We start from the raw sequence: 45400 nt of genomic DNA on the forward strand, positions 1-45400 counted from the left end.
ATGCTACGTTCTCTGTTATCGCGAGCCCAGTGGTTGACACTTAAGCGGCGAAGGTGATGCTTGGCCATAAAGCTCACACCATTTTCGAACATCGTTGCTTTTGTCGGAGTGTCGGCCGGATCTGGCAGGCGACCTTGCTCGACCATGCCTTTCATCGGAGTTCCACCCATTTCGATCAGCTGATACAGATCAACGCCATGGGCACCGCTATCTAAAAAGTCATTCAGATCTTGCTGCCAGATAGCGATATCCTGGAAAGGCAGGCCATACAGAAGATCAATCACAATAGGTGCCGCATTGGTCGCGCTTAATTCCTGTATACGCTTGAGGACAACATCGCGGTCATCAAGTCGCTTTGCCTTTCTCCGTACTTGCGTATCAAAGCTCTGTACCCCGAAGGAAAAGCGATTAAATCCCCCGTCTAGCGCCGCATCGAACATACTGTCATCAAAGCGATTAATACGACCTTCAAGCGTGAGTTCACAATCTGTAGTAAGCGGAAAATGTTGGCGTATCATTTTGCCAAGGCGGTTAACCTGGGCGGGCGTCAGATCCGTTGGGGTTCCGCCACCAATATAGACCGCATGAAACGGTGCTGACTGCGTCCATGGCATCTTTGCCTTGAACGTCAGTTCAGCCATTAAGGCTTCAAAATACTCGTCAATTAGAGACTGGCTCGATGCATACTGGAAAAAATTGCAATAGGTGCACCGGACTCTACAAAACGGAATGTGAACATATAGGCATCGCTTTCCATTTTGATTTGCCGCCATTTCACTATTCAGGGCGGTTAGAATCATCGGTTGCCGTTCCTCTTCAGCAACCATGGCACTCATTCCCCCTGCATGCGCCGAACGTTTACTTGAAAAAGCAAACCGCAGAGGGTCAGGCGTGTTTTTACCCGTTATTTCAATGGTTAGATTTTCAGGGTTTATCTGTTGTTCTACATTCATAGGTAATACGAGCAAACGATGGTCTGCTCCTCCTCACCAAATCTCTTTATCAGCTATCAAGACAGTCATCATAAGACTGATTCATGATGATTATTCGTTGAGCAGCTTGCTGATTACTTTCATTATTTTTTGTACCACTCAGAGGCATTAAAAGCCCTATACCTGAAAGCGCTTTTCTGCGCCCAAATGATAAACAATCTTATTTGCAAGCATCATAATTTCGCGCAAATGAGATTGCAAATGATAATTGATATTATTTAATCTTTATGGATAATGAAGAACATTCTCACCCCAAAACTGACTTTTGATAGTTCTGTTATTAGCTTTTTATATTTAAATCAGAAATTTATTCACGAAAAGTATTGAAGTGATTATAAAACTAACTAACAGGCGATTGACCTTGTGAGATGGAGAAAAATCAGTGAACACAAAACGATATGTAATTGCCGGCGCTACATCGATAATTATCCACAGCGTCCTTCTGTCAGCAGTCCCCAACAAGATTGTCATGGCTATGCCCGTCGGTACTGAGTCGACTCGAGTATCACTGAACCTTGTATCCGCTCCCAAACCCGCACCTCAGCCAACAGTAGTAAAGGAAGTGGCTCAAGAAGCCGTTCAAAAAACGACACCGGTTTCCGAACCCATGCCGGTAGTAAAAGAAACGAAAGTCAAAAAGCTGGTCAAAAAGAAAGAGCCTGAGGCCGTGAAAAAAGCACTGGCACCTAAACCTAAACCTAAACCTAAACCTGAACCTGAACCTGAACCTGAACCTAAGATAACCAAGCCGGAGCCAAAAAAAGTATCAGAAAACCCGGTCAAAGAGGTTACCAAAAAGATTGATAAGCCAGAGCCACCAAAGAAAGTGGACGAGGCCAAGCCAGCAACGCCAAAATCGGTCGCTAAACCCAAAGCAGAGATGAAATCTGAACAAGCCGCTGGAGTGAATAGTTCTCCCAGGCTGGTTACCCGTCCGACATTTGCAACCCGCCCGAGCCCGGTCAAATACCCCAAAATCGCAAAGCGTCGAGGTATAGAAGGACAAGTAATGATTGAGGTATGGATCGACAAAAATGGCAAACAGATCAAACAGACACTCGTACAATCTTCTGGTGCCCAAGTGCTTGATAAAGCAGCTATTGAAGCCATAAAACGCTGGCAATTCTCTTCTCATACCGTAGACGGACAAGCAATTGCACACCGTGTACAAATTCCTGTTCGTTTTAAGTTGGATTAAACAATGGACAACATCTATCAGCTACAAAACCAATTTGGCCTAATGACCTGGCCACTTCTTATTTGTTCGGCACTTACCGTGATGATCCTATTAGAGAGGTGTATTCAGGTCTTGTTGTGTACAGGAGTCGGAAGAAACAAAATTACGGCCTTGCTTGCCAGGCAAGACCGTAACGATGATTCGTCACTCAACCAATTTGCTGAAAACCTGAATAGTCAGCGTCCATTACTCTATAAGGGCGTAGCAATGCTTATCTCTCACCGGCACTTCAACAAACCGCTACGTGAAGATGCGGCAGGGATCTGGCTGCAGCAAAAACGTACCCAGCTTCGTTCTGGCTTGCGACTACTGACCTTAATTGGCGTCATTAGTCCCCTGCTCGGCCTACTGGGAACAGTGCTCGGTCTGATAGAAATGTTCAAAGGCATCGCGGTTTCAACCGGCTCTGTAACCCCTAACGATCTGGCCGATGGCCTGGGACTGGCGATGCGTACCACTGCGGCAGGACTGATCATTGCCTTGCCGGCAATTACCGGTGCCCAGCTACTCGGGCTTTGGGCAGACAAGGTGACGGCTAAGCTGGAACATACCCTCAATTATTGCAACCTATGGCTCGAAGGGCTGAATCTGGTTCCGAACGGCCAGCCTGACTCTCTCATGCAACATAATCAGGCCGGGGTTCAGCAATGATCCGCACCAACAATACCGGCCAGTTCGAAAATGAGCTCACCCCTGATCTGACGCCACTGCTGGACATCATTTTTATCGTCATGGTTTTTCTGCTCCTCACTGCCAGTGTCAAGCTGGAGTCACTTGAGGTCGAGCTGCCTCAGACAGAAACAAAAGTGCTGCAAACCACCGACTCCGATCCTGTCACGATCAACCTGACAGCACAGCCACCTTACTGGGCCTTGCAAGGCAAAGCGGTAGAAGGGTGGGAAGCGTTTCAGCAGGCAGTGCTCAAAGAAATCAAAACCAACCCGGAGAAGCCAGTGGTTATCGGCGCCGATAAGGCTGGCTCAGTGGAGAACATGCTTAAGTTACTCGCCTTTCTTCAACAACATGACATAAAAGCCACCCAACTATTAATGGAAGAGGACAACTCATGAAGCGTATCGCTCTGGCTACTACATTACTATTTGCTGCCTGTTCCGTCTGGGCCAATGAACGCATCATCAGTGCCGGTGCCGCCATTACAGAACTCATCTATGCGCTTGAGGCTCAAGAGCAGCTTGTTGCTGTCGACATTACCAGCAAATCGATGGTCGACAGCTCAGTTCCGACTCTGGGATATCACCGCCAGCTATCTGCTGAGAGTTTAATTGCGTTCAACCCGACCCGGTTATTAGGTTCGAACGAAATGGGTCCCAAAACGACCTTGGAACTGATCCAGCAAGCCGGTATTGAGGTCGATATTGTTAATTCTGGTGAAACTGTCGATGATTTACTGGCTCGGATTGATGAAATCGCCCTGTTAACGAATAAAAAAACGGAAGCCAACCAACTGCACGCTGTCGTAAAACAGCAGGTTACGGCGATCAATGCTACCCTTGCCGCTCATAAAGAGCGCAAGAAAGTCCTCTTCCTGATGATTCATGATGGCCGTCCCGCTAACGTTGCCGGGCGTAACACTACGGCTGATACCGTCATCCGACTTGCTGGTGCAATCAATCCTGCCGCCAGTGCAGTGGAATCATATAAACCGATATCGACCGAAGCCATGGTTCAAATGCAGCCAGACATTATTTTGATCAGCTCCCGTACACTGCACAATATCGGCAGCATCGAGGATCTGCTTAAAAAGATGCCGCTACTGGCAGCAACACCAGCCGGACAAAATAAAGCACTTGCCACCATTGACGGTACCGCACTTATTGGCGGCCTTGGCCTAAAAAGCCTGAGCGAAGCCGAGCGCCTAAATAGCGTTTTCTACAACCACTGATCCTGAAGCTTTCTACGGTTACTTATGCACTCAAGAACACTACAGCCCCAGCGAATGCCTGTCGGCATTATCTTTCCATTGAGCTTTTTGCTACTCACAATTGCCGTCATCACGTCGGTAGCTGTCGGACCTATGGCGATCAGCTTTTCTGACAGCCTTAAGGCACTGTTACCATGGCAAACCGATCTACCGACCCATATCGAGATTGTGATCCATAAGATTCGTCTTCCACGTACCCTGCTCTGTATCGCGGTCGGCAGCATACTGGCACTCTGTGGTGCTGTCATGCAGGGACTTTTTCGCAATCCTCTGGCTGACCCCGGTATTATTGGCGTTTCAGGGGGTGCAAGCCTTGGCGCAGCGCTTGCCATTGTTATCTTTGCCCCTCTGGCAGCATCATTTCCGCTTCTACTTACCATGGGAACCGTACCGGTGTTCGCCTTTATTGGCGGCGCAGCCAGTACCTATCTGGTTTATCGGCTTGGTACCGATAAGAACGGTACCTCTGTGACTATTATGCTGTTGGCAGGTGTCGCTATTGGCGCATTATCCGGAGCCGGGCTTGGATTAATGAATTACTTTGCCGACGATCAGGCGCTGCGCGACTTGTCGCTTTGGTCTATGGGCTCCCTGGCTGGGGCTACCTGGCCGGGTATCACCCTTGCCTTTGTCACACTTGGCGTATTGCTACTGGCTTTCGACCGCTATGCCAATGCACTTAACGCCTTCCTGCTGGGAGAAGGTGAAGCCAAGCACATGGGCGTAAATGTACAAAAACTCAAGCGGCTGCTCATTTTGCTCTGTGCCGCCGGTGTCGGGGTTACCGTTTCTCTCACTGGTGTTATCGGATTTATCGGCCTCATTATTCCGCACCTTTGCAGAATGCTTACCGGGCCAAACCACAAGACACTGCTACCGCTATCTGCACTACTCGGAGCCCTGATCCTGCTGATCGCCGACATGCTGGCCCGGGTGGTTGCCGCCCCGGCAGAATTACCCGTTGGGATCATCACCGCAATCCTCGGTGCACCTTTCTTTATCCTCCTCCTTACCAGACAAAAGGGGAAAATGTCATGATTTCATCAGATACAGTGCAGAAAGCTGCCATCAACGCCAAGGGCTTGCACTTGAGCCTAGGCGGAAAAACATTACTCAGTGACTTCGACATTTCAATTGCCAGTGGTGAGCTGACTGCACTACTGGGCCCTAATGGCGCGGGAAAGAGCACGCTGCTCAAAGTACTGTGCGGCGAAGTTGATGCAGGGGGAGACATCGAATTCTTTGGCAAACCGCGGGCTGAATTTAAACCAGAACATCTTGCCAAGCACCTAGGAGTCCTGCCACAGCACAGTAATTTAACTTTCGCCTTTACTGCACAGGAAGTGGTAGAGCTTGGCAGCATCCCCCTTCAGATTCCTAATGCTGTAACCCAGCAGATTGCTAAGGAAAAAATGCAGATTGTCGATGTGCTCTCATTAAGAGAGCGCCTCTACCCCACCCTTTCCGGTGGTGAAAAGCAACGAGTACATTTTGCCAGAGTGCTTACTCAGCTCAGTCATGCAGGTGAACAATGTGTCCTAATGCTCGATGAACCAACCTCCGCACTTGATCTCGCCCACCAGCACCGTACTCTTGAGGTTGCCCGCGAACTTGCCCGTTTAGGGGCCGCGGTTATCGTTGTGATCCATGATCTCAATTTGGCTGCACAGTATGCCGATCGCCTGGTCATAATCAACGAAGGAAAAATCCAGGCAGATGGCTCCCCGTGGCAGGCTCTGACCAGTGAAACGATCAACAGAGTTTACGGCTGGCCTGTGCACATCACAGCACATCCGACAGATGATTATCCGGTAGTCATATCTTCTGGTATACCAACGGTCTACTCGGAAGCCACCTAAATAGGATATGCATCTAGTTTGTGTAAAATCGCATTGAGTTTGTTGATATCTATCAAGAATTTCAAGGTTGGGATACAGAAACGTTGCACTGTGCGCTACACTCAGTAGAATGTGAACGCAAGCGATTACACAATGAAACGCCCCGTAAGGCAAGAGAACAAAGCCGCTCGTGAATGAAGCGGCTTTTTGGCGTTTTAGACGCTGTACCAAACAGACTAATTATCTAATGCAGTCAGATAATTACTCTGTTTGGTACTATTGATTACAAGTGATTATGAAATGGTCGGTTCTGACCTCTGATCTTAAATTATTAGAAGAATAAATATGGCAACGATTAAAGATGTTGCACGTATGGCTGGTGTATCAACGACAACAGTATCTCACGTGATCAACAAAACACGCTTTGTTGCAGAAGCAACACAGAAAAAAGTATTAGCGGCTGTAGATGAATTAAATTACGCACCAAGTGCTGTTGCACGAAGCCTCAAGTGCAATACAACCCGTACTATCGGTATGCTAGTTACCAAATCGACTAACCCTTTCTTTGCCGAGGTTGTACATGGTGTGGAAGAGTATTGCTATGGTGAAGGCTATACGCTGATCTTGTGTAATACCGAAGGCAACCTTGAAAAACAACGCGATTACCTGCGCATGCTGGCAGAAAAGCGTGTTGATGGTCTGTTGGTCATGTGCTCTGATCTTGACGAAAAGCTTCTCGAGCTACTTGAGCGTAAGAAAGATCTGCCGATGGTGATCATGGATTGGGGGCCGGAAAGCCCGCACACTGACAAAATCCAGGACAACGCTGAACTCGGTGGCTATGTTGCGACCAAATACTTCATTGAACACGGTCATACCAACATTGGCTGCTTGTCTGGCCACCCAGATAAATCAACCTGTCGTGAGCGTCTGAAGGGCTTCTATAAAGCGATGGACGAAGCAAAGCTTGATGTCAATGAAAGCTGGCTGCTTGAAGGTGACTTCGAGTGTGAGTCTGCTGTTATTGCCGCCAACAAGTTCATTGCCATGAAAGATCGTCCAACCGCAATCTTCTGCTTCAATGACATTATGGCAATGGCGCTTATCAGTACCTTTGAACAGGCTGGTTTACGGGTTCCTGATGATATCTCTATCATCGGTTACGACAACATCGATCTGGCTCCCTATTTCTCGCCACCTCTTACTACAATCCACCAGCCTAAGCGTCGATTGGGTAAAACAGCGATTGAAATCCTGATGGAGCGTGTCAAAGATAAAGAGCACGAACGACGTATCTTTGAGATGGCCCCGGAGCTCGTTGTACGTAAATCAGTAAAAGACCTGAACGCATAAATGACCTAGCACGCCCCCATCAAAAAAGCCGATATCTGATATCGGTTTTTTTTGTCTTTAACTCTTTTTTTACTGTAAATATTTTAAGGCATTTATGCTGCTCTCATCCCATAACTGGGATCTATTACTTGAAGCAAGATCACAGTTTTCAAAGTGGGAGCAAGTTCAAAAATATTATCTGAGATATTCTTAAATAGTCACGAACAAGGCAAACCATCCGAAAGGATGGGACGCAAAGCTTCCGGCCTAAAAGTGGTTAGTTTATCAATAACTAAGTTGCTTATGGTAGCGGGGTTGCCGATGGATCTAGCAATAAGTGATGTCATGAATCCTGACATATTTCTGACATAACTTTTTTGTGAAATTTGCTAATCTGAAATCCTCGCTCTGTTGTTAGGTGACTCAAGATATTTTTCACCGAGAAGAAGCATGGACAAACCAGTACTTAAAGAATCACTACGATTATTCAATTGTTTCGAGAATGTAAAATCTCGCTCGATGTTTGGCGGTTTTGGTATATTCGCGGGTGAAACCATGTTTGCACTTGTGGTAAACGATAAGTTGCATCTCCGAGCTAATGCCGACAATGAAGAAGAATTTAAGCAGGCAGGTTTAACTCCTTACGTTTATAAAAAGCGCGGGTTTCCTGTTGTGACTAAGCATTACGCTATTCCGCAGGAATGGTGGGATGAACCTGGAAAAATTCTTTGCCAAGCGAAGCGTTCTTTTACTGCCGCTAAACAAGATAAAGAAACCAAAAGCAAATCAGGTCCTAGTCGTATAAAAGATTTACCGAACCTACGTTTAGCTAACGAACGTATGCTGAAAAAGGCCGGTATTACGACCGTTGAAGAGCTCTTTGAAGCCGGTGCACTCAATGCCTATAAAGCATTGCAGCAAACCCATCAAGAGTCGGTAAATATCGAGTTGCTATGGGCCCTTGAGGGTGCAGTTAGCGGCCAGCATTGGTCGGTAATTACTAAGCAGCGTCGTTCGGAACTTCTTTCTGAATTACCGTGAACAACCCTATAGATATTTATAAAAAGAGGTGCTAAGCACCTCTTTTTTTATTACCTATTTTCAGCATACCCAACTAATGGAAATAAAAATATACGCATAGCCACTTATGCATAATTATTTTATTACCACTTTTTTGCTCCCCCCAATGACAATTTTTTGTCATATAACGTCAAATATTGATACCTCTCACAAAGCTGTTCATAAAAGCATCAATATCCTTTTCATCAATATTGTCATTAGTAGAATTGGGCTGTCATTCTAGCAGGAGGTTGTCATGCACTGTTCCAAGCCTTTTCCTGGACAAGCAGACCAGATGTTCAAAGACAAGTTTTGCAAGTGGCCCAAGCTTATGCGTGCCTTGGTGATCATTAGCTTATTTCCACCCGCTGCTGCCTTGTTTATGGTTACCCGACAACTGGCACCAATAGACGCACTTGATGACACCCTGTCGCTAACGATTGGCTTTAATGTCATATTGCTGCTTTGGGGCATATTGCTGAAAATACGCTCCAGAAAATACTGGTACCGCAACTACCATATAGGTAAAACGATGGCCTTGGCTGTCATGCCGCTTATCGCATCCGGCTATATATTGTTACAACAGCCTGAAGTGCCGAGTATGGCAAAACAGCAAAAGAGCCAAACTGTTTACATTTCACTCAACTAGTCGAAATTAAAGATTTTTCCCTAGTTTTTTGAAATTAATTTGCCCTTTATTCGGTCTCTGTCTCATACCAATCTCGTATTTTGTTTGATCATTGCATCTACCAGATTGATATACTCGTTGTAGCATAAAGTTATAACCAGACAGGCATTATTAAGGGGCTCATGTGCGTATTCCAGCCAAACAACACTATTCTTTACTTATCAAGCCATTGCTTTGGCTACAGAAACGCCACTACGGTAATGTACTAAACCCCGCTCTGCTTTGGGGACGCCGCCCTACTCTATTCTGGCTTGTGGCTGGCTTTTTTGGCTACCTGGACCGAAAATCATCACCTGTGACCCCAGTTACGCGTTCTTTGGTCTGCGTGCGGGTGTCGCAACTCAATAACTGCGAATTTTGCGTCGATGCCAATGGCATGAAGTTAGCCGAACGTTGCGACTCTGTCGAAAAAATCAAATCACTCGCCAACTGGCAAGCCAGTGATCTTTTCGAACAGCAGGAACGTGCCGTGCTCGCCTATGTGGAAGCCATTACCATCACAGGCCAACGTGTTGATGAAGAAATGATCGCACAGCTGAAACAATGGTATGACGATGATGCCATTGTCGAACTCACCGCCTTGATTTCATTCCAGAACCTGTCTGCAAAATTTAACACAGCCCTTGATGTACCGAAGCAGGATTTTTGCCATCTTCCTATTCAGCCAGACGATATTCAGCTGCCAACAGAAGAGCCTATAGCCTCTCCTTCGGACGACGATAAAAGGTAAAGTCATGGATAGAAAAAAACTCCTGTTACTTGCTGCAATAGGCAGCCTTGTTGGCCTATGGTTTGTTCTCGATCTGGGACAGTACTTCACGCTTGAACAGGCTAAGGCTCAGCAAGTTGCACTGCAAGACACCATAGCCCAGCAGCCGCTTTTATCAAGCTCTGTCTATTTTGTCCTGTACGTGATTGTTACAGCCCTCTCGCTGCCGGGAGCAGCTATTATGACGCTGCTAGGGGCGGCCTTATTTGGGTTCTGGTGGAGCCTGCTGCTGGTTTCCTTTGCCAGTACGATTGGTGCAACCCTGGCTTTCCTGTTCAGCCGCTTTATTTTACGCGACTGGGTCCAGAGTAAGTTTGGCCACCGTCTGGCACCGATTAACGCAGGGATTGCCAAAGACGGCCCTATTTACCTATTTACCTTACGCCTGATCCCGGTATTTCCTTTTTTCGTGGTCAACCTGCTCATGGGTTTAACCCCAATCAGTACCCGCATGTTCTACCTCGTCAGTCAGGTCGGGATGCTGGCAGGAACCATGGTATATATCAATGCAGGTACCCAACTTGGTGAAATTGAATCGCTCAGCGGCATCATTTCGGCACCGGTACTGATTTCACTGGCATTGCTTGGGCTCTTCCCGTTAGTGGCCAAATTCGTTATCAACCAGATCAACCAACGCCGTGTCTATGCCAACTGGCAGCGTCCTTCGCAATTCGATCAAAATATGGTCGTGATCGGTGCAGGTGCAGGCGGATTGGTCAGCTCCTATATCGCAGCTGCGGTAAAAGCCAGAGTAACACTGATCGAACGGCATAAGATGGGAGGTGACTGCCTCAACACGGGTTGTGTTCCTTCTAAGGCGATCATTCGTGCCGCCCATACTATGGCCGAAATATCCCGTGCCAACGAGTTTGGTATTTCAACAGGAAAGCCTGACGTTAATTTCGAAAAGGTAATGGCACGGGTACACAAGGTGATTGCCAAGATCGAACCCCATGATTCGATAGAGCGCTACTCCAAACTCGGTGTCAACTGCATTGAAGGCGATGCCAAAATCCTCTCGCCTTGGGAAGTAGAAGTAAACGGGAAACGTATTACGACAAGAAATATCGTTATCGCTACTGGCGCACGTCCGCTGGTACCGAATATTCCGGGAATTGATACGGTCAACTATCTGACCTCTGACTCCATCTGGTCGCTTAAAGCGCAACCGAAGCGCCTGCTGGTACTCGGAGGCGGCCCTATAGGCTGTGAACTGGCACAAAGTTTCAGCCGCCTGGGCAGCGAGGTCACCTTGGTAGAAATGGCTGATCAGCTCTTGATCCGTGAAGATAACGACGCAGCGGAGCTGGTTAAGCAAAGCCTGCACAATGACGGCGTTGATATCAAACTTGGCCACCGTGCAATGCGCTTTGAATCTGTCACCGAGCAAGACGGGAACATGGTTCAGCGAGCGTACCTTGATTTCAACGATGAAAAGCAACAAGTTGTTGTCGAGTTCGATACCGTCATGCTGGCACTCGGCCGTATCGCCAATGTACAAGGGTTTGGTCTTGAAGAACTCGGCATAACCACAACTGATCGTGGTACTGTGCAGGTGAATGAGTACTTACAAACCGAATACCCAAACATCTATGCTGTCGGTGATGTTGCCGGTCCGTTCCAGCTCACCCATGCTGCAGCGCACCAGGCATGGTATGCCGCTGTCAACGGGCTGTTCGGCCAGTTCAAAAAATTCAAGGCGGACTACTCTGTCCTACCGGCGGCGACCTACACCTCACCGGAAGTTGCCCGAGTAGGAATAAACGAAAAAGAAGCCGAAGCACAAGGTATTGATTATGAAGTCGTTACTTATGGAATTGATGATCTTGACCGCGCCATCACAGATGGAGAAGATCATGGCTTTATTAAAGTGATTACGCCGAAAGGAAAGGATAAAATCCTTGGCGCAACCGTTGTTGGAAACAATGCTGGTGAGCTACTTGCCGAGTTTACCCTTGCTATGCGTCACGGACTAGGACTGAACAAAATACTGGGAACAGTTCACCCCTACCCGACCATGAGCGAAGCGGCCAAATATACTGCAGGCGTCTGGAAACAAGCCAATGCACCAAAAGGTCTGCTTGCCTGGGTTGAGAAATACCACGGCTGGATGCGCAAGGAGAATAGCGAAAAGCAGCCAGATTCCGAGACAGCCAATTCCGTATTAAAAGAAGAAAGGGATAGTTAATCATATGAAGAAATTACTGTTGGGTGCAGCCATTTCGCTTGCTACCAGCTTGATACCGGCCCAAGCCTCTACCGAGGCTGCCAGCGACACGTGGCAGCAAACCGTCGCTAAAGCCCAGGGACAAACAGTTTATTTTAATGCCTGGGGAGGCAGCCAGGAAATCAACGACTATCTGCGCTGGGCCGGGCGTCAGCTCCAGACCCAATACGGTGTGACGCTAAAGCATGTCAAAGTGGCCGACATCGCCGAGACAACCCAGCGGCTGTTGGCAGAAAAAACAGCCGGCAAAAACGGCGGCGGCAGTGTCGATATGGTTTGGATCAATGGTGAGAACTTCCGCTCAATGAAGCAAAGTGGCCTTCTGTACGGTCCGTTTACCAAGCAGTTGCCTAATTGGGAATACGTCGATAAGTCTCTGCCGATAGACGAAGATTTCACCGAACCAACCGACGGTCTCGAAGCGCCTTGGGGGGTAGGTCAGCTTGTCTTCATTCATGACAAGCAAACACTGAATAATCCCCCGCAAAACTTCAGCGAGTTGCTAAGTTTGGCAAAAGCGTTCCCGGGCAAGGTCAGTTACCCGCAGCCGCCGGAGTTTCACGGTAGTAGCTTCCTCAAAGCGGCCCTGATTGAACTGACTGACAACAAAGAAGCCTTATACCAGCCGCTTGACAGCGAGAAGGACAAAGCCAAGTTTGACCAGGTTACGGCTCCGCTGTGGCAATATCTGGATCAGCTTCACCCGGTATCCTGGCAGCAAGGAAAACGCTTCCCGTCCGGTACCAGCGAAACCATCCAGTTACTGGATGACAAGCAGCTGTTACTGGCAATTACCTTTAACCCCAATGCTGCGCGGGCTGCCATTGAGCACGGTAATCTGGTCGAAACCGCTCAAACCTATGCCTTCAACCAAGGTGCATTGTCAAATATTCACTTTTTGGCCGTTCCCTGGAATGCCTCGGCTAAAGAAGGGGCTCTGGTTGCGATTAACTTCCTGATGAGTCCGGAAGCGCAAGCTCGCAAGGCTGACTCCTCAATTTGGGGCGATCCGTCTGTTCTGAAGCACAGTGCGCTAGCCGAAGGGGGCGCTCAGGGTTTCTCGCTGTTTAAATCTATACCGGAGCCTCACCCAAGCTGGCTGACTGCGCTGGAACTCGAGTGGCAAAAACGCTACGGTAGCTAAAACTGTATGGGTATTGGCCTTAAACAACGGAGCCAATACCCATTCATTAGGTTGTTTATGATTCGTTTGCTATACCTTTTCACCCTTGCTCTCTGCGCGCTGCCATTCGTACCCGGGGTACTAGGTATTTTAATTCCCGCCTTTTCCTGGCTTCCGCCTTTAGGACTAACCACCCCTAATCTGTCTGCTTTTGATGCAGTTATCCAATGGCCGGCTCTAACACAGTCCCTTTGGCTAACACTGTTTACGGGCCTTGGCAGTACCGGACTGGCGGTTCTGTTTTGCTTTCTGATCCTTCGCCAATACTGGAATAGCCCTCACTGGCAACGGGTGGAACATTCTCTATCTCCCATGCTGGCGATGCCTCATGTCGCCTTTGCCATCGGTTTTGCATTTACTTTTGCCCCTGCAGGCTGGTTCTTCCGATTGCTTGAGGCCATGGGCCTTGATACCAATGGCTGGTTTAGCTTAATCAAAGACGAGTATGGCATTGGCCTCCTGCTGGCCCTTGCCATCAAGGAAACCCCGTTCCTTTTGTTGATGAGCATTTCTGTCCTTCAGCAAATTAAGGTCAACCGCCTGACCGCTGTTGCGTCCGGATTGGGATATAGCCATAAGGAAAGCTGGCTAAAGGTTATTTTGCCCCAGTGGCTGCCGGGCATGCGACTGCCGATTTTTGCCGTCGCGGCGTACGGTATTTCGGTTGTCGATGTGGCACTTATTTTAGGGCCGGCCAGACCGCCTACCTTCTCGGTACTGGTGTGGCAGTGGTTCAATGAACCTGAACTGACATTGCTTCCGCGAGCCGCAGTCGGCGCTATCGTTTTATTGGGCCTTGCCCTGCTGACACTCGGGTTCATCCGTTTGGCAGAGTGGCTCCTGCTACAACGATGCCGCCAATGGCAAATCGACCGTCCACGCCAATCAAAAGAGATTCGCCGCAATTTGCACCTGCCCCATCCTAAGCTGCGCTTTCCAAGCTATGCGCCGTTTGTTCTGATCCCTGTTCTGGTGATTCCGGTATTAGTACTCTGGTCTTTTGCCCATCGCTGGCGGTTTCCTGACTTATTGCCGAGCCGGTATAGTCTTCGCTTCTGGCAGCAGGAGTCTCTGTCACTAGTCGAGCTTGCTGCCAACAGTCTCAGTCTGGCGTTGGTGAGTAGTCTTTGTGCCCTGGTTTTGGCTATTGCCTGCCTTGAGTACCGCCAACAATACCAGCGGGCAATACCGAGCTGGCTTATTGCGCTTCCTATGGTACTTCCTCAGTTATCGCTGCTATTTGGTATTCAAATAACAACCTATTTAATTCCCGGCCAGTGGTATTGGCTCTGGGTCGCATGGAGTCATCTGTTTTTCGTTTTCCCATACCTGTATCTGGCATTGGATGGTCCATGGCGAAATTACGATATTCGCCTAGATCAATCCGCCCGAAGCCTGGGCCTTAATGGCTGGCAAACCTGGTGGCGTGTCAAGCGCCCGCTGTTACTGCCGGCGATTTGGCTAGGCCTGGCTGTCGGGGTAAGTGTCAGTCTTGCCCAATACCTGCCGACCCAAATGCTCGGTGCCGGCCGTATTTCTACCCTCACAACAGAGGCGGTAGCACTTGCCAGCGGACAGGATCGCCGTGTCAGTGCGATCTATGGCCTACTGCAGGGAGTATTACCTTTCCTATTCTTTACCTTGGCTATCGCGGCAAGTCGCTACTCTGCCCGCTTTACCCGACGAACTCAGCAACAACGGAGAGAACGCCCGGATGATATTATCTGTGGAAAACCTCACTATAAGTAATGATGAGCAACACTTGTTTCAGCCAATAAACTTTTCTGTTGAACCGGGCAGTATTCTCACTTTGATGGGCCCCAGCGGCTGTGGTAAGTCAACTTTACTCAGCGCCATTGCCGGCCACCTGAGCCCGGAATTCGTCCTCAAGGGAACGGTTACTCTAGACGGGCAGAGTATGATAGACATGGCGCCCGATCAGCGCCGTATTGGCATTTTGTTCCAGGATGATCTCTTGTTTCCGCATCTCAATATCTGGGAAAACCTGGCTTTCGGCTTACCCAAAACAATCCGGGGAAATGAGCGCAAGAAAAAAGCACTAGAAACGCTACAACAAATTGGCCTGCCGGAACTGGCCAATAAGATGCCGACGGAGATATCAGGCGGACAACGGGCCCGTGTTAGCTTAATGCGTATGTTATTATCCAAACCACATGCAGTGTTGCTTGATGAGCCGTTTAGCAAGCTCGACAAAGCCCTACGCTGCGAGTTCAGAAGTTTTGTCTTCAACCAGATAAGACAACAACAAATCCCCGCGTTGATGGTCACCCATGACGATGATGATATACCCGAAGATGGCAGCGTACTTCGCTGGCCATGGACCGACACACCTCAGGACTGAAGAGAAACACTATGTTAGACCGCTATGCCATCAAGGTCATTCGATGGCCACTACAAACCTTTTCTGCCCTACCGGACAAACTGGGGATCACGGCCAACCAAATCACCATTGCAGGATTTATTCTCGGCTTGATGGCGCTGCCTGCTTTAATGATGCAAGAATACTATTGGGCGCTGGCATTTATCCTGCTCAACCGGATCTTTGACGGGCTCGACGGGGCGGTGGCCCGGAGGCAGGGGATCTCCGATTGCGGCGGTTTTTTAGATATCACCTTTGACTTCCTGTTTTATTCGATGGTGCCGTTCGGATTCGTTCTTGCTAATCCTGAAGCCAATGCCGTTGCCGGGGCTTTTTTGATCTTTTCGTTCATCGGAACAGGTTCAAGCTTTCTCGCCTTTGCCATTATGGCTAGCAAACGTAATATCGAAAGCCCTGTTTATAAACAGAAATCCCTTTACTATATCGGCGGACTGACAGAAGGCACCGAAACCATTGGTTGTTTCGTGCTGTTCTGCCTCCTCCCCCAGCACTTTGCTGTTATTGCCTGGATATTCGGCACGCTCTGCTGGATCACAACAGCCACTCGAATTTGGGCAGGTTACCAAACACTTAAAGATACACTTCCCAAAGCGTAGCCCTCGCTCGGCTCAGGTACTCATCCAGCCCCGTTTCACCGGGGCTGATTGGATCCTGCTTAGCGATTGATATTATCGTTCCATGCCACAATAACATATGCCTACTGGACAAACTCACCCTATCTGTCACTGATAAAAGCTAAGATTGTACTTGTCTTCGATCTGGATACCGCTACAATCACCGCCTTACTTTGACAAGCAGGCACCGATACGATGAACCGCAAGAAAAAAATCAACGAAGTACTGAAAAAGAAGCTAAAGAAAAAAAATGCCAAGCTTCATCGCAGCAACAAGCCTCGCTATATCTCTAAGGCAGAACGCGCAAAGATGGAAGCGGAAGCTGCCCAGCAGCAAGAAGCGATGCCCGAGACACCAGAAGCCCAGCCTCAGTCAACTGACAGTGAGCAGGCTGAACCTGCAGATAAATAAGGTTCGATTGAAGCTCGCCATCTCGGCAAACTATTTGCAGCGAGCTATTTCCCGTGTTTATCTCATCCATTCACGGTGAAGCTGCTCGCTATCCCCTAAATATTCCAACAGCCAGTCAATCGCCGGATTCCGGCTTTCCTTATTCCAGGCCAAACAACACGGGCTGGCAGCAAGTTTGGTTGCCAACTGTTTTTCCACCAGCTCTCCAGCAACAATCCGCGGCAGCGCCATATGCTCAGGTACAACACCAATCCCCAATCCGGCTTTCAAGCACTGAATAGCACTGTACCAGTTAGGCACCATCAGGCGACGTTGGTTGTCCATCACCCAGGTGATACGTTTAGGCAGCACCCTTGACGTGTCCTCGATACAGATACCCGGATATTTCACCAGCTCCTCAGGCTCGATATCATATTCTGCCACCGCCAGAGGGTGATCGGGCGCTACCACAAATTTCCAATTCAGGCTTCCCATATCCCTGTAATCAAACGAACCACTGACAGGAACTGCTGCGGTTGCACCGATTACCACATCCGCCCTACCGCCAGCCAGTGCATCCCATACACCGTTATATACTTCCATCGACAAATGCAGCTCGACGTCAGGAAACTCCCGGTAGAAATCTCGCACCAGGGTATTCACCCGGCTTTCCCTCACCACGGTATCGAGGGCAACCGACACACTCTGGGACCAGCCATTGGCAACACGCTGGGTTTGAGATTTTATCTGTTCCATCCGTTTTATTAGATCGCGCGCCTCTTCAACAAAGTACTCACCGGCAGGTGTTAGCTGTACCTGTCGGTGTAACCTAACAAATAAATCAACAGCAAGACGCTCTTCTATTAGCCTTACCGTGTAACTGATTGCGCTTGGAACCTTATGCAACTCTTCCGCAGCAGCAGAAAAACTGCCTCTTCTGGCCACAACATCAATAACTTGCAAATCATTGTATGAAAACATAACGAATCAAATTTTTTGAAAGCAATGTTTAAATATTACCGTTTCACAGTGAAACAAAGCAAGATTAAACTGGCCGCAAATGTAATACAGATAAAGTCTTCTTTTATGAACAAACAACCTTCAAAAATCACCATATTTTGGTTTGCATGTCTAAGTATGCTGGGTTTCCTTGCAACTGACATGTACCTGCCTGCTTTTGAAACAATGCGGTCAGATTTCAATACATCACAATCACTTATAGGTTTGTCATTAAGTATTTTCTTGCTTGGTATGGCCTTAGGACAACTTATCTACGGACCACTCTCCGATCGTGTCGGCCGCATTAAAGTTCTGATGGGAGGGATGATTTTATTCAGCCTTGCATCTGTACTTTGTGCTTTCGCCCCGAACGTCGAGTTCTTGCTGGTTGCTCGATTTGCTCAAGCGCTAGGCGCTTGTAGTGCAACGGTTATCTGGCAGGCTGTAGTAGTGGATCGCTACGAAGGAAAAGTGTCGGAGCGTGTCTTTGCCACTATAATGCCTCTTGTGGCATTATCTCCTGCGCTTGCTCCGCTTGCTGGTGCATTACTTGAACACCAGTTTGGTTGGCGCAGTATCTTTATTGCACTTGTTGGTTTTGGGGCAGTTTTGTCCGTTATGACACTAAAAGAGCCTGAAAGCGCAAATTTAGAAAAGAAGCAGGAAAAGATCAGCGTTCAGCTACGTCGCGATTACCAGCAAATCCTTAGCTCAAAAAAATTCATTGGTAACATGATGATTTTTGCAGCCTGTTCTGCGGCTTTCTTTGCCTACCTGACAGGCTCACCTTTTGTCATGTCAGAGATGGGCTACTCAGGTTCAGACATCGGCTTAAGTTATGCACCTCAGACTGTTGCCTTTATTATCGGCGGTTATGGCTGCCGAACATTGCTGAACAAGTTCGACAGTCAGCAGCTTCTTCCTTGGATCCTGAAGCTGTTCATTACCAGCGTTACCGTTATGTTCCTGATTTCGGTCAACACTGAACCAACAACTATCTGGCCAATCTTAGTGCCATTCTGTCTGCTGGCAGTAGCTAATGGTGCTATCTACCCAATCATTATCAGCAAAGCACTGGAAGACTTTAAAAACTGCAGTGCAACGGCTGCAGGTCTGCTGAACTTCCTGCAAACCATGGTGTGTTTCGCAGCCAGTGGTATCGTATCGGCACTCTCCGTATACGGATTGATCACTGTCACCTCGACAATGTTTGCGACCGCCTTTGTCGCGCTGATGGGCTATGCGTTGGTTGTCCAAGCCCGCAGACAGTCGCTTCAAAACGCGCAGACTGCATAAAATTCCATTTTTAATCTAATCCCCCTCTCTTGGCCACCTCCGGGTGGCCTTGTTATATCTAGTGCCCCTCTCCTTCCCAACCAAGAAAAAGATGACTAAAATCTCACCCCCCACTTAGCCTTTCCTTTTCCCTCACACCATTATTTAACAAACCAGCTCTAACAGACTGGTTAAACCAGCAATAAACACCAACAATCAAACAATTAATAAACAATCATATAACACAAGAGATTATTTATACATTTTTCTTGCATAAGATCCCACTTTAGGTAATATAAAAAACTAATGACGATTAATGCAGTATGTCAGCATGAGTATTCAAGTAACCAATATCAATAAATTCTACGGACCCACGCAGGTTCTTCATGATGTGAACTTCAGTTGTGACAAGGGCGATACCCTAGTATTGCTCGGTCCTAGTGGTGCCGGTAAAAGCTCATTGCTACGCATCCTGAATCTCCTTGAAACAGCCAGCAGCGGTGAATTACATATTGCCAGCGAGCAATTCAATTTCGGTGCGTCTGTCGCAGAGAAGGAAGGACTGAAACTGCGCCGTAAGGTTGGCATGGTTTTTCAACAATACAATCTGTGGCCTCACCTGACGGTATTGGAAAACTTAATAGAAGCCCCAATCAAAGTAGCAGGGATTAACAAAGAAGCAGCAGTTACGGATGCACTCGCAATCCTTTCGACTCTTCAGCTTGAAGACAAGGCTGATGCCTGGCCGTTACAGCTATCAGGTGGTCAGCAGCAACGTGTTGCGATCGCCCGTGCTCTGATGATGAAGCCGGATGTTTTATTGTTCGATGAACCAACAGCTGCACTGGATCCGGAAATCACCAACCAGGTCGTCAAGATCATTAATCAATTAAGTGAAACCGGTATTACTCAGGTTGTGGTAACACATGAAGTCGATTTTGCCCGAAAAATAGCCAGCCATGTTTTGTACCTTGAACAAGGTCGAATTGTCGAACACGGCAGCAAAGAGGCATTCATCAATCCGACCACGCCGGAATTTGCCGAGTACCTGACACACTGATTTATCCCTTTATTTTTATTACCTAATTTCCTGCATCATTCTTGCCAACGATGCAGAGCACAGTTATGCACGGAGTATCGCGATGAAAAAAGTTCTACTAGCTTCCCTAATCGGCCTGGTTTCATTTCAGTCAGCAGCTCAGGAAGAAATCAAGTTTGCCATGGAAGCCACTTACGCCCCTTTCGAGTATGTTGATGAAAACAACCAGATTCAGGGCTTCGATGTCGATCTGGCCAATGCGCTATGTGAAGAGCTCAAGGCAACGTGTTCTTTCCATAACCAGCCGTTTGACAGCCTGATCCCGGCGCTGAAATTCCGTCGTTATGATGCAGCCATTTCCGGTATTGATATCACCGAGCAGCGCTTGCAGCAGGTCAACTTTACTAACGCCTACTACGAGAACTCAGCGGCTTTCGTTGCTATTGAAGGCAAGGTTAACAGCCAGAAAGCTCTGGTTGGTAAACGTGTTGGTGTCCAGAACGGCTCAACCCACCAGAGCTACCTGATGGAACAAATGGACGGTGTGACTGCAGTCCCTTATGCAAGCTATCAAGATGCATTCATCGATATGCAAAACGGCCGTATTGATTCTGTATTTGGTGACACCGCTGTCGTTGCTGAGTGGTTTGAAAAGAACAATAAGCTTGCCTACGTAGGAGAGCAGGTCACCAATGCACAGTATTTCGGTAACGGTTTCGGTATCGCCGTAAACAAGAACAACCAAGAGCTGGTAGATAAACTAAACACCGCGTTGAAAACAGTGAAAGCGAACGGTAAATACCAGGTGATCTTCGACAAGTATTTCGGTAAGTAATATGGCGTTATCAGGTTATGCGCTTACCCTGGCAGAAGCTGGCTGGCTGACATTGCAGCTGGCTTTTGCCAGCTTGTTGGTAGGACTTGTATTAGCGGTACTTTTTGCCGGGGGCGAAATGTCCCGTTACCGCTTTATCTCATGGCCGACAACCGCACTGGTTACTATTCTGCGTGGTCTGCCCGAATTACTGGTTGTGCTATTCATTTTCTTTGGCTCGACGCAGGTATTGTTCATTGTGACGGGTGATTATGTCGAAGTCAGTCCGTTTCTGTCCGGCGTTATTGCCCTGTCGCTGATATTTGCCGCCTATGCCGCCCAAACATTGCGTGGTGCATTAAAAGCAGTTCCTAATGGACAACGTGAAGCCGCCAGTGCCCTTGGGATCAGCAAGTTTCAGGCATTTATCCGGATAGTGCTTCCTCAGGCTGTCCGCCACGCGCTGCCGGGGCTCACTAACCAATGGCTGGTTCTCCTCAAAGATACTGCGCTGGTTTCACTCATTGGTGTGACTGATCTCTTGAAACAGGCTCAGCTAACTGCCGCCGCCACCCACGAGAGTTTTACCTGGTATGCCTGTGCAGCGGCCATTTATCTGGTGATCACCCTGATCACTCAAAAAGCAGTAAAGGTAATGGACAAAAAGTTTAGCGCACAAGGGCTGAGCAGTGCACAAGGAGCATCAGCATGAACCAACAGCATCTCTGGCAACTTCTCGAAGGCCTCATAACCAGTATTGAACTCACCGCCGTTTCTCTATTTGTCGGCTGTCTGCTGGCGCTGTTAATGACATTGACGCTGATCCTACGTACACCTGTTGTTCACTGGCTAAGTCGCGGTGTGATCACCCTTTTCACCGGCACACCGCTGCTTGTACAGATCTTCCTCATCTACTATGGGCCGGGACAGTTTGATGCAGTTCGTGAAAGTATCTTCTGGGATTGGCTCAGCCAGCCCTGGTTTTGTGCAATGCTTGCGCTGGCCTTGAACACGGCAGCATACAGTACTCAGTTATTTAAGGGCGCTTTCAATGCCATTCCTCCCGGCCAGTGGCATGCCTGTCAGGCATTGGGCATGGGGAAAAAGGCAACCCTAGGTGTGCTCTTGCCTTACGCAATACGGCGCGCTATTCCAGCCTATTCCAACGAAGTGATCCTACTATTTAAGGGTACGTCGCTCGCAAGCACAATTACCATTATGGACATCATGGGGTATGCCCAGCGTATTAATGCCCAAACCTATGACACGCTGGTTGTATTTAGCGTTGCCGGTTTATTCTATCTCACTGTAAACGGTATGCTTACCATCGCTTTTCGCCAAGTTGAAAAGAAAGCACTGGCATTTGAAACTGCACGTTAATATACCTACCTATAGAAATTCATAAAAAAAACCAGTTGCTAACGCAGCTGGTTTTATTTTTATATGAAGACCGAACCATTAAGAAATCAACCTTCCAAATGATATTTGTTATTATTTAGCCTCACGACTACCCCCACAATAATATTCATATGCACATTTACACTTATTCATAGTTGATTCACATCTCTTACTTCTTTATGGTAATTGGAAATAACCCGTAAGTTGCTAATATCGTTAACGCATAATCATAACCTGACAGACCCCGTTTATAATCAGTAAGAATTAACACCTGAGCAACACAACCCACACCTCGACAACAATTAATAAACATATACCAAGCCGATTATATTTTATTTATCCATTAACATTTATTAACAAGTAAATATAAAGAATCACAACCATTTTATTCTTATTCATGTTTCCGTTGAGGATCAAAAAACATAACAATTAAATATATTAATACCGCCAACCTAATTGAATTGCTGTAAATATATATTTTATGATCTTGCTAAAAATAGAATTGTAAAATTCATTCTTTGTTTTTTGTTAAACAAATAATATACAGGTAGCTCTATGAACAATGGCATAAGCACAGCAAGCCAAGACAAGCGAAAGCTTGAATGGCGCACTTTCTTTTTAATCACAGTCGTTCTCTTCCCTATTCTCAGCGTTATGACAGTAGGTGGATATGGCTTCTTTGTGTGGATGATGCAGGTGTTTTTCCTGGGTCCTCCTGGTCACGGCGGCTAACTCCTTCACGATACTAACCAGAATCAACAATAAGAGAACCCGATATGAAATCATTATTAACCAAAACTTGGCAGACGTTGTCTCGTCCAAGTATCCATATCAGTCTTGGTGTACTAACACTAGGCGGCTTTCTAGCCGGTATCATTTTTTGGGGTGGATTTAATACTGCACTGGAAGCAACCAATACCGAAGAATTCTGTATTGGCTGCCACACAATGGAAAACAATGTTTACCAGGAGTTGCAGGAAACTGTTCACTGGAAAAATACCTCTGGTGTACGTGCAACCTGCCCTGACTGTCACGTTCCTCATGACTGGACAGCAAAAATCGCCCGTAAAATGCAGGCAAGTAAAGAAGTGTTCGCCCAACTTTTTGGTGATCTAGACACCCGTGAAAAATTCGAAGAACGCCGAATTACCCTAGCCCAGCACGAATGGGATCGTTTCTCTGCCAACAAATCTCTTGAATGTAAAAACTGCCACAACTACGAGAGCATGGATTTCGATAACATGCGCCCAACCGCTCGCATTCAGATGAAGCAGGCTGCAGAGCGCGACCAGAGCTGTATTGACTGTCACAAAGGTATCGCGCACAACCTGCCGAAAAATATGGACAGCACCGGCGGAATGATTTCTCAGCTTGAACAACTTGCATCTAACACCAAGTTCACGACCGGCCAAGAGTACATCAGTGTTCGTCATCTGCCGCTTTATGAAGAGAAAAGCCTGGCAACAGAAGCCGGTCTGCTAAACCCGGCGTCTTCGGTGAAAATTATCGACCAGTCTAATGATGCAATCCAGGTTGAAGTATCTGGCTGGCGTAAAGATAAAGGCTTCGGCCGTGTTATCCAGGAAGACTTCGGTATGAACATCGCCGTTGCCTCGCTGCTTAAAGAATCTGCCACCAACGATCAGATCGTCGAGAAGTTCGAGCGTAAAGAAGACGACCTGACCGGTCTGCCATGGCAGCGTGTTACCGCCAAGCTGTGGATGAAGAAAGAAGCATTACTTGATGATGTACAACCAATCTGGGATCAGGCGAAACAGTCATACCAAACGAACTGTTCTGTATGTCATACCCAACCTGATGAGGCACACTTTGATGCCAACACCTGGCCTGGCATGTTTAACGGCATGATGGCATTCGTTAACTTCGATACCGATAGCAAAGCGCTGGTACTGAAGTATCTACAAAAACATTCATCAGATTTTTCTGACGGCCACCACTAAGAGATTGATGGAGTATTTTAAGTATGTCTGTTAGCAGAAGAAGTTTTCTTAAAGGTCTGGCAACCACAAGTGCCGTCTCCGTCATTGGCCCTAGCCTACTGGCTTCAGCCAAGGCAACTGCCGCGGAAACCACCGGAACATGGAAAATGTCGGGCTCACACTGGGGGGCTTTCCGTGCCCACATCTATGCGGGCAAGGTTCAGGAAATCAAACCATTAGAGCTTGATAAGCACCCAACCGATATGATGAACGGCATTAAGGGCATTATCTATAGCCCCTCACGTGTCCGTTACCCAATGGTGCGCTTGGACTGGCTGAAAAAGCACAAATACAGTGGCGAAACCCGTGGTAACAACCGCTTCATCCGTGTCACCTGGGATGAGGCTCTGGATCTTTTCTACCGCGAGCTAGAGCGAGTTCAGAAAGATTACGGTCCTTGGGCACTTCACGCCGGTCAAACCGGCTGGCGCCAGACGGGCCAGTTCCACAGCTGTACCAGCCACATGCAACGTGCCGTTGGTATGCACGGTAACTTCATTACCAAAGTGGGTGACTACTCTACAGGTGCCGGTCAGACGATCCTGCCTTATATACTCGGTTCAACCGAAGTCTATGCACAAGGTACGTCTTGGTCGGAGATCCTTGACCACAGTAAGAACATCGTACTTTGGGCAACTGACCCGGTTAAAAACCTGCAGGTTGGCTGGAACTGTGAAACTCACGAGTCATATGCTTACCTGGAGAAATTGAAAGAGAAAGTAGCCAACGGCGAGATCAACGTCCTTTCAGTTGACCCGGTTAAGAACAAAACTCAGCGTTACCTTGGTAACGACCACATGTACATTAACCCGCAGACTGACGTTGCATTCATGCTTGCAGTGGCGCACACCCTGTACACCGAAGAGCTATACGACAAAAAGTTCATCAAAACATACTGCCTGGGCTTTGATGACTTTGTGCCTTACTTCATGGGTACGAGCAAAGACAAGATCGAGAAGACACCTGAATGGGCGGCTGAGATCTGTGGTGTCGATGCCGACAAGATCCGTGAATTTGCCCGTATGCTGGTTAATGGCCGTACCCAAATCCTGTTTGGCTGGTGTATCCAACGTCAGGAGCATGGTGAGCAACCATATTGGATGGGTGCTGTTATTGCTGCAATGGTGGGCCAGATTGGTCTGCCTGGCGGTGGCGTCTCCTACGGCCACCACTACAGCTCTATCGGTGTTCCTTCAACAGGCTTCGCTGCACCCGGTGGTTTCCCGCGTAACGTTGACCAAGGCCAAAAGCCTAAATGGGACAACAATGATTTCAATGGCTACAGCCGTACTATCCCGGTTGCCCGTTGGGTTGACTGCCTGCTAGAGCCTGGTAAAGAAATCAAATACAACGGCTCTAAGGTGATTCTGCCGGACTATAAGATGATGGTGATCAGCGGCAACAACCCTTGGCACCATCATCAGGATCGCAACCGCATGAAGCAAGCGTTCCAGAAGCTGCAGACAGTTGTCACCGTAGACTTCGCCTGGACGGCTACCTGCCGCTTCTCAGATATCGTACTGCCGGCCTGTACGCAGTTCGAACGTAACGATATCGATGTCTACGGCTCATACAGTGGTCGCGGTCTGATTGCCATGCACAAACTGGTTGATCCACTGTATCAGTCTAAGACTGATTTCGAGATTTTCACTGAGCTCTCTCGCCGTTTCGGTCGCCATAAGGAATACACCCGTGGTATGGACGAGATGGAATGGGTACGCAAGCTATACGCTGATTGTCGCGAGGCAAACAAAGCGTCATTCGATATGCCTGAATTTGATGAGTTCTGGGAAAAAGGCGTTCTAGATTTTGGTGAGGGTAAACCATGGGTTCGTCATGCCGACTTCCGTGAAGACCCAGAGATCAATGCACTAGGTACACCATCAGGCTTCATCGAGATCTCCAGCCGTAAAATCGACCGTTTCGGTTACGAGCACTGTCAGGGCCACCCAATGTGGTTTGAGAAAAGTGAGCGCTCCCACGGTGGTCCGGGCTCTGAAAAACACCCGTTCTGGATGCAATCTTGTCACCCTGACAAACGTCTGCACTCCCAGATGTGTGAATCGGAAGAGTACCGCGCAACTTATGCAGTAAAAGGTCGTGAACCGGTTTACATCAACCCGAAAGATGCAGCGGAAAAAGGCATTAAAGATGGCGATATCGTTCGTGTATTTAATGACCGTGGCCAGCTTCTTGCCGGTGCGGTACTCACCGATAGCTATGCTCGCGGCGTGATCCGTATTGAAGAAGGTGCCTGGTATGGTCCGCTTAACGAGAAAGTCGGTGCGGTTTGTACCTATGGCGATCCGAACACCTTGACTCAGGATATCCCGTCATCCGAGCTTGCTCAGGCAACCAGTGCCAATACTTGTCTGGTTGATTTCGAGAAATTCACCGGTGAGGTACCGCCAGTGACGTCATTCGGCGGACCAATCGAAATACACTAAGCCTCTGCTCTTAGCTGGTAAGTAACATAAAGCCCCGACCCACATATTAAACCGTGGCCCGGGGCTTTTTACCTTTGAAAGCTACAACTTCGCTGCAAGAGCGGAAACTTGCTTACTCCATTTTTCTCGTTGCTGTTCAGATGAGCTAATAACCGGACCGATATAGGTTGGCGATCCGACTTTGATGCCACAGAACTCCAACACTGTTCTCTTAAGTTGTTTGTAGACCGGATTACCCTGAATCCAACGATAATAAAGAGGCGGTGTATCCATAGTAAGAATAATATCGGCACTTCGCCCGCTAAGAAGCTTGTCTGGAGTCATCTTGCCTTCTTGATAGTTAAAGGCAAAACCAGATAAAAAAGTCCGGTCTATCAGCCCCTTTAACTTGGCTGGCATTCCCCCCCACCACACCGGAAAAATAAAGACCACATGCTCGGCCCATTTCAGCAGCGATTGAAATTCGCTCAGATCAGCTTCAAGGGGCTGATTTTCATCATAGCCATGGTGCAAATCAGGCTCGAACGTCAACTCACTGAGAGCAAGCACCTTTACTTGATGCTTATTCCGGCTTGATAAAACGTATTGCTCAGTTAACTCATGACAAAAACTGTTTGCCTTCGGGTTTCCATTGATTACCAGTATTTTTCGGCTCATAACGCTCTTCCTCTATAACTGAGGGCAGCATAAACCTTGCCCCTAGGGAAAGAGTCAATAAGCTTTTTTCGTTTGATATATAAGTGATTTAAAGCTCTGAAGGCAATATTCAGTTTCTGTACGATACAAAGATATCTGTTCACTCAACGCCTTCAGAGCCTCGGTTTCGATCGTTAAGATTCAGTGACTCCCTCAGTATATCCGCAACTCAATACCTGCAGGTGCTATCATCTCCGGGCCTTGTCTCAGATGCTGGTCAAAGAATTGAACCAGCATAGCATTGCTGGCGTTATGCATTACCTCTGAGTCGATACTGCCAAGGATACCTGCATATTTTAGATACGGGAGGTGATTCAGAATGCTGAAATTCATGTGCGCTGCCCCCGTAAATACGGCCTCACAACCACCGCCTGAATTCGCCTTTGCTACTTGCTGATCCATCCATGAATAATCATGAGTCACACCTTCTAACTGGGTGTCAGTCGTATAGGCAAAACAAACCGGCGCATTATTATCCGGTTTTAGCGAGAATGAGAAATGCTGACCGTCTAAATTAAATCCAGCTTTCACCCGCTCATCGTTCATCGCCAAATGTGATGCCATGGAACCACCGAAAGAGTGACCAAAAGCAGCAAGTTTGTTGAGGTCCAGATGTCCAGTTAACCGCGTTTGTCGTATACCACTGGCAATATCCGGCAGTGCATCCAATAATAGCTGATTGTTCTTCAACCACGGTTGAAAATTACTTACCGCTTTTCTCATGAGGTCTTGCTCATACTGTTGCGATTTCTGCTGCCATTCAACCAATGATTGGCTCTGACGTATACGCTCAATAGATATCGAAATTCTGTTTGCAATGTCGGCATCAAAATCATCGGCACTGATAGCAACGCTCTGCTGCTGAGGCACAAGATCACCATTTACGCGCTTCACAATCAGACTATGACCAGGATGGCCTAGTGCCAGAACCACAAAGCCATGACTGGCCAGCTGCTCCATATTGGTTAAGTTTTGTTGCGCAAAAGAGCCGTAGCCGTGATTAAAGAGAAGAACAGGATGTTGTCCGGCCAACACCTCTACATCAATAATCGACTTTGTAAGGCGTTCATCCGTCATCAGTTCTCCGGGAAAGCCCTGTTGCTTACCTAATGCTTCGGCTAAATAGGCTGGCATATAGGGTAACCGTTCACCCTCTGCATTATTTACTGCAGGATACCAGGCAGTCACATGAACAAAGCTATCCCCATCTTGCACTTCAAACTCAGTCACTCCAACTTTATGCTCACCATCGGGCTCTGGTATCTCCGGAGCTGGTAACAACATAACAACTCCCACCAGCAAGACAAAAATGCAAACCAAACCCGCGCTAAACCGAACAAACCACTTCATTTCGCCTCCTTACACATCAACTTGTAAGGAATTTGACAGCAGTTCCCGCAGGCAGCAAGCGTATTTACGCTTCCACTTTCTGTCTTATCATTTGCATGGTAAGTCTTCGGGGCATTTCACAAAACTATGGCCACATGTACAAAATTGCTCATCAACGTCTGAACACAAATGTGCTTTTTTGCCCCAAAAATTTGCAGTTATCCCTTCTCTGTCAGTTTAGGGTCATCGCGAACCGACTAAAGGTTCTTTAGACACTCCTCAATTTCAGTCCGATACATGGATATCTGTTTGTTCATCTCCTTCAGCGCCTCGATTTCGGCATTAACCTTACGCTGCTTATGGTCCAGTAGTTCTATCACCGCGTACCAGTCAAGTGTGTTACGGCTCACCACCAGCTTCTTTAGCTCAGTTAAGCTAATACCTAGCTGTTGGGCCTGCTTGATGAGTTTGACGAACTCAACATCCTCGGTGTTGTAAACCCGATAGCTACCTTCTCGCAGGACATGAGTGAGCAACCCCATGGTCTCGTACAATCGAATAGCTTTTGGAGAGGCTCCGGTACGCTTGGCGATTTCACCGATATACACTGTCGTTTTCCTTATAAAAACTGCATCAACAACGAATAGTAATATCAGTTTTCAAATCAACAATATAGCTATCATTCTCATCATCAAATGCTTCAACTCCATCACAAGGTAGAACCATGATTTCACTAACCATCTGAGCATTAAGACATTTTCACAACCATTGAGATACCTTCTCGTACATACCCACTTTAGGTATACACTTCTTTAAGAGCTCCAATGAGGCATTGCGGCAAACAAAGAGGAAGCTGGAACATGGCAAAAGCATTAATTGTATTGACCAGTCACTCGCAAATGGGTGAGACAGAAGAAAAAACCGGTTTTTGGCTATCAGAGCTCACCCACCCCTACTACGCTATTGCTGATCGAGGAATTCAGACCGACATTGTTTCGATCCAGGGCGGCGAAGCCCCTGTTGATCCACGTAGCTGGGACGAAGAAGACAAGCTAAATGTACGATTTATGTCAACGCCTGAGTTGACCCTGCTACTTAAAAACAGTCCTTCGCTGGATGATATCGATCCAAGTGACTATCAGGCCATTGTCTTTGCTGGTGGTCATGGAACCATGTGGGATTTTCCCGATGACCCGGATGTACAGGACAAAGCGGCAACCATTTACGAACAAGGTGGGATCGTCGCAGCCATTTGCCATGGCCCTGCTGCCCTACTCAATATCAAGCTGTCTGACGATACATTGCTTATTGATGGCAAACAAGTTACGGCTTTTAGCAACGCTGAAGAAGAGGCAGTACAATTAACCGAAGTTGTTCCGTTTTCCCTTCAGGATGAACTGATTATCAATGGTGCCAAATATATCGAGCAACCGCCATGGAGTGCCAATGTTGTTACTGATGGTCGGCTTATAACAGGTCAAAATCCTCAGTCAGCAGCTGGGGTCGGAAATGCCATCTGCGATTTACTGCAGGAGCTAACCAGTTAGGGAGTGTAATTCAATAGAAATGAGAGTTGATGGCAAAGCAGAACGTTTCTGCTTTGCCATATGCCTTATCGCTTATTTTTCATCCTGAGGCTTATAGTAATCATTCTGATAGGCAAGGCTGCCCCAAAGAGCGTTGGCATGCGCCATCTTCACCATCTTTTTCGGTTGCGCCTGCTCAATGAGAACGGAGGTATCCTTATTGTATTCAAACCCTTTCGGCCCCTTATCCGGCTGGAAAATGACGACATTATTATTATCATCCATCCAGGCAAAGTTCTTGTAGAACTGCATCATTGCCCGCAAGTCCTTGCTCTCGACATCCTGGGTTAGATCATGACCTATCATAGGGTTATAGCTATCGACACCGATAAGGGACAGCAACGTAGGAGGAAGGTCAATCTGGCTGGCCAGACGCGAATCCTGTTTCGCCTCAATATCCTTACCTACGATGACAGCAGGAATATGAAAACTATCGATAGGCACCAATTGACTGCCATATGCGCGTGAGTCGTGGTCAGCAACGACGACAAAAACGGTATCATTCCAATAGTCAGACTCTTTGGCCTGCTTAAAGAACTCTCCCAATGCATAGTCTGAATATTTCGCCGCATTTTCTCGCGTTTGCTTCGGCTCATTATACGGCGTTATACGGCCATCCGGATATTCGAATGGACTATGGTTAGAAGACGTAAACACTAAGCTGAAGAACGGCTTCTCTGACGTAGCCAGCTTGGTAAATTGCTCATGGGCTTTCTGGTACAAATCCTCATCAGACGCACCCCAAGAACCAACGAAAGTCGGGTTCTCAAAAGTCGGAAAGTCCTGCATGTCCTCAAAGCCGTTACCTAGGAAGAAGCTCTTCATATTATCGAAGTGGCTCTCTCCGCCGTATATAAATTGGGTATGGTAACCTTTGCTCCGCAATAAACCCGCAATCGTAAAGAAACCTGTCTGACTCTTGCCAAGTTTAACCACGGCACGTGAAGGTGTTGGCGAAAAACCGGTTATAACGGCTTCAATACCACGTATCGAGCGGGTGCCTGTTGAATACATTCGGGTAAAGTTCCACCCCTCCTGCATCAGGCCATCAAGGTTCGGTGTAAGCGGCATGCCACCCAAACCGCCAACATACCGAGCCCCGAGGCTTTCCTGCAGCAAGATTACAAGGTTCTTGGGCTTCCCTTTATAGCTTGCAGGATGGTAGGCCATCGTCGGGATGTCATCGGAGATAAACGCTTTGCTCTCTCGACCTGTAGACTGACGGACAAGGTCTATAACATCGTCACGATCCATGCTGTCGTAATATTTGCTCGCGCTATCTTCCGCTGACATTTGCTTCACAGCAAACACCATTGAATACGACGAATTCAGAACCAAATCATTCACCAGCGGATCGGTTGCAAAGGCGACCATGGCAGGATTAAGCGGACGGTGTCCAAGAGTCGATCTTGCCCCCATAACCCCCAGAGCAACAACCAGGAACCCCAAAGGGATGCGCCAGTACCAACGAGGAAAAACAAGGCCTGATACCAAATGGCGAGTCAGCTTCCAGCCGAAAAAAATCGTTGCCATGCTGACAACAGCTCCGATAAACAGCTCAATTTTATAGCCGCTCCAGAGCATACCAAACACTTCTTTGGGGTAAATCAAGTACTCGACAAACAGCCTGTTAGGACGGACATCATATTCCATGATAAATGATGGTGTCGCCAGCTCCATATATACCAGCAGCCACAGACCCACGACTAACCATAACCGCAACGCAAACAGCCACGTTCTACCAATGACTCCCTTACCGGCTAAAAGACACGTCAAGAGCCCGGGTAATATAAGCAGATAACTGAGTGTTGCGATATCAATACGAATGCCGCTAACAATGATATCTAACCAACCATTAGCGTCCGAAACACGATCACTCTGCCATAGGCTCAAGCCAAGGCGGGATAAAGAGAGCAAGAAAAGAAAAATAAAAAAAGCAGTAGCAATTGGGTAAATCACACCCAGTCGCTTTTTGACAATATTTGTCATTGTTACATCCTGTAATTTAACCGGGTGTTAATAAACCATGGTTGAAGAAACGATATACACCCAAGTTAATATCGCCATAATAAGTGTAAGCAGCACGGCAGCTGAGCCCATGTCTTTCGCTTGGCCGGAAAGATCATGCTTTTCCAAGCCGATACGATCAACAACAGCCTCAATGGCTGAGTTTAATAACTCAATTACAATAACCGCGACCACAGACCCAATCAGCAATAACTTTTCCAATCCAGTTACGGGGAGAAATAGAGCGATAGGGGACAAAATCAAAAATGCGACCAACTCTTGCCTAAAAGCTGCTTCGCAACGCCAGGCAGCACGCAGACCTAACCAAGAGTATTTCGTTGCGTAAATAAGGCGAATAAATCCTGTTTGTTTGCTTTTCACACCACACCTGTTTTATACACGTCATAAATATGCCTTAATGGCATTATTTGGTTAGAAAATAGGTGAAAAGTTCCCGGCTGTATACTTATTTATTACAGAACCTTTAATCCTGTACCAAATATAGAAGCAGAAAAATGCGCGTGATTTCATATGAATTTTTGCTGCTTAAAAGGCGCTGTATTAGTTATGGTATTCCCGCTTATTTGAGATATTTAAATAAACCCAGAAGCGTCAACTTTATGACGCACACCTTCCTCCTCATCTTCTTAGCCCTGTCTAGTTATCAGTCACCAATACACAGCAAGTTGCCCCCTATTCATGTGATCAAGCGTGAAATTACTACTATTCATATGCGCCTTTTTTCATTGCCACACTATACTGTTAGCAGATAAGTGTTCAATGAGATCATGGATGATATATGAAGCTAGCTTTTCTCCGCTTTTTGGCACTGCTACTGCCGTTATTATCAATAACAGCAGCGGCTGCTTTCTATATCTATCATGGTGATGTGATTCAACTAGAGCAACGGATACAGGAGAGAGAACGCAGTTTTCACCAGTCAGCCCTGCATATCACGCGGCTGCATTTCGCCCCCATTATTGATGATCTGCGCTACCTGACTCAAAAAGCCGATGAGGTCAGTATCAGCACACACAGTAGCAGTGAAAAGAAAGATATTCTTGCCAATACCTTCAAGCGCATGACTCAGACTCGAGCCTATTACGATCAAATAAGACTGATTAATGCTCAAGGCCAAGAAGTTATTCGTATCAATATGAAAGACGACAAGGCATATCGTGTTCAGGAAAGCCAGCTTCAGGATAAAAGCCTACGGCCATATGTACAAGAGTCACTTAAGATCAAACCCGGCACTTTCTATACATCACAGTTTGACCTGAACATAGAAAATGGGGAAATTGAAACGCCCATCAAACCCATGCTTCGCTTTATCAGTCACTTCACTATCAACGGTGAAAGCTGGCTAATCGCGCTTAATTATCTCGGCCGCGATTATCTAACTGAGCTGGATAACCAATATGACTGGAACAGCGGACAATCTTGGCTTATCAATAACCAAGGGCGCTGGTTGCTGGGTCCTACATCAGACAGTGCCTGGCAATTCATGCCATCACGGCAGAAAACAAACGGGCAAGACTTCTTCGAAGCCCACCCTAATCTGTGGGAGCAAATCCAGAAAGGTGAAAGCGGGCAGGTACTTAAACAGGATCATCTCTATACCTTTACCCGATTTTTCTCTGGTGACAGGTTCTTAGGAGATGAGCTTTTCACGCTTCCTTTTGATGGTACAGATCTACCATGGACGATCATTTCGCACATCAATATGAATGAAGCTGTTTTTGACCTCGCATTTTCACAACAGCGAATTCTGAAGTTTACTATTTTCTCCCTCTTGATCATGACATTGGTTTCGGGCTGTATTGTCCTGGCCTGGCACCTTTTGCAAATGCTCCGTCACGAAAAGCGCCTAAAACAAAATATCGAAGATGTCGCACTTCAATATGCCACTGTACTGGAGCATGCACCTGACGGCCTCATTACAGTCAATCAAGATATGACAATCAATAGCATCAACAAGGCTGCAGCGCATATTCTTAATATTAATGATCAGTCAGCCAAGGGAAAGAGCCTTCTAAAACTCATCAGCGGACACAAAAACCGTGAACAAATCAGGCAGCTAGTTGACGATGTTCACGAAAATAAGACCAGAAACAATCCGCGGCCGGTGAAAACACGCATCCAGCTAAGAAACCTCAAAACACGACACATTGAGTTTGTAGCAACCGAGACAACCTACAGTTCAAGCAGTGAAATCCTGTTGAACTTCAGAGATGTGACCTATTGGATTGAACGCGAGGAAAAGCTTAAAAGCATGTCTCGCGCCCTAGAGCAGAGCAACGATTCGATTATCATCACCAACCATCGCGGTATTATTGAATATGTCAACCGAGCTTTTGAAAAATTCACCGGCATGAAGTCCGAAGATATCATTGGTTCCCAGTCATCCAACCTTCTCAAGCAAACACTAAATAATGATACAGATGTCAGAGAAGTTCAGAAGCAGTTAAAAGATGGCCAGACAATTCAGCGTGTACTAGCACGAAGGCAAAAGGACGACTGTATTCTCTACGAAGAAAAAACCATTTCCCCTATTCTTAACAACCGAGGAAAGATAAGCCACTATATCTCAACAGGAAAGGATATCACTGAACGCGTACTATTTGAGAGTAAGCTGCACAAACTTGCACACTACGATATCTTAACCGAACTACCCAACCGAACGTTGCTCCAGCAATACCTGGAAAAAGCCATCGAAGATGCCAAAACAAGCCACGGCAGCATAGCTTTGCTCGCCATCGATCTTGACCATTTTAAGAAAATCAACGATTCGCTAAGCCATGAAACCGGTGACAAAGTCCTCCTCGCAGTTTCAAAGCGTATCAGCAACTCGCTACGCGGCGATGATCTTCTTGCTCGATTAGGTGGAGACGAGTTCGCCATTATCATCAAACAAGAAGTGGAGCCCGAGAATCTGGTCAATATGGCAAACCGTATTATTCATCATATCAGTAAGCCTCTTTGTATTGATAACAAAGAGCTGTTTATTACCGCCAGTATGGGAATTAGCTTGTACCCCGATGACAGTGATAGTGTTGAGACCTTATTCAAGAATGCCGACATTGCCCTATACCGAGCCAAAGAAGAAAGCCGTAACAAATTTTGCTTCTTTACCCAACAGATGGGACTGGACAGTATCAAGCGTATCCAGCTTGAATCTGAGTTAAGAAGAACAATTGGCACCCATAGATACCAGTTCTACTACCAACCCAAAGTAAATGCGATCACCCATGACCTCTGCGGTATTGAAGCCCTGCTTCGTTGGGAGGATGAAAATGGCGAAATACAGTCTCCACTTGATATCATCCCTATTCTTGAATATTCCGGGCTCATTATCGAAGTGGGAGAAGACCTGATCCAACGAGCATGCCGTCAGCTAAAACAGTGGCAAGATGACAACCATTTACTTCATTTTGCCCTCAATATTTCTGCTCGCCAATTACTGAACTCCAACATAGTCGAGACGGTAAGCAAGGCAATAGAAGAAACTGGCTGCGATCCGCAATATCTAGAACTTGAAATCACCGAGAGCGTGATCATGGCAGATGTCAAAGCTGCACTGGATAGATTAAGAGGACTGGAAGCACTTGGTGTTAAAATCGCGATCGATGATTTTGGTACCGGTTATTCATCGTTAGCCTATCTCAGCCGCTTCCCGGTCCATATCCTGAAAGTTGATCGTGAGTTCGTTAAAGATTTACCTAAAAACAAGGATAACATTACGATCACTCGTTCTATCGTTGAGCTTGCCCATAACCTCGAGATGATCGTTGTTGCCGAAGGTGTAGAAACCGAGGCACAAGAGCAATTCCTGGCCAGCATCGGGGTAGAGGAATTTCAGGGGTATTACTTTGGTGCCCCAATGCCACTAAAAGACTTTGAGCAGCAGTACCTCACCTTGCCAGATCCACAGCTGATCAGTGAGCAGATTTGTCAGGGTATATAATCAGCGAATAGCATTTGTTGCTTCTCACGTTCAAGCATATAATCGATGTTATCGAACCAAGTAATACCAAATAGCCTGACAGGTAATCTTATGAGTTTTAGTGACCACTTAGATAACTTTCTTAAACAACGTGACCAAAAAGCTCAACCTTCTACCAAGGGGACTTTTCGCCGTCAGTATACTGTCCAGGAACCAACCAACCAAAGTGTAGCCCGCGAGGCGTTAGCAAAGGCACAAGAAGATGCTTCTGAGCAAGCAACCATAGATACCAAGGCCCCCCATATCCGGGTCAATGGCCGATGTGTTACTGAAAGCGAGGCACAGGCACTTGAACAACTAAAAGTTGACGCAGCACCAGCCAATCCAAATCGTATTGACTATATTAAGCAGCTAAGAAAAGAGCTGAAGCTTAAAAAACGCTCTTAAAGTAATATCCCGCCGCTTAAATCGTCGCGCTAACCAGCAATTGAATCTTTATACTCAAGCGAGTTAGCGCTCTTCTTTGCTTTTTATCTCCCTTATGCATCTACTCTTTCAATTCATCAACCATAATACTTGTATCCAAGCGTAAATTTTATTAATTGAGTAATATACAACTCGCCAAAACGTACAAAAAACAAGCAAAAAAGAGTAAAACCAAGGATATCTTGAATGCTTAGCAAAAATTTCGTTGAAAATTTCAAAAATAAAGCAGACCAAAAAACAAGCTAAACGACCACCTTTTATACTTGCAAGCAAATATACAGATTTTTTATATTTCCGACACGCCCATCAACAAAACACTCACATCAACAGTTCCTCTGTTTTTTTTTATCAAAATGAGCATCAAGTTGAATTTTTTTATCTAAGCCATTGTATATAAACATATTTATATCTTCATATATGTTCTCACATGTGTGGTTCATGAAATATCCAATTTCATTCAATTATTTACAAATACCCTTTCAACAACACAAACAAAATCACAATTAAAAACAACATCAAAACAAGACATACAAAACACAAAACCAGCAAGCCATAAAAAATAACATTAAACACAAATCAACAACCAGGCATCTACACCAATTACTATTCAATTGCAATATAGGCAGGGCGCTTTTTAAGAGTTAAAATTGCCGCCTAAAAAAGTATGTAAAGACGTAATCATGAACTCATTAATTCAAATTAACGAGCTGGAATCTCTGCTCATCGCAATTATCGTACTTTTTCTTGGCTACTTTATTAATAGCAAAGTTAAGGTTCTAAGAAAGTATAATATTCCAGAACCCATAGTCGGTGGCCTCATAGTCGCTGTAATTATTACTATCCTTCATCAGCAAGGTATTGATGTTTCATTCAAGCTAAGCATCAAAGATACTCTGATGCAGATGTTTTTCGCGACTGTCGGACTAGCAGCCAGCTTTAAACTGCTAGCCAAAGGTGGGTCTCGCGTGTTTTTGTTCCTCGGTATTGCGACCCTCTATATCACAATCCAGAATGCTGTCGGCGTTAGCCTGAGCTCTCTACTGGGCCTAGATCCCCTTCTCGGCCTCATTGTTGGCTCTATTACACTTTCTGGCGGTCACGGTACTGGGGCTGCATGGTCACAAACATTTGCGGACAGCTTCGGACTGCATACGCTTGAACTCTCGATGGCGGCTGCAACATTTGGCCTGGTTATGGGCGGGATCATTGGCGGCCCAGTCGCTCAGCGACTGATCAACAAGTACAAGCTGAAATCCGAGTTCGGCGGCGGTGAGCATCACCATATCGAGCACCCGGATCTGGTTACTTATAGTGATCACGAAGAAGATCGCATCACGGCAAAAAATACAATTGAAATTCTCTTTATCCTGCTCATATGTGTTGCCGGCGCAGCACACGTTAAAGAGTTTATCGACGGCTTCGGAATAAGCTGGCTTCGCATCCCAGATTTTGTCTACGCCCTTTTCATTGGCGTATTCATTACCAACCTATGCGAAACCACCAAGATCTACAAAGTAAACAACGAAACGGTTGATGCTCTGGGAACTATCTCCCTGTCCTTGTTCCTGGCCATGGCTTTAATGAGCCTGCAGCTTTGGGAACTGCTTGAGCTCGCATTGCCGATGTTGTTGATCCTCTCGGTACAAACAGTAACGCTGGCCATTTTTGCCTACTTCATCACCTTCAGATTGATGGGCAAGAGCTATGACGCCGCAATCATCGCGGGTGGTCACTGTGGCTTTGGTATGGGTGCAACACCGACAGCCGTGATGAACATGGGATCGCTGGTATCCAGAAACGGCCCGTCACCACAGGCATTCATGGTGGTACCAATCGTTGGTGCATTCTTCATTGATATTGCCAACCTGATTGTACTGCAGACTTATATCAGCTTCATCCAATAAATCTGCGTTAAATCACAAAAAGGCCAAGTGACATTGTCACTTGGCCTTTTTTGTTCCCTCCGATGTCGCGTCAACGATTTTTCGTTCTATTATTAATAAAAACAGAACAACAAACTTTCGTGATTTCCGCCAATTATACGGACCATCATTTTTTTTAGTTAATTATGCGCAACTAAAGTCTTATATCATCTGGCTTTTAGCGAGTTGGTATGATCATAAAAAACCAAAGAAAAAGCAGGGCTTCACACACCAATGAGTATGGAGTATTAAGATGTTAGGTGAAAATCACGCACTCTACATTGAGTTTCCTGAACTACAAAGCAAAATCCAGCAGCTAAAAATGGCTGATGAAAACTTCAAAGCTATGTCAGACAGATACCACAAACTCGACCATAGGATACGAGGACTAGAAGGAAACAACATCCCTACTGAAGATTCACACTTTTCCCAACTCAAACTGGAACGGGCTCAACTGAAGGACAAAATCTACAGCATATTAACCAATTAGGCGTTTGCTAACAGGCTATATTGTCGTTCCCCCTTACTTAAATACCCCCCATTCGTTAGAACGGGGGGTTATACATATCCCCTTCTTACTCCAGCTTTCACCATTAGCAGACTCACCACACGCAAAAGCTTTGTAAGAAGTTATTTCAAGCTGTTTTCTATTCAAAAAAAGTTGATAGAATCCGCGCACCTTATCGAGAGTGCAACTTTTGTTGATAAACTCAAAATAATTTATAAGCATTGATGCAGCCAATACAACAGGCTGCGCTTGTCGTGTAATTGAGAGAAAAATGAATAAAATTGATAAAGCGATGCAGATCCTGCTTGCCGGTTTCTGCATTAATCTATGTATGGGTATTTTGTACGCATGGAGTGTATTTAAACAGGCTCTTGTGGTCGATATGGGCTGGTCAAACGCTGATGCTTCGATGCCTTATACTGTTGCTGTTATCACTTTCTCACTATCACTGCTTGTCGCAGGCGTCCTGCAAGACCGTATGGGACCACGCCGTATCCTTATTATGGGTACCGTTATGGTCGGCCTTGGCATGATCATCTCAAGCTTTGCAACCTCACCACTGCTACTCATCCTGACGTTTGGTTTGCTGACAGGCTGTGGTATTGGGTTCGGCTATGCCTGCCTGGCACCATCAGCAATGAAATGGTTCCACCCGTCCAAGAAGGGCATGGTAAACGGTCTGATTGCGGCAGGTTTTGGCCTGGCCGCTGTATACCTGGCCCCACTCACTTCATCATTGATCGGTAGTTTTGGTATCAATACCAGCTTTCTTATTCTAGGTTCCGCTGTCTTGCTTGTCGCAGTACCTTTGGCTTGTACGATCACCAATCCACCAGCAAACTACAAGCCTGAAGCACCGGCTAGTGCAGCCAACAAAGCACCTACCAAGCCGGTTGATATCAACTGGCGTAGCATGCTGAAAACCCCCCAGTTCTATTCACTGTGGTTGATGTTTGCCCTAGCCTCTTCTGCGGGACTTATGGTGATCGGAAACATTACCTCTATTGCTGCAGCTCAAGCTAATATCACTGAAGCAGCCTACCTTGTGGTTATCCTGTCTATATTCAACTCTGGCGGCCGCGTGGCTGCAGGTATGCTGTCAGATAAGATTGGCGGAGTGAAAACCCTGATGCTTGCCTTCATTATGCAAGGCATCAACATGGCAATGTTTGCAAGCTTCCAGTCAGGCTTTACCCTGATGATAGGTGCAGCTCTTGCCGGCGTGGGTTACGGCACACTGCTTGCCGTATTCCCTTCAATCACAGCTGACTTCTATGGTCTTAAAAACTACGGTGCAAACTACGGTGTGCTTTACACGGCATGGGGTATCAGCGGGTTTATCGGCCCGGTTGTTGCCGCTGTTGCCGTTGATACTACGGGTACCTATGCGATGGCATACAGCATCTGTGCCGTGATGATGGCCGTTGCTGTCATATTATCTTTCATCACCAAGCCGGTAGATGCCGAAGCATTAGAAAAGAAACTGGCGACAGCATAAGAAGTGCTTGCCCTCAGTGCGAATAAACAAGCCCGACATAACTGAAGTGACCCCATTAAGTTGGATATTTTAGTTAAGCGGCTTGTAAGGCCTGATTTCGATATTCTATCGGAGTCAGGCCTTCTAGTTTTACCTTTATACGTTTAGTGTTGTAATACTCGATGTACCCTTTAATCTTTTCTATCAGTTCATCGGCATCTTTGAAGCTTTTCCCGTGATACATCTCTGTTTTCAGCAACGCGAAAAAGTTCTCGGCAACAGCATTATCGAGGCAATTTCCTTTTCGCGACATACTCTGGGCAAGGCCATGGTTAGCGAGTTGCTTTTGATAAGTCTTATGCCGATATTGCCAGCCTTGGTCGCTATGCACAATTGGTCTTGAGTGTCCTCTAAGCTTCTTTATTGCATCTTTCAGCATGCCCGTAACCAGTGGTAGTCGAGCATTTTTGGCCAGCCTAAACGAGATCACTTCTTGATTAAACAGGTCAACTATTGGCGACAAATAGACTTTCTGCCCTTTAACCTTGAACTCGGTGACATCTGTTACCCACTTTTCATCAGGTTTTGTCGCCTTGAAGTCTCTTTCAAGTACGTTTGGGGCCGCTCTCCCTGCTTCTCCTCTGTAGGCTCGGTACTTCTTTGGCCTCATCGTGGATTTTAGCCCTTGGAGGGTCATCAACCGTTGTACCGTTTTGTGATTGAGCTTGATACCGCGATTTCTTAACTCCAAGTGAATACGGCGGTAGCCATAACGCCCCTCATGCTCATGATAAATTGACCGAATAACTTCTCGCTCGTGCTCATAAGCGTCAGGCTTACGACATGCTTGAACTTGATAGTAGAACACACTCCTTGCCATCTTCATGGCTCGAAGTAGGTGCTTTAAAGAGTGCTTTTCTTTCAGAGCTGAAACGGCTAACGCTTTTTCTTTGTTTGTCGACGCTTTTGCTGCTTCAGCTCCTCCAACTTTTTTAGAACAGCATTCTCTGCCCGCAAGTACGCAAGCTCCTCTCTCAGCTCTTCAAGGGTCATTTCGTCATCAGGTTTTGGCGTAGCTTTGGATAGAGTTTTCATAAGAGGTCTTCCTATAGTGCGGCTTTCTAGTCCTTCTAAACCGGCCTCGTTGTACTTTTTGAGCCAAGACGACAAGGTGCCAGGAGAGGATAGGTTCAACACTGCGCTAGTGTGAGTGAGAGACCACCCTCTCGTCCACATCAAATTCAATGCCTGAAGTTTCTTTTCTGCACTACTGCTATGTAAGGTAGGCAAAAAGGAGTTGGTGCCATGTATCGAATAGACCTGAGCCCAGTACCTAATTTGTCTCGATGATATTGAATATTCACTAGATAGCCGTCTGGACGCGGCTCCATGAAGGCATTGCTTGGCAATAGTGAGCTTTAGCTCACGACTATATTTGGACATAAAAAAGACCCCTAATAATTGGTTGTCCAACTATTGGGGGTCATTTCATAACTGCCGGGCTTTTTTATTTATCAAGTTTATACAAGCTAGCATTTAGATAAATCATTTTTTTGCTTTACCTCTTATTAGTAATACAGCTTCTTGTTTTTAATTCCCTTTCAGATTAAGGTTTTATAAAAGTTATGACTCATTAATAATAAATTGTCTTTAATTTATTTTTATTAATCACCTCTGATAAATAACACCAAATATAAATCCATTTCCTGACTTCATGCCTATTAATTCCCACATTTAATAACAAAATTCATGTGGTTTCCGATCATTATTAAATGGCGGTACACATTGAACTCTAACTATAAACACTTCAGCAACCCATTGGGGATTTTTCAGGAGCAAACAATGGAAAATAATAATATGCGAAAACGCGCCCGGCTAGGCGTATTTATCGCAGCAACGGGTCTGCTCGCGGCTTCCATACATCAAGCCGTGGCGGCATCCCCCGAAAAGCCAAGCAGTTATCTTCCCGATAACCTCCCTCCTGTTCCCGGCATCGAAGAATACATAAAAGACTATGATGCTGCGATTAAACTCGGGAAAGCGTTTTTCTGGGACATGCAAACAGGTAGCCAGGGCCAGAGCTGCGGTAGCTGTCACTTCTCTGCCGGTGCCGACATTCGCGCCAAAAACCAAATAAGCCCGGGTGTACTCAGCACCATTGTAGAAAATCAAGACAAATTTAACTACGACGGATACCCTGCACTACCTTCAGGGGGTAAGGGCGGCCCTAACTATACGTTAACAAAAGATGATTACCCGTTATACCAACTCGAGGATACCAGAGACAGGGACTCCAATGTCATCTATGAGACTGACGATGTTGTTTCCTCTCAAGGTGTTTCCTTAGCCAAATTCATTGATCTCGAAGGTAACCACTACGGTTCTGAGTTTGAGGACGGCAAAGAGCGCTGTGAAAATCTAACTGATATTTTCCACGTGAATAATCTCAATACCAGACGGGTTGAGCCACGAAACACACCAACCGTAATTAATGCCGTCTATAACTTCCGTAATTTCTGGGATGGGCGGGCAAATAATGTCTTTAACGGCGTCGACCCATTTGGCCCACATAATGAAGGCGCCTATGTCCTTTATTATGATCGAAAGTATGGAAAAACAGTCCCGAAAAAAACACACCTTATTAACTCAAGCCTTGCATCTCAGGCTGTGGGACCTCCAGGCAGTAATTTTGAAATGACTTGTGACGGCAAACCATTCAAGGCCATGGCGAAAAAACTGCTTCGCTTAAAGCCATTAGGGTTGCAGGAAGTACATCCAAACGACAGTGCCTTGGGTTACTTGAGCGCCTACCCATCCAAAGGGTTAAAAACGGACTATCGTACACTCATCAGAGAGGCCTTCCACGAAGAGTATTGGATGAGCCCGCGTCATGACGAAGACGGCTATACCCAGATCGAGCACAACTTCTCACTATTCTGGGGACTGGCAATCCAGATGTACGAAAGTACCCTAGTTTCTCTCGGTCACTCGAAGTTTGAAAAAGGAGAAGATCTGACTCCACTTGAACTGCAAGGTGCACAAATCTTCAGTAGTTTTGGGGGTCCGAATGCTGGTCGCTGTATTGGCTGTCACGGAGGCCCGGCATTTAGCCAGGCAACTCTGCACCTAACCGGAAACACAGACGCCGTTGTTACTCAAGGCCCTGTAGGTCCGACATTTGCGCCAGCATTCCGAGATAGAGGTTATATGAATATAGGTGTAAGACCAACGTCTGATGACCTCGGTATCGGAGCACTGAGTGAATTTGGCTACCCATTGTCATTTACCCGGCAAGCGCAAAATGGTGAGGCTCCGGACGGCGATCTTATCAACGGACCTGTCGATCCATCGGCGAGAACGGCTATTGACGGAGCGTTCAAGATCCCGCTGCTGCACAACATCGAGTTGACTGGTCCATATATGCACAATGGTAGTCTTGCTACTCTGGATGAAGTCATCGACTTCTACTTCCGTGGCGGTAACCGCCGGAAAGATCCTAACAACCCTATCGGAGATACTTCAGGTCATAACGGTACGGCTTCCAACCTTGTATTTAACCTAGGTCCGCTACCTCATCTTAACGATGATCACAAGAAAGCCCTGGTGGCATTCCTAAAGTCGTTGACCGATGAGCGTGTACGTTGGGAGAAAGCTCCATTTGACCGCCCACAGCTATTCATTCCAGTCGGTCACATAGGTGACGAATACAGTGTGCAGGATGATGGTGAGGGTAAGGCAGAAGTGCAATGGGTAGAAATTCCAAGTGTCGGTAAAGAAGGCCGCTACGCAGAAAATCTTCCACCAATAAAAGGGTTCCTGGAAGAAAGCAGCGAAGAGCCGGAAGCCTATGATGACTATGCCGAAGTCAAATACCCTCACGAGGTTACCATCAACCTGATGGCAAATGACAAGGCGGGCAGCGCACCACTAGACTACTCCTCAGTGAAAATTGTTGAAGCACCTGACATGCATTACGGTGTACTGACAAATCACGGTGACGGTAAAGTGACCTATCGCCCGATGCGAAACATGAGTACGAGCTTTACTTATCAAATTAAAGACAAAGACGGCTTATTTTCCAGCCCAGCAAAGGTTGAGATCAAAGTTTATAGATAAGAAAGCAATTCTTACTTTTAATAAAAGCCCGATATGTAAGCATCGGGCTTAATTCTGCCACATGAACTAAAAGGTGTTAATTGAATTTAGCTGTGAATTTAGCCTAAATTAATTCTTGCTAAACTAAAAACACAAACAAAACAATCACACAGCCATTACACAACAAATCCTTATAAACAAAACACTACTTATAATACAGAAGCTTAAAGAAAAAACTACATCAAACCAGAAAAAACCAATAGAAATAAGAAACATCAACCTTATCCACACATATCACAAAATTAATAAATGAGAATTTAATTCTTAGTCATAATTTTATTACGAGAGGTACTCCCTCTCGTTAAACTCTTATTCATGAATGGATGCCAGAGGTAAATTATGAATAAAAAAAGAAACAAGCCAATATTGCGCTTAAGTGCAATAGTCACAGCAGGGTATTTAATTGGATTATCCAGTAGCCTTGTTTATGCAGAAGTTGAACCCTCTCCAATTGGCTCTTTAAAGGGGATCCAGCCTGCACCAGTTCCGGGAATAGAGAAGTATATTAAAGATAAGAAAGCAGCAATCAAACTTGGTAAGGCTTTCTTCTGGGACATGCAGGTAGGTTGTAGTGGTTTAATGATCCCGGACACCAAATTAGGTGGTAAAGTCTCCACCGTAAATGAGGTGTTCAATGACAAAACGAC

Annotated in this window: 40 protein-coding genes, 2 pseudogenes and 1 riboswitch (1 of these 43 running past the window's edge); of the genes and pseudogenes, 32 read left to right on the forward strand and 10 right to left on the reverse strand. The window is 46.5% G+C overall.

What is annotated here, in order from left to right; all coding sequences use genetic code 11:
- Nucleotides 1-953, reverse strand: the 5' portion of a protein-coding gene (hutW, locus tag BIT28_RS25660) for a heme anaerobic degradation radical SAM methyltransferase ChuW/HutW (RefSeq protein WP_075767806.1). Its footprint begins 421 nt before the window's first position; only the first 953 of its 1374 coding nucleotides appear in the window; it begins with the start codon at nt 951-953; its stop codon lies off the left edge, out of view.
- A 601-nt stretch (nt 954-1554) separates the two neighbouring features.
- Between hutW and BIT28_RS25665 the strand changes: the two genes are divergently transcribed.
- From BIT28_RS25665 to BIT28_RS25740, 16 genes are all read left to right on the forward strand, one after another.
- A complete protein-coding gene (locus tag BIT28_RS25665) occupies nt 1555-2190 on the forward strand; it encodes an energy transducer TonB (protein WP_245823889.1) in 636 nt (211 codons plus the stop codon).
- 3 nt (nt 2191-2193) lie between these two features.
- Nucleotides 2194-2880: a MotA/TolQ/ExbB proton channel family protein gene (locus BIT28_RS25670; RefSeq protein WP_075767808.1), complete on the forward strand. Its 687-nt coding sequence runs from the start codon at nt 2194-2196 to the stop codon at nt 2878-2880.
- On the forward strand, nt 2877-3299 hold the full coding sequence (locus tag BIT28_RS25675; RefSeq protein WP_075767809.1) for an ExbD/TolR family protein: 423 nt from the start codon (nt 2877-2879) through the stop codon (nt 3297-3299). Before BIT28_RS25670 ends, BIT28_RS25675 begins: the two co-directional genes overlap by 4 nt.
- Nucleotides 3296-4132 carry a heme/hemin ABC transporter substrate-binding protein gene (locus tag BIT28_RS25680; protein ID WP_075767810.1) on the forward strand — a complete coding sequence of 279 codons (837 nt, stop codon included), beginning with the start codon at nt 3296-3298 and terminating at the stop codon, nt 4130-4132. Before BIT28_RS25675 ends, BIT28_RS25680 begins: the two co-directional genes overlap by 4 nt.
- A 24-nt stretch (nt 4133-4156) precedes the next feature.
- On the forward strand, nt 4157-5209 hold the full coding sequence (locus BIT28_RS25685; RefSeq protein ID WP_075767811.1) for a FecCD family ABC transporter permease: 1053 nt from the start codon (nt 4157-4159) through the stop codon (nt 5207-5209).
- A complete protein-coding gene (locus tag BIT28_RS25690) occupies nt 5206-6030 on the forward strand; it encodes a heme ABC transporter ATP-binding protein (RefSeq protein WP_075767812.1) in 825 nt (274 codons plus the stop codon). Before BIT28_RS25685 ends, BIT28_RS25690 begins: the two co-directional genes overlap by 4 nt.
- A 324-nt stretch (nt 6031-6354) precedes the next feature.
- Nucleotides 6355-7362: an HTH-type transcriptional repressor PurR gene (gene purR / locus BIT28_RS25695; RefSeq protein WP_075767813.1), complete on the forward strand. Its 1008-nt coding sequence runs from the start codon at nt 6355-6357 to the stop codon at nt 7360-7362.
- Between the two features lie 197 nt (nt 7363-7559).
- Nucleotides 7560-7664: riboswitch (cyclic di-GMP riboswitch) on the forward strand.
- Nucleotides 7665-7791: 127 nt separating this feature from the next.
- Nucleotides 7792-8382 (forward strand): TfoX/Sxy family DNA transformation protein, encoded by a 591-nt coding sequence (locus BIT28_RS25700; protein ID WP_075767814.1) that lies wholly within the window; start codon nt 7792-7794, stop codon nt 8380-8382.
- Between the two features lie 274 nt (nt 8383-8656).
- Nucleotides 8657-9049: a hypothetical protein gene (locus BIT28_RS25705; RefSeq protein ID WP_245823891.1), complete on the forward strand. Its 393-nt coding sequence runs from the start codon at nt 8657-8659 to the stop codon at nt 9047-9049.
- Nucleotides 9050-9212: 163 nt separating this feature from the next.
- A complete protein-coding gene (locus tag BIT28_RS25710; RefSeq protein WP_075767815.1) occupies nt 9213-9818 on the forward strand; it encodes a carboxymuconolactone decarboxylase family protein in 606 nt (201 codons plus the stop codon).
- 4 nt (nt 9819-9822) lie between these two features.
- Nucleotides 9823-12045 carry a dihydrolipoyl dehydrogenase gene (gene lpdA, locus BIT28_RS25715; protein WP_075767816.1) on the forward strand — a complete coding sequence of 741 codons (2223 nt, stop codon included), beginning with the start codon at nt 9823-9825 and terminating at the stop codon, nt 12043-12045.
- A 4-nt stretch (nt 12046-12049) separates the two neighbouring features.
- Nucleotides 12050-13228 (forward strand): ABC transporter substrate-binding protein, encoded by a 1179-nt coding sequence (locus tag BIT28_RS25720; protein WP_075767817.1) that lies wholly within the window; start codon nt 12050-12052, stop codon nt 13226-13228.
- A gap of 57 nt (nt 13229-13285) precedes the next feature.
- Nucleotides 13286-15016 (forward strand): ABC transporter permease, encoded by a 1731-nt coding sequence (locus BIT28_RS25725; RefSeq protein WP_075767818.1) that lies wholly within the window; start codon nt 13286-13288, stop codon nt 15014-15016.
- Nucleotides 14982-15629 (forward strand): ATP-binding cassette domain-containing protein, encoded by a 648-nt coding sequence (locus tag BIT28_RS25730; RefSeq protein ID WP_075767819.1) that lies wholly within the window; start codon nt 14982-14984, stop codon nt 15627-15629. The genes BIT28_RS25725 and BIT28_RS25730 overlap by 35 nt, the downstream gene beginning before the upstream one ends.
- Nucleotides 15630-15640: 11 nt before the next feature.
- Entirely contained in the window at nt 15641-16264 is a 624-nt protein-coding gene (locus BIT28_RS25735; RefSeq protein WP_075767820.1) for a CDP-alcohol phosphatidyltransferase family protein, read from the forward strand.
- Nucleotides 16265-16477: 213 nt separating this feature from the next.
- Entirely contained in the window at nt 16478-16693 is a 216-nt protein-coding gene (locus BIT28_RS25740; protein ID WP_075767821.1) for a DUF2986 domain-containing protein, read from the forward strand.
- A gap of 57 nt (nt 16694-16750) precedes the next feature.
- Here the strand turns inward: BIT28_RS25740 and punR are convergent, their stop codons facing one another.
- Nucleotides 16751-17653: a DNA-binding transcriptional activator PunR gene (punR, locus tag BIT28_RS25745; RefSeq protein WP_075767822.1), complete on the reverse strand. Its 903-nt coding sequence runs from the start codon at nt 17651-17653 to the stop codon at nt 16751-16753.
- Between the two features lie 105 nt (nt 17654-17758).
- On the opposite strand from punR, the gene punC reads away from it, so the two are divergent.
- From punC to torA, 8 genes are all read left to right on the forward strand, one after another.
- Nucleotides 17759-18967, forward strand: coding sequence for a purine nucleoside transporter PunC (gene punC, locus BIT28_RS25750; RefSeq protein ID WP_075767848.1), 1209 nt, complete (start codon nt 17759-17761; stop codon nt 18965-18967).
- Nucleotides 18968-19277: 310 nt separating this feature from the next.
- Nucleotides 19278-20006 carry an arginine ABC transporter ATP-binding protein ArtP gene (gene artP / locus BIT28_RS25755; RefSeq protein WP_075767849.1) on the forward strand — a complete coding sequence of 243 codons (729 nt, stop codon included), beginning with the start codon at nt 19278-19280 and terminating at the stop codon, nt 20004-20006.
- An 82-nt stretch (nt 20007-20088) separates the two neighbouring features.
- On the forward strand, nt 20089-20820 hold the full coding sequence (locus BIT28_RS25760) for an arginine ABC transporter substrate-binding protein (RefSeq protein WP_075767823.1): 732 nt from the start codon (nt 20089-20091) through the stop codon (nt 20818-20820).
- Between the two features lies 1 nt (nt 20821).
- Nucleotides 20822-21511: an arginine ABC transporter permease ArtQ gene (gene artQ / locus BIT28_RS25765; RefSeq protein WP_075767824.1), complete on the forward strand. Its 690-nt coding sequence runs from the start codon at nt 20822-20824 to the stop codon at nt 21509-21511.
- Nucleotides 21508-22179 carry an arginine ABC transporter permease ArtM gene (gene artM, locus BIT28_RS25770; protein ID WP_075767825.1) on the forward strand — a complete coding sequence of 224 codons (672 nt, stop codon included), beginning with the start codon at nt 21508-21510 and terminating at the stop codon, nt 22177-22179. Before artQ ends, artM begins: the two co-directional genes overlap by 4 nt.
- A 573-nt stretch (nt 22180-22752) precedes the next feature.
- Nucleotides 22753-22929, forward strand: a complete 177-nt coding sequence (gene torE / locus BIT28_RS25775) for a trimethylamine N-oxide reductase system protein TorE (protein WP_075767826.1) — start codon at nt 22753-22755, stop codon at nt 22927-22929.
- A gap of 44 nt (nt 22930-22973) precedes the next feature.
- Entirely contained in the window at nt 22974-24158 is a 1185-nt protein-coding gene (gene torC / locus BIT28_RS25780) for a pentaheme c-type cytochrome TorC (protein WP_075767827.1), read from the forward strand.
- Nucleotides 24159-24181: 23 nt separating this feature from the next.
- Nucleotides 24182-26644 (forward strand): trimethylamine-N-oxide reductase TorA, encoded by a 2463-nt coding sequence (gene torA, locus BIT28_RS25785; RefSeq protein WP_075767828.1) that lies wholly within the window; start codon nt 24182-24184, stop codon nt 26642-26644.
- An 81-nt stretch (nt 26645-26725) separates the two neighbouring features.
- Here the strand turns inward: torA and BIT28_RS25790 are convergent, their stop codons facing one another.
- The 3 genes from BIT28_RS25790 to BIT28_RS25800 form a co-directional block, all read right to left on the reverse strand.
- Nucleotides 26726-27301, reverse strand: coding sequence for an NAD(P)H-dependent oxidoreductase (locus BIT28_RS25790; RefSeq protein WP_075767829.1), 576 nt, complete (start codon nt 27299-27301; stop codon nt 26726-26728).
- Between the two features lie 192 nt (nt 27302-27493).
- Complete coding sequence (locus BIT28_RS25795) at nt 27494-28690, reverse strand: alpha/beta hydrolase (protein ID WP_075767830.1); 1197 nt, start codon at nt 28688-28690, stop codon at nt 27494-27496.
- Nucleotides 28691-28926: 236 nt separating this feature from the next.
- Complete coding sequence (locus BIT28_RS25800) at nt 28927-29277, reverse strand: MerR family transcriptional regulator (protein WP_075767831.1); 351 nt, start codon at nt 29275-29277, stop codon at nt 28927-28929.
- 252 nt (nt 29278-29529) lie between these two features.
- On the opposite strand from BIT28_RS25800, the gene BIT28_RS25805 reads away from it, so the two are divergent.
- On the forward strand, nt 29530-30216 hold the full coding sequence (locus BIT28_RS25805) for a type 1 glutamine amidotransferase domain-containing protein (RefSeq protein WP_089153726.1): 687 nt from the start codon (nt 29530-29532) through the stop codon (nt 30214-30216).
- 72 nt (nt 30217-30288) lie between these two features.
- Here the strand turns inward: BIT28_RS25805 and BIT28_RS25810 are convergent, their stop codons facing one another.
- Both BIT28_RS25810 and BIT28_RS25815 read right to left on the reverse strand, forming a co-directional pair.
- Nucleotides 30289-32244 carry an LTA synthase family protein gene (locus BIT28_RS25810; protein WP_075767832.1) on the reverse strand — a complete coding sequence of 652 codons (1956 nt, stop codon included), beginning with the start codon at nt 32242-32244 and terminating at the stop codon, nt 30289-30291.
- Nucleotides 32245-32271: 27 nt separating this feature from the next.
- The gene (locus BIT28_RS25815; RefSeq protein WP_075767833.1) at nt 32272-32643 is read right to left on the reverse strand and encodes a diacylglycerol kinase; all 372 of its coding nucleotides are present in this window, start codon (nt 32641-32643) and stop codon (nt 32272-32274) included.
- 418 nt (nt 32644-33061) lie between these two features.
- On the opposite strand from BIT28_RS25815, the gene BIT28_RS25820 reads away from it, so the two are divergent.
- The 5 genes from BIT28_RS25820 (at nt 33062) to BIT28_RS25840 (ending at nt 40619) form a co-directional block, all read left to right on the forward strand.
- The gene (locus BIT28_RS25820; RefSeq protein WP_075767834.1) at nt 33062-36226 is read left to right on the forward strand and encodes a sensor domain-containing protein; all 3165 of its coding nucleotides are present in this window, start codon (nt 33062-33064) and stop codon (nt 36224-36226) included.
- Nucleotides 36227-36316: 90 nt separating this feature from the next.
- On the forward strand, nt 36317-36652 hold the full coding sequence (locus tag BIT28_RS25825; protein ID WP_075767835.1) for a hypothetical protein: 336 nt from the start codon (nt 36317-36319) through the stop codon (nt 36650-36652).
- Between the two features lie 719 nt (nt 36653-37371).
- Nucleotides 37372-38595, forward strand: a complete 1224-nt coding sequence (gltS, locus tag BIT28_RS25830; protein ID WP_075767836.1) for a sodium/glutamate symporter — start codon at nt 37372-37374, stop codon at nt 38593-38595.
- Nucleotides 38596-38866: 271 nt separating this feature from the next.
- Nucleotides 38867-39103: an HP1242/YdcH family protein gene (locus BIT28_RS25835; RefSeq protein WP_075767837.1), complete on the forward strand. Its 237-nt coding sequence runs from the start codon at nt 38867-38869 to the stop codon at nt 39101-39103.
- Between the two features lie 289 nt (nt 39104-39392).
- Complete coding sequence (locus BIT28_RS25840) at nt 39393-40619, forward strand: L-lactate MFS transporter (protein WP_075767838.1); 1227 nt, start codon at nt 39393-39395, stop codon at nt 40617-40619.
- A gap of 73 nt (nt 40620-40692) precedes the next feature.
- Here BIT28_RS25840 and BIT28_RS25845 read toward each other — a convergent pair whose 3' ends face one another.
- From BIT28_RS25845 to BIT28_RS30300, 3 genes and pseudogenes are all read right to left on the reverse strand, one after another.
- Nucleotides 40693-41523 carry an IS3 family transposase gene (locus BIT28_RS25845; RefSeq protein WP_245823893.1) on the reverse strand — a complete coding sequence of 277 codons (831 nt, stop codon included), beginning with the start codon at nt 41521-41523 and terminating at the stop codon, nt 40693-40695.
- A gap of 11 nt (nt 41524-41534) precedes the next feature.
- Nucleotides 41535-41693: a hypothetical protein gene (locus tag BIT28_RS30090; protein ID WP_245823894.1), complete on the reverse strand. Its 159-nt coding sequence runs from the start codon at nt 41691-41693 to the stop codon at nt 41535-41537.
- Between the two features lie 63 nt (nt 41694-41756).
- Nucleotides 41757-42041: pseudogene (locus BIT28_RS30300) on the reverse strand (transposase); the annotation flags it as partial.
- A 399-nt stretch (nt 42042-42440) separates the two neighbouring features.
- On the opposite strand from BIT28_RS30300, the gene BIT28_RS25855 reads away from it, so the two are divergent.
- Nucleotides 42441-44714 carry a cytochrome c peroxidase gene (locus tag BIT28_RS25855; RefSeq protein ID WP_075767840.1) on the forward strand — a complete coding sequence of 758 codons (2274 nt, stop codon included), beginning with the start codon at nt 42441-42443 and terminating at the stop codon, nt 44712-44714.
- Nucleotides 44715-45092: 378 nt separating this feature from the next.
- Nucleotides 45093-45400 (forward strand): annotated as a pseudogene (locus BIT28_RS25860) (hypothetical protein); the annotation flags it as partial.

Origin of the sequence: Photobacterium proteolyticum, from assembly GCF_001939735.1 — a bacterium.
GTDB lineage: Bacteria > Pseudomonadota > Gammaproteobacteria > Enterobacterales > Vibrionaceae > Photobacterium > Photobacterium proteolyticum.

Coding starts and splice junctions, on each gene's coding strand:
- purR (WP_075767813.1), top strand. CDS start 6,355: ATGGCAACGATTAAAGATGTTGCACGTATGGCTGGTGTATCAACGACA.
- artP (WP_075767849.1), top strand. CDS start 19,278: ATGAGTATTCAAGTAACCAATATCAATAAATTCTACGGACCCACGCAG.
- BIT28_RS25760 (WP_075767823.1), top strand. CDS start 20,089: ATGAAAAAAGTTCTACTAGCTTCCCTAATCGGCCTGGTTTCATTTCAG.
- BIT28_RS25680 (WP_075767810.1), top strand. CDS start 3,296: ATGAAGCGTATCGCTCTGGCTACTACATTACTATTTGCTGCCTGTTCC.
- BIT28_RS25685 (WP_075767811.1), top strand. CDS start 4,157: ATGCACTCAAGAACACTACAGCCCCAGCGAATGCCTGTCGGCATTATC.
- BIT28_RS25790 (WP_075767829.1), bottom strand. CDS start 27,301: ATGAGCCGAAAAATACTGGTAATCAATGGAAACCCGAAGGCAAACAGT.
- BIT28_RS30090 (WP_245823894.1), bottom strand. CDS start 41,693: ATGAAAACTCTATCCAAAGCTACGCCAAAACCTGATGACGAAATGACC.
- BIT28_RS25795 (WP_075767830.1), bottom strand. CDS start 28,690: ATGAAGTGGTTTGTTCGGTTTAGCGCGGGTTTGGTTTGCATTTTTGTC.
- torE (WP_075767826.1), top strand. CDS start 22,753: ATGAACAATGGCATAAGCACAGCAAGCCAAGACAAGCGAAAGCTTGAA.
- BIT28_RS25740 (WP_075767821.1), top strand. CDS start 16,478: ATGAACCGCAAGAAAAAAATCAACGAAGTACTGAAAAAGAAGCTAAAG.
- punR (WP_075767822.1), bottom strand. CDS start 17,653: ATGTTTTCATACAATGATTTGCAAGTTATTGATGTTGTGGCCAGAAGA.
- BIT28_RS25670 (WP_075767808.1), top strand. CDS start 2,194: ATGGACAACATCTATCAGCTACAAAACCAATTTGGCCTAATGACCTGG.
- BIT28_RS25720 (WP_075767817.1), top strand. CDS start 12,050: ATGAAGAAATTACTGTTGGGTGCAGCCATTTCGCTTGCTACCAGCTTG.
- BIT28_RS25835 (WP_075767837.1), top strand. CDS start 38,867: ATGTTAGGTGAAAATCACGCACTCTACATTGAGTTTCCTGAACTACAA.
- BIT28_RS25840 (WP_075767838.1), top strand. CDS start 39,393: ATGAATAAAATTGATAAAGCGATGCAGATCCTGCTTGCCGGTTTCTGC.
- BIT28_RS25690 (WP_075767812.1), top strand. CDS start 5,206: ATGATTTCATCAGATACAGTGCAGAAAGCTGCCATCAACGCCAAGGGC.
- BIT28_RS25705 (WP_245823891.1), top strand. CDS start 8,657: ATGCACTGTTCCAAGCCTTTTCCTGGACAAGCAGACCAGATGTTCAAA.
- torC (WP_075767827.1), top strand. CDS start 22,974: ATGAAATCATTATTAACCAAAACTTGGCAGACGTTGTCTCGTCCAAGT.
- torA (WP_075767828.1), top strand. CDS start 24,182: ATGTCTGTTAGCAGAAGAAGTTTTCTTAAAGGTCTGGCAACCACAAGT.
- punC (WP_075767848.1), top strand. CDS start 17,759: ATGAACAAACAACCTTCAAAAATCACCATATTTTGGTTTGCATGTCTA.
- BIT28_RS25700 (WP_075767814.1), top strand. CDS start 7,792: ATGGACAAACCAGTACTTAAAGAATCACTACGATTATTCAATTGTTTC.
- lpdA (WP_075767816.1), top strand. CDS start 9,823: ATGGATAGAAAAAAACTCCTGTTACTTGCTGCAATAGGCAGCCTTGTT.
- BIT28_RS25820 (WP_075767834.1), top strand. CDS start 33,062: ATGAAGCTAGCTTTTCTCCGCTTTTTGGCACTGCTACTGCCGTTATTA.
- BIT28_RS25810 (WP_075767832.1), bottom strand. CDS start 32,244: ATGACAAATATTGTCAAAAAGCGACTGGGTGTGATTTACCCAATTGCT.
- artM (WP_075767825.1), top strand. CDS start 21,508: ATGAACCAACAGCATCTCTGGCAACTTCTCGAAGGCCTCATAACCAGT.
- BIT28_RS25675 (WP_075767809.1), top strand. CDS start 2,877: ATGATCCGCACCAACAATACCGGCCAGTTCGAAAATGAGCTCACCCCT.
- gltS (WP_075767836.1), top strand. CDS start 37,372: ATGAACTCATTAATTCAAATTAACGAGCTGGAATCTCTGCTCATCGCA.
- BIT28_RS25855 (WP_075767840.1), top strand. CDS start 42,441: ATGGAAAATAATAATATGCGAAAACGCGCCCGGCTAGGCGTATTTATC.
- BIT28_RS25725 (WP_075767818.1), top strand. CDS start 13,286: ATGATTCGTTTGCTATACCTTTTCACCCTTGCTCTCTGCGCGCTGCCA.
- BIT28_RS25825 (WP_075767835.1), top strand. CDS start 36,317: ATGAGTTTTAGTGACCACTTAGATAACTTTCTTAAACAACGTGACCAA.
- BIT28_RS25735 (WP_075767820.1), top strand. CDS start 15,641: ATGTTAGACCGCTATGCCATCAAGGTCATTCGATGGCCACTACAAACC.
- BIT28_RS25730 (WP_075767819.1), top strand. CDS start 14,982: ATGATATTATCTGTGGAAAACCTCACTATAAGTAATGATGAGCAACAC.
- BIT28_RS25805 (WP_089153726.1), top strand. CDS start 29,530: ATGGCAAAAGCATTAATTGTATTGACCAGTCACTCGCAAATGGGTGAG.
- artQ (WP_075767824.1), top strand. CDS start 20,822: ATGGCGTTATCAGGTTATGCGCTTACCCTGGCAGAAGCTGGCTGGCTG.